The 57,671-nt window shown below is 47.9% G+C and carries 51 protein-coding genes, 1 tRNA gene and 1 other RNA gene (2 of these 53 running past the window's edge); 42 read left to right on the top strand and 11 right to left on the bottom strand.

Annotated features, from left to right (window positions below):
- The 12 genes from xseA to AB1I50_RS02425 all read left to right on the top strand — a co-directional run.
- Positions 1 to 718: the 3' portion of an exodeoxyribonuclease VII large subunit gene (xseA, locus tag AB1I50_RS02480; protein WP_407724629.1), read on the top strand. 485 nt of this gene lie to the left of the window's left edge; 718 of the gene's 1,203 nt are visible here — the last part of the coding sequence; its start codon lies off the left edge, out of view; the stop codon is at positions 716 to 718.
- 131 nt (positions 719 to 849) lie between these two features.
- Positions 850 to 4,356, top strand: a complete 3,507-nt coding sequence (locus AB1I50_RS02475; protein WP_407724628.1) for a DNA polymerase III subunit alpha — start codon at positions 850 to 852, stop codon at positions 4,354 to 4,356.
- Between the two features lie 135 nt (positions 4,357 to 4,491).
- Complete coding sequence (locus AB1I50_RS02470) at positions 4,492 to 5,289, top strand: amidohydrolase family protein (RefSeq protein WP_407724627.1); 798 nt, start codon at positions 4,492 to 4,494, stop codon at positions 5,287 to 5,289.
- 68 nt (positions 5,290 to 5,357) lie between these two features.
- Positions 5,358 to 7,094, top strand: coding sequence for an indolepyruvate ferredoxin oxidoreductase subunit alpha (gene iorA, locus AB1I50_RS02465; protein WP_407724626.1), 1,737 nt, complete (start codon positions 5,358 to 5,360; stop codon positions 7,092 to 7,094).
- Positions 7,095 to 7,667 carry an indolepyruvate oxidoreductase subunit beta gene (locus tag AB1I50_RS02460; RefSeq protein WP_407724625.1) on the top strand — a complete coding sequence of 191 codons (573 nt, stop codon included), beginning with the start codon at positions 7,095 to 7,097 and terminating at the stop codon, positions 7,665 to 7,667. It abuts the gene before it with no gap.
- Between the two features lie 51 nt (positions 7,668 to 7,718).
- Complete coding sequence (locus tag AB1I50_RS02455; RefSeq protein ID WP_407724624.1) at positions 7,719 to 9,026, top strand: phenylacetate--CoA ligase family protein; 1,308 nt, start codon at positions 7,719 to 7,721, stop codon at positions 9,024 to 9,026.
- An 18-nt stretch (positions 9,027 to 9,044) separates the two neighbouring features.
- The gene (locus AB1I50_RS02450) at positions 9,045 to 9,473 is read left to right on the top strand and encodes an ACT domain-containing protein (RefSeq protein WP_407724623.1); all 429 of its coding nucleotides are present in this window, start codon (positions 9,045 to 9,047) and stop codon (positions 9,471 to 9,473) included.
- A 575-nt stretch (positions 9,474 to 10,048) separates the two neighbouring features.
- Positions 10,049 to 10,333: a co-chaperone GroES gene (groES, locus tag AB1I50_RS02445; RefSeq protein ID WP_407724622.1), complete on the top strand. Its 285-nt coding sequence runs from the start codon at positions 10,049 to 10,051 to the stop codon at positions 10,331 to 10,333.
- A 35-nt stretch (positions 10,334 to 10,368) separates the two neighbouring features.
- Positions 10,369 to 11,994 (top strand): chaperonin GroEL, encoded by a 1,626-nt coding sequence (groL, locus tag AB1I50_RS02440; protein WP_407724621.1) that lies wholly within the window; start codon positions 10,369 to 10,371, stop codon positions 11,992 to 11,994.
- Positions 11,995 to 12,461: 467 nt separating this feature from the next.
- The gene (locus AB1I50_RS02435) at positions 12,462 to 14,216 is read left to right on the top strand and encodes a Na/Pi cotransporter family protein (RefSeq protein ID WP_407724620.1); all 1,755 of its coding nucleotides are present in this window, start codon (positions 12,462 to 12,464) and stop codon (positions 14,214 to 14,216) included.
- Positions 14,217 to 14,308: 92 nt separating this feature from the next.
- Positions 14,309 to 14,572 (top strand): PqqD family protein, encoded by a 264-nt coding sequence (locus AB1I50_RS02430; protein ID WP_407724619.1) that lies wholly within the window; start codon positions 14,309 to 14,311, stop codon positions 14,570 to 14,572.
- Positions 14,559 to 15,062, top strand: a complete 504-nt coding sequence (locus AB1I50_RS02425; RefSeq protein ID WP_407724618.1) for a S24/S26 family peptidase — start codon at positions 14,559 to 14,561, stop codon at positions 15,060 to 15,062. The genes AB1I50_RS02430 and AB1I50_RS02425 overlap by 14 nt, the downstream gene beginning before the upstream one ends.
- A gap of 80 nt (positions 15,063 to 15,142) precedes the next feature.
- On the opposite strand, the gene AB1I50_RS02420 is transcribed toward AB1I50_RS02425, so the two are convergent.
- The 4 genes from AB1I50_RS02420 to AB1I50_RS02405 form a co-directional block, all read right to left on the bottom strand.
- On the bottom strand, positions 15,143 to 16,873 hold the full coding sequence (locus AB1I50_RS02420; RefSeq protein WP_407724617.1) for a glycosyltransferase family 39 protein: 1,731 nt from the start codon (positions 16,871 to 16,873) through the stop codon (positions 15,143 to 15,145).
- Between the two features lie 19 nt (positions 16,874 to 16,892).
- Positions 16,893 to 17,855, bottom strand: coding sequence for an NAD(P)H-dependent glycerol-3-phosphate dehydrogenase (locus AB1I50_RS02415; RefSeq protein WP_407724616.1), 963 nt, complete (start codon positions 17,853 to 17,855; stop codon positions 16,893 to 16,895).
- 38 nt (positions 17,856 to 17,893) lie between these two features.
- A non-coding RNA gene (gene ssrS, locus AB1I50_RS02410) (6S RNA) lies at positions 17,894 to 18,082 on the bottom strand.
- Between the two features lie 38 nt (positions 18,083 to 18,120).
- Positions 18,121 to 18,405 (bottom strand): DUF1292 domain-containing protein, encoded by a 285-nt coding sequence (locus AB1I50_RS02405; RefSeq protein WP_407724615.1) that lies wholly within the window; start codon positions 18,403 to 18,405, stop codon positions 18,121 to 18,123.
- Positions 18,406 to 18,760: 355 nt separating this feature from the next.
- Here AB1I50_RS02405 and AB1I50_RS02400 point away from each other — a divergent pair, with 355 nt between their 5' ends.
- From AB1I50_RS02400 to AB1I50_RS02350, 11 genes are all read left to right on the top strand, one after another.
- Entirely contained in the window at positions 18,761 to 19,450 is a 690-nt protein-coding gene (locus tag AB1I50_RS02400; protein ID WP_407724614.1) for a sugar transferase, read from the top strand.
- A 24-nt stretch (positions 19,451 to 19,474) separates the two neighbouring features.
- Positions 19,475 to 20,947 (top strand): O-antigen ligase family protein, encoded by a 1,473-nt coding sequence (locus AB1I50_RS02395; RefSeq protein ID WP_407724613.1) that lies wholly within the window; start codon positions 19,475 to 19,477, stop codon positions 20,945 to 20,947.
- A gap of 59 nt (positions 20,948 to 21,006) precedes the next feature.
- The gene (locus AB1I50_RS02390; protein ID WP_407724612.1) at positions 21,007 to 21,393 is read left to right on the top strand and encodes a PBECR2 nuclease fold domain-containing protein; all 387 of its coding nucleotides are present in this window, start codon (positions 21,007 to 21,009) and stop codon (positions 21,391 to 21,393) included.
- Between the two features lie 304 nt (positions 21,394 to 21,697).
- Positions 21,698 to 22,180, top strand: coding sequence for an LURP-one-related family protein (locus AB1I50_RS02385; protein ID WP_407724611.1), 483 nt, complete (start codon positions 21,698 to 21,700; stop codon positions 22,178 to 22,180).
- Between the two features lie 10 nt (positions 22,181 to 22,190).
- On the top strand, positions 22,191 to 22,673 hold the full coding sequence (locus AB1I50_RS02380) for an Lrp/AsnC family transcriptional regulator (RefSeq protein WP_407724610.1): 483 nt from the start codon (positions 22,191 to 22,193) through the stop codon (positions 22,671 to 22,673).
- Positions 22,673 to 23,857 carry a pyridoxal phosphate-dependent aminotransferase gene (locus tag AB1I50_RS02375; RefSeq protein ID WP_407724609.1) on the top strand — a complete coding sequence of 395 codons (1,185 nt, stop codon included), beginning with the start codon at positions 22,673 to 22,675 and terminating at the stop codon, positions 23,855 to 23,857. The genes AB1I50_RS02380 and AB1I50_RS02375 overlap by 1 nt, the downstream gene beginning before the upstream one ends.
- Complete coding sequence (ispE, locus tag AB1I50_RS02370) at positions 23,841 to 24,710, top strand: 4-(cytidine 5'-diphospho)-2-C-methyl-D-erythritol kinase (protein WP_407724608.1); 870 nt, start codon at positions 23,841 to 23,843, stop codon at positions 24,708 to 24,710. The genes AB1I50_RS02375 and ispE overlap by 17 nt, the downstream gene beginning before the upstream one ends.
- A 52-nt stretch (positions 24,711 to 24,762) precedes the next feature.
- Entirely contained in the window at positions 24,763 to 25,365 is a 603-nt protein-coding gene (gene spoIIR, locus AB1I50_RS02365) for a stage II sporulation protein R (RefSeq protein WP_407724607.1), read from the top strand.
- Position 25,366: 1 nt separating this feature from the next.
- Positions 25,367 to 28,711 carry a PD-(D/E)XK nuclease family protein gene (locus AB1I50_RS02360; protein ID WP_407724606.1) on the top strand — a complete coding sequence of 1,115 codons (3,345 nt, stop codon included), beginning with the start codon at positions 25,367 to 25,369 and terminating at the stop codon, positions 28,709 to 28,711.
- Complete coding sequence (gene addA, locus AB1I50_RS02355; protein WP_407724605.1) at positions 28,704 to 32,288, top strand: helicase-exonuclease AddAB subunit AddA; 3,585 nt, start codon at positions 28,704 to 28,706, stop codon at positions 32,286 to 32,288. Before AB1I50_RS02360 ends, addA begins: the two co-directional genes overlap by 8 nt.
- A 346-nt stretch (positions 32,289 to 32,634) precedes the next feature.
- Positions 32,635 to 33,681: an IS30 family transposase gene (locus tag AB1I50_RS02350; RefSeq protein WP_407723623.1), complete on the top strand. Its 1,047-nt coding sequence runs from the start codon at positions 32,635 to 32,637 to the stop codon at positions 33,679 to 33,681.
- Between the two features lie 142 nt (positions 33,682 to 33,823).
- Here AB1I50_RS02350 and AB1I50_RS02345 read toward each other — a convergent pair whose 3' ends face one another.
- The 7 genes from AB1I50_RS02345 to AB1I50_RS02315 all read right to left on the bottom strand — a co-directional run bounded on the left by AB1I50_RS02345 (position 33,824) and on the right by AB1I50_RS02315 (position 41,429).
- The gene (locus tag AB1I50_RS02345) at positions 33,824 to 34,156 is read right to left on the bottom strand and encodes a dockerin type I repeat-containing protein (RefSeq protein WP_407724604.1); all 333 of its coding nucleotides are present in this window, start codon (positions 34,154 to 34,156) and stop codon (positions 33,824 to 33,826) included.
- 8 nt (positions 34,157 to 34,164) lie between these two features.
- A complete protein-coding gene (locus AB1I50_RS02340; RefSeq protein WP_407724603.1) occupies positions 34,165 to 35,103 on the bottom strand; it encodes a S8 family peptidase in 939 nt (312 codons plus the stop codon).
- 41 nt (positions 35,104 to 35,144) lie between these two features.
- Positions 35,145 to 36,785: an alpha-amylase family glycosyl hydrolase gene (locus AB1I50_RS02335; RefSeq protein ID WP_407724602.1), complete on the bottom strand. Its 1,641-nt coding sequence runs from the start codon at positions 36,783 to 36,785 to the stop codon at positions 35,145 to 35,147.
- Positions 36,786 to 36,922: 137 nt separating this feature from the next.
- A complete protein-coding gene (pyrB, locus tag AB1I50_RS02330; RefSeq protein ID WP_407724601.1) occupies positions 36,923 to 37,990 on the bottom strand; it encodes an aspartate carbamoyltransferase in 1,068 nt (355 codons plus the stop codon).
- An 82-nt stretch (positions 37,991 to 38,072) separates the two neighbouring features.
- Positions 38,073 to 39,662 (bottom strand): NAD(P)/FAD-dependent oxidoreductase, encoded by a 1,590-nt coding sequence (locus tag AB1I50_RS02325; RefSeq protein WP_407724600.1) that lies wholly within the window; start codon positions 39,660 to 39,662, stop codon positions 38,073 to 38,075.
- Positions 39,659 to 40,864 carry a BaiN/RdsA family NAD(P)/FAD-dependent oxidoreductase gene (locus AB1I50_RS02320; RefSeq protein WP_407724599.1) on the bottom strand — a complete coding sequence of 402 codons (1,206 nt, stop codon included), beginning with the start codon at positions 40,862 to 40,864 and terminating at the stop codon, positions 39,659 to 39,661. Before AB1I50_RS02320 ends, AB1I50_RS02325 begins: the two co-directional genes overlap by 4 nt.
- A gap of 58 nt (positions 40,865 to 40,922) precedes the next feature.
- Positions 40,923 to 41,429: a COG2426 family protein gene (locus AB1I50_RS02315; protein ID WP_407724598.1), complete on the bottom strand. Its 507-nt coding sequence runs from the start codon at positions 41,427 to 41,429 to the stop codon at positions 40,923 to 40,925.
- A 157-nt stretch (positions 41,430 to 41,586) separates the two neighbouring features.
- On the opposite strand from AB1I50_RS02315, the gene AB1I50_RS02310 reads away from it, so the two are divergent.
- The 19 genes from AB1I50_RS02310 to rseP all read left to right on the top strand — a co-directional run.
- On the top strand, positions 41,587 to 42,087 hold the full coding sequence (locus tag AB1I50_RS02310; protein WP_407724597.1) for a VanZ family protein: 501 nt from the start codon (positions 41,587 to 41,589) through the stop codon (positions 42,085 to 42,087).
- The gene (locus tag AB1I50_RS02305; RefSeq protein ID WP_407724596.1) at positions 42,074 to 43,444 is read left to right on the top strand and encodes an MATE family efflux transporter; all 1,371 of its coding nucleotides are present in this window, start codon (positions 42,074 to 42,076) and stop codon (positions 43,442 to 43,444) included. The genes AB1I50_RS02310 and AB1I50_RS02305 overlap by 14 nt, the downstream gene beginning before the upstream one ends.
- A gap of 55 nt (positions 43,445 to 43,499) precedes the next feature.
- Positions 43,500 to 43,844: a hypothetical protein gene (locus AB1I50_RS02300; RefSeq protein WP_407724595.1), complete on the top strand. Its 345-nt coding sequence runs from the start codon at positions 43,500 to 43,502 to the stop codon at positions 43,842 to 43,844.
- A complete protein-coding gene (locus AB1I50_RS02295) occupies positions 43,825 to 44,433 on the top strand; it encodes a site-2 protease family protein (RefSeq protein ID WP_407724594.1) in 609 nt (202 codons plus the stop codon). Before AB1I50_RS02300 ends, AB1I50_RS02295 begins: the two co-directional genes overlap by 20 nt.
- A 10-nt stretch (positions 44,434 to 44,443) precedes the next feature.
- The gene (locus AB1I50_RS02290; RefSeq protein WP_407724593.1) at positions 44,444 to 46,288 is read left to right on the top strand and encodes a TIGR03960 family B12-binding radical SAM protein; all 1,845 of its coding nucleotides are present in this window, start codon (positions 44,444 to 44,446) and stop codon (positions 46,286 to 46,288) included.
- Positions 46,275 to 46,937 carry a TIGR03936 family radical SAM-associated protein gene (locus AB1I50_RS02285; RefSeq protein WP_407724592.1) on the top strand — a complete coding sequence of 221 codons (663 nt, stop codon included), beginning with the start codon at positions 46,275 to 46,277 and terminating at the stop codon, positions 46,935 to 46,937. The genes AB1I50_RS02290 and AB1I50_RS02285 overlap by 14 nt, the downstream gene beginning before the upstream one ends.
- Positions 46,938 to 47,036: 99 nt before the next feature.
- Positions 47,037 to 47,630 carry a hypothetical protein gene (locus AB1I50_RS02280; RefSeq protein WP_407724591.1) on the top strand — a complete coding sequence of 198 codons (594 nt, stop codon included), beginning with the start codon at positions 47,037 to 47,039 and terminating at the stop codon, positions 47,628 to 47,630.
- Positions 47,631 to 47,830: 200 nt separating this feature from the next.
- Positions 47,831 to 48,736, top strand: a complete 906-nt coding sequence (locus AB1I50_RS02275) for a tRNA modification radical SAM protein MnmL/YtqA (protein ID WP_407724590.1) — start codon at positions 47,831 to 47,833, stop codon at positions 48,734 to 48,736.
- A 56-nt stretch (positions 48,737 to 48,792) separates the two neighbouring features.
- Positions 48,793 to 48,885 (top strand) — tRNA-Ser (locus tag AB1I50_RS02270).
- 149 nt (positions 48,886 to 49,034) lie between these two features.
- Positions 49,035 to 49,769 carry a hypothetical protein gene (locus AB1I50_RS02265; RefSeq protein WP_407724589.1) on the top strand — a complete coding sequence of 245 codons (735 nt, stop codon included), beginning with the start codon at positions 49,035 to 49,037 and terminating at the stop codon, positions 49,767 to 49,769.
- A 151-nt stretch (positions 49,770 to 49,920) separates the two neighbouring features.
- Positions 49,921 to 50,736, top strand: coding sequence for a basic amino acid ABC transporter substrate-binding protein (locus AB1I50_RS02260; RefSeq protein WP_407724588.1), 816 nt, complete (start codon positions 49,921 to 49,923; stop codon positions 50,734 to 50,736).
- Between the two features lie 78 nt (positions 50,737 to 50,814).
- On the top strand, positions 50,815 to 51,546 hold the full coding sequence (locus tag AB1I50_RS02255; RefSeq protein ID WP_407724587.1) for an amino acid ABC transporter permease: 732 nt from the start codon (positions 50,815 to 50,817) through the stop codon (positions 51,544 to 51,546).
- Positions 51,547 to 51,589: 43 nt separating this feature from the next.
- Entirely contained in the window at positions 51,590 to 52,273 is a 684-nt protein-coding gene (locus AB1I50_RS02250) for an amino acid ABC transporter ATP-binding protein (protein WP_407725311.1), read from the top strand.
- A gap of 146 nt (positions 52,274 to 52,419) precedes the next feature.
- Positions 52,420 to 53,133: a UMP kinase gene (gene pyrH / locus AB1I50_RS02245; RefSeq protein WP_407724586.1), complete on the top strand. Its 714-nt coding sequence runs from the start codon at positions 52,420 to 52,422 to the stop codon at positions 53,131 to 53,133.
- A gap of 34 nt (positions 53,134 to 53,167) precedes the next feature.
- Positions 53,168 to 53,722 (top strand): ribosome recycling factor, encoded by a 555-nt coding sequence (frr, locus tag AB1I50_RS02240; protein ID WP_407724585.1) that lies wholly within the window; start codon positions 53,168 to 53,170, stop codon positions 53,720 to 53,722.
- Position 53,723: 1 nt separating this feature from the next.
- Positions 53,724 to 54,470: an undecaprenyl pyrophosphate synthase gene (locus AB1I50_RS02235; RefSeq protein ID WP_407724584.1), complete on the top strand. Its 747-nt coding sequence runs from the start codon at positions 53,724 to 53,726 to the stop codon at positions 54,468 to 54,470.
- A 29-nt stretch (positions 54,471 to 54,499) separates the two neighbouring features.
- Positions 54,500 to 55,339, top strand: coding sequence for a phosphatidate cytidylyltransferase (locus AB1I50_RS02230; RefSeq protein ID WP_407724583.1), 840 nt, complete (start codon positions 54,500 to 54,502; stop codon positions 55,337 to 55,339).
- Between the two features lie 3 nt (positions 55,340 to 55,342).
- Positions 55,343 to 56,497 carry a 1-deoxy-D-xylulose-5-phosphate reductoisomerase gene (locus tag AB1I50_RS02225; protein WP_407724582.1) on the top strand — a complete coding sequence of 385 codons (1,155 nt, stop codon included), beginning with the start codon at positions 55,343 to 55,345 and terminating at the stop codon, positions 56,495 to 56,497.
- A 130-nt stretch (positions 56,498 to 56,627) separates the two neighbouring features.
- Positions 56,628 to 57,671, top strand: the 5' portion of a protein-coding gene (rseP, locus tag AB1I50_RS02220) for an RIP metalloprotease RseP (protein WP_407724581.1). Its footprint extends 360 nt past the window's final position; only the first 1,044 of its 1,404 coding nucleotides appear in the window; its start codon is at positions 56,628 to 56,630; its stop codon lies beyond the right edge, outside the window.

Raw genomic sequence — 57,671 nt, 5'->3', positions numbered from 1 at the left:
GCTATACAGGCGCTATCCGCGCATTGACGTTGTGATGTGCCCTGTGCTCGTTCAGGGAGAGCAAGCGCCTAAACAGCTTGTTGAAGCCATAAAAACGCTCGATAATTACAACCTTTGCGACGTGATAATCATCGGCAGGGGCGGCGGCTCAATCGAGGACTTGTGGGCGTTTAATAACGAGGAGCTTGCGCGGACGATTTTCGAGTGCAAAATCCCCGTAATCTCCGCCGTAGGTCACCAGACCGACTACACAATCTGCGATTTTGTAGCCGACCTTCGGGCACCTACTCCGTCAGCCGCGGCGGAGCTTGCCGTTCCCGATATTGAGGAGCTAAAGAAAAAGTACATCAACCTCAGAAAATCTCTTAGCTATAAGCTCGCTCATAAGCTGAGCGATTACAGGCTTAACCTGTCGCTTTTGCAAAAGCGTGCCGAGGTGGTTTCTCCCGGCAAGCAAACGGAAAAATACATCAACAGCTATAAGCTTGCGGCAATCCGCGCCGGACAGGCTGTTCAGAAAAATCTGGATAACAAACGAAACAATCTTCTCCGCCTTGCGGACAAAACCGAGGAGCTAAGCCCCTTGGCGGTTCTAAAACGCGGCTACGCAATCACCGAAAAGGACGGAGAAATTATCTCAAAATCCGCTCAACTAAAGAGCGGCGATAAATTCACGCTGATTATGCAGGACGGAAAAGTCACTGCAACAGCGGACTAAATATGTAGGGGCGTTCTTAGCACAACGGCAACCCTTTTGGGCTTCGCCCATTTCCCCTAATAGGGGAATCACATTGCACGCCCGCGGGCGACCAATGGTCGCCCCTAAAAAGCAAAAGGGAGGGCGGCAAAATGTCATTTACCCACTTACATGTTCATACCGAATACAGTCTGCTTGACGGCGCATGCAGAATCGGCAAAATTGCCGCCGCCGCAAAGCAAAAAGGCTTTGATTCTCTGGCAATCACCGACCACGGCGTAATGTACGGCGTGATCGACTTTTATCGCGCCTGCAAAAAAGAGGGCATAAAGCCTGTAATCGGCTGCGAGGTCTATGTCGCGCCTAAGTCGAGGCTTGACAAAGCGGCAGGCTTTGACAGATACTACCATATGGTACTTCTCTGTGAGAATATGACAGGCTACCAAAACCTGATTAAGCTTGTGTCCTTAGGCTTTACCGAGGGCTTTTACTCAAAGCCGCGCATTGACGACGAGCTTTTGGAGCAGTATCACGACGGCTTGATCTGCCTTTCGGCTTGCCTTGCAGGCGAAATCCCGAGACTACTAAGCGCCGGGAATTATATCGAGGCAAAAAACAAGGCGCTTTATTACCGCGATTTGTTCGGCAAAGACAACTTCTTTATCGAGCTTCAGGATCACGGAATTGCCGAACAGCACAGAATTTTGCCCGACTTAAAAAGAATTGCGAACGAAATCGGCGTCGGAATGGTCGCAACCAACGACTGCCATTACATAGAAAAAGAGGACAGCAAAATCCACAGTATTCTGCTGTGCATACAGACCAACCGCACCCTTGACGATCCCGACAGAATGGAGTTTCAGACCGACGAGTTTTATATGAAAACCGAGGACGAGATGGCCGCTCTGTTCGGTGAATACGAGGGCGCGATTGAGAATACCCATAAAATCGCTGAGCGCTGTAACGTCGAGTTCGAGTTCGGAGTAAGAAAGCTTCCGCATTTTGACGTGCCTAATCACGAGGATCACCTCGAATATTTCAGAAGGCAATGTTACAGCGGACTTTATCATCACTACGGCGACAATCCCGACCAAAAGCTGATTGACCGACTTGAATACGAGATTAACACAATCAGCAAGATGGGCTTTGTCGATTACTACCTGATTGTCAACGACTTTGTGCAGTACGCAAAGTCAAACGGAATTCCCGTCGGACCGGGCAGAGGCTCGGGCGCAGGCTCGTTGTGCGCCTACTGCATCGGAATTACGGCGATTGATCCGATTAAGTACAACCTGCTCTTTGAGCGTTTCTTAAACCCCGAGCGCGTCAGTATGCCCGACTTTGATATCGACTTCTGCAACGTGCGCAGGGGAGAGGTTATCGACTACGTTGTGCGCAAGTACGGCGAGGACAGGGTGGCGCAGATTGTCACCTTCGGTACAATGGCGGCACGCGCCGCAATCCGAGACGTCGGCAGAGTAATGGGAATGCCCTACGCCGCTGTTGACGAGGTCGCAAAGCTCGTTCCGTTCGAGCTTAATATAACGATAAGCAAGGCTCTCGGCGCAAGCGCTGAGCTAAAGGACAGATACAACGAAGATCCGCAGATTAAAACTCTGCTCGATTACGCAATGAGCATTGAGGGTATGCCGCGACATTCGGGAATGCATGCGGCAGGCGTGGTTATCACGGAACAGCCTGTTTCAAACTACGTGCCCCTCGCAAAAAACGACGACAACGTCGTCACCCAGTACACAATGACAACACTTGAGGAGCTAGGACTTCTCAAGATGGACTTTTTGGGACTTCGCAACTTAACGGTAATCGACGAGGCGGAAAAGCTTATTAAAAAGATAAATCCACAGTATAGTCCCGACGACGTTAAGGACGACGACAAGGCGGTTTTCGCGATGATTTCGCGCGGCGCAACCGAGGGCGTTTTCCAGTTTGAAAGCCAAGGGATGCGTAACGTGCTCACCCAGCTAAAGCCCGACTGCATCGAGGACTTAATCGCGGTGGTATCGCTCTACCGCCCGGGCCCGATGAACAGTATTCCCACGTACATCGAGTGCCGCCACAATCCGCAGAAGGTGCGCTACAAGCATCCGCTCTTAAAGCCGATTTTGGAAGTAACCTACGGCTGTATCGTCTATCAGGAGCAGGTTATGCAGGTGCTTCGCTCACTCGCAGGCTACAGCCTCGGCAGAGCGGATATTGTCCGCCGCGCCATGAGCAAGAAAAAGCACGACGTTATGGAGCGCGAGCGCGAGGTGTTTATAAACGGCCTTGTCGACGATGACGGCAACGTGGTTGTCGAGGGCTGTCTTAGGCGCGGAGTAAGCCGCGAAATCGCAGTGTCCGTCTTTAATGAGATGGAGAGCTTCGCAAGCTATGCCTTCAACAAATCCCACGCCGCAGCCTACGCCGCAGTAACCTACAAAACCGCGTGGCTAAAGTGCCACTATCCGCGCGAATATATGTCGGCGCTGCTGTCGAGCGTGCTCGACAACCGCAACAAGCTGGCTGTCTATATCTCGGAGTGCAAGTCGCTCGGAATCAGCGTTTTGCCGCCGAGCGTAAACGAAAGCGGACTCGGCTTTACCGTTGACGGCAAAAATATCCGCTACGGACTGCTCGCGATTAAAAACCTCGGCAGGCAGTTTATCGAGCAGATTATCACCGAGCGCAGGTACAAGCCCTATGCTTCGCTGTATGACTTTTGCAAGCGCCTGTCGGGCAAAAATATGAACTCGCGCGCGATTGAAAGCCTTATCAAATGCGGAGCGTTTGACGGTTTAGGCGCAAACCGCCGTCAGCTTTTGCAGGTTTATTCCAAGGTGCTCAGCGACGTAGAGTATGAGAAAAAGCACAGCCTGAACGGTCAAATGTCGTTCTTCGATATGGGGCTGAGCGAGCAGGAAAAACGCTCATCAGAGCCCGAGCTTCCCGATGTTCAGGAGTACAGCCGCGGAGAGCTTTTGCAGATGGAGTACCAAATTGCAGGAATGTACCTCAGCGGACACCCGATTGACGATTATTCGCAGTTTGCAAAGGCAGTAAAATCCGACTCAATCGGTGAGATTGTCACGCGCGAGAGCAAACGCTATTTCGACGGCAAAAAGGTCTGCGTGGTCTGCATAATCGCAGGTTCAAAAACCCAGCTTACCAAGAATAACAAGCTTATGGCGTTCGTCACCGCCGAGGACAGGAGCGGCTCAATCGAGCTCGTCGTGTTCCCGAATGTCTACGACAGGTGCGTGTCGGTCTTAAACGACGGCAACGCGGTAATAGTCAGGGGAAACCTCAGCTATAAGGAGAACGAGGAACCGAAAATCATCTGCGACAGTATGGAAAAGGCACGTGAAAACGGCGAGGTCGCTAAGTTTGAGCAGAATAAACTCAAAGCGCCTGTAAACAGACCTCAGCCCAACGCCGCGCCGTCGGCATTGTACCTGAGAATTGACGACTTAAATACGCCGATGTACGAAAGGGCACGGCGCGTTATAGATATTTTCGAGGGCAGAACGCCTGTAATATTCTACCTCACAAACACCAAGCGCAAGGTAAAAGCCCCTGCGCAGATGTGGGTAAGCCTAAACGACGTGATGATTAAGGAGCTGAAATACCAGCTCGGCGACAACAACGTTGCAGTAAAATAGAGTTTGGAGTTTAGAGTTAAGAGTTTAATTATAGGAAACGTATACTAAGTAAAACAAACGTATCTTAACTGTCTACAGCGAAGCCTCTAACCATTTACGAAGTGACTTTTTAGCTCAAACTATGGAGTAATTGATATGATAATCGATTTTCACACTCACACCTTTCCCGATAAAATGGCGGAAAAGACAATCGCCTTTCTGTCGGAAAAGGGCGGAATAAAGCCGTACCGCGAGGGCACGGCGTCATCTCTTACCGAGCTGATGAAACGCAGCGGAGTTGACTACAGCGTTGTTTTGCCTGTTGCCACTCTGCCAAAGCAGGAAAAAACCATCAACCGCACCTCGGCAGAGCTTAACGGCAAAAATAACCTCTTTTTTGCAGGCGCAATCCACCCCGACTGCGAGGACGTTGACGGAACTCTCGACTATATTAAGGAGAGCGGATTGTTCGGAATTAAGCTGCATCCCGACTATCAGGGCGTTCACTTTGACGACGGCCGCTACATTAATATTATGAAAAAGGCGTTTGAGCGCGGCTTGTACGTCATCACCCACGCAGGGCTCGACGTAGGCTATCCCGACCACATCCACTGCACTCCCGATATGATATTAAACGCGCTTTCAAAGCTCGGAAGCCCTGCCGAAAACAAGCTGATTTTGGCTCACCTCGGCGGTTTTCAACTATATGACGAGGTGCTCGAAAAGCTAATTGGACTGCCCGTGTTTATGGACACCGCCGTTGTGCTCAGCTACTATCCCGAAAAGTCAAGGGAAATCATCGACCGCCACGGCGCTGATAAAATTTTGTTCGCGTCCGATTCACCGTGGGCAGACCAGGCTGAGTTTGTAAAAATCATAAAATCCTACGGCTTTTCAAAAGAGGACGAGGATAAGATTTTTTACCAAAACGCATGTAAAATATTAGGATTGTAATTTGTGTCGTAATGTGATATAATTAAAAGGATATAAAATAATAATGATAAATAATGGAGGAAAATCAAGTGAAGAAGCTAATGTTGGGCAATGAAGCGATTGCCAGAGGACTTTACGAGGCCGGCGTTAAGCTTGTGTCGAGCTATCCCGGTACTCCTTCAACGGAAATCACTGAGTTTGCCGCAAAGTATGATGAAATTTACTGCGAGTGGGCGCCTAATGAAAAGGTTGCCACAGAGGTAGCCTTCGGCGCGTCTTTGCGTGGAGTAAGGTCTGCGTGCGCCATGAAGCACGTCGGTCTTAACGTGGCGGCAGACCCTCTGTTTACACTCTCATATACAGGCGTAAACGGCGGAATGGTTATCTTCGTAGCCGACGACCCTGCAATGCACTCGTCGCAGAACGAGCAGGATTCGCGCCATTACGCAATTGCCGCAAAGGTTCCTATGCTCGAGCCTGCGGATTCCGCAGAGGCAAAGGACTTTGTAAAGCTTGCTTTTGAAATTTCCGAGGAGTTCGACACTCCCGTTATCATCAGAATGTGCACCAGAATTGCTCACTCACAGAGCACTGTTGAGCTTTGCGACAGGGTAGAGCGCGAGCTTCCTGCGTACGAGAAAAATCCGCAGAAGTTCATTATGGCGCCAGCAAACGCTATCCGTCGCCATCCGTTTGTTGAGGAGCGCACCAAAAAGCTCTCTCAGTACGGCGAGACCTCTCCTGTTAACCGCGTAGAGTACGGCGGAACAGAAAAGGGCATTATCTGCGCAGGCACTTGCTATCAGTATGTCAAGGAAGTTTTCGGTGACAGCGTATCGGTGCTTAAGCTCGGACTTGTAAATCCCCTTCCTGTCGATATTATCAAGGACTTCGCCGCTAAGGTAGACAAGCTCTATGTTATCGAGGAGCTCGACGGCATTATCGAGGGACACCTCAATTCTCTCGGAATTCCCTGCACAGGCAAGGAGATGTTCTCGCCCCTCGGTGAATACAACCAGACCACGATCCGTGAGGCTTTCGGTATGGCTCAGCCCGAGTTTACCTCGGCTGATACCGCAGTTCCGGTTCGTCCTCCGGTAATGTGCGCAGGCTGTCCGCACCGCGGATTGTTCTACACACTTTCAAAGCACAAAATCACCTGTTTGGGCGACATCGGCTGTTACACACTCGGTTCAGCCGCTCCGCTTACCGCTCTCGACTCAACGCTCTGCATGGGCGCGTCCGTTTCGGGACTTCACGGCTTTAACAAGGCAGGCGGTAAGGAGACCGAGGGCAAGACCGTATGCGTAATCGGTGACTCAACCTTTATGCACTCAGGCGTAACAGGCTTAATCAACATAGCTTACAACGCCTCAAATTCAACGGTTATCATCCTCGACAACTCAATTACCGGTATGACAGGCCATCAGCAGAACCCCACCACAGGCAAGAACATCAAGGGCGAGCCTGCGCTTGCCGTAAACCTCGAGGAACTCTGCAAATCAATCGGAATCGAGCGCGTAAGGGTAGTAGACCCATACAATCTTAAGGAGTGCGAGGACGCAATTATGGAGGAGCTCAGCGTTGAAGCTCCGAGCGTAATTATCTCGCGCAGACCTTGTATGCTCTTAAAATATGTCAAGGCAAAACCGCCCGTTAAGGTTAATAACGACAAGTGCGTAGGCTGCCGTCAGTGTATGAAGCTCGGCTGTCCGGCAATCAGCTTTAAGGACAAAAAGGCGGTTATCGACTTTACCCAGTGCGTAGGCTGCGACGTCTGCACACAGCTTTGCCGTGTAGGCGCAATCGAGAAAGGGGAGAGATAAATGGAAACTAAAAATGTTATGATCGTCGGCGTAGGCGGTCAGGGAAGTCTCCTCGCGAGCAAGCTGCTCGGCAAGCTGCTCACAGCCGAGGGCTACGACGTAAAGGTTAGTGAGGTTCACGGAATGAGCCAGCGCGGCGGTTCCGTAGTTACATATGTTCGTTTCGGTGACAAGGTATATTCTCCCGTAATCTCAAAGGGCGAGGCTGATTTTATCGTTTCGTTTGAGAAGATTGAGGCTGCGCGCTATGCCGACACCCTCAAAAAGGACGGCAAAATCGTAGTAAACTCACAGATGATTGACCCAATGCCTGTTATCACAGGCGCTGCCGAGTACCCCGAAAACGTGCTCGAGGAGCTCAAGGCAAAGGGAGTTTTTGTTGATGAAATCGACGCTCTCAGCCTTGCACAGCAGGCAGGCAACGCAAAAAGCGTAAATATCGTACTTATGGGCAGACTTGCCAAGTACTTCCATATAGACTACGAAAAGTGGCTGGAAGCAATTAAGGTTTCGGTAAAGCCTCAATTTGTTGACGTAAACCTGAAGGCTTTTGAATTGGGTTATAGATATTAAGCGGTAAAAACCGCGCAAAACCGAAATAGTAAATCATAAGGAGTGATTACAATGGGAAATTATTTTCAGCCCGAAATTGAGACCGCATCCCGCGAGGAAATCCTCTCAATTCAAAATGAAAAAATCGTCAAGCAGGTAAAGCATGCGTATGATAACGTCAAGTATTACCGTGACCTGATGGACGAAAAGGGGGTAAAGCCCGAGGATATTAAGGGAGTAGACGATATCAAAAAGCTGCCGTTTTTATCCAAGGCGGATTTGCGCGAGGCATATCCCTACGGACTTTTGGGTACAGACCTCAAAAACTGCGTTAGAATTCAGTCAACCTCGGGTACAACAGGCAAGCGCGTTGTCGCTTTTTACACTCAGCATGACATCGACCTTTGGGAAGAGTGCTGCGCAAGAGCGATTGTAGCTGTCGGCGGTTCTAACGAGGATGTTGTTCAGGTTTGCTACGGCTACGGTCTGTTTACAGGCGGCGCAGGTCTCCACGGCGGTTCTCACAAGGTAGGAAGCCTTACGCTTCCCATGTCATCGGGCAACACCGAAAGACAAATTCAGTTTATGATGGACTTAGGCTCAACAATCCTCTGCTGTACTCCGTCATACGCCGCTTATATCGGCGAGACCTTGGCGGAACGCGGCTACAAGCCCGAGGATAACAAGCTCAAGGCAGGTATCTTCGGCGCTGAGCCCTGGACTGAGGAAATGCGCCGCAGCATTGAGAAAAGCCTCGGCATCAAGGCTTACGACATCTACGGACTGACCGAAATCAGCGGACCGGGCGTTGCGTTTGAGTGCGAGGCGCAGAGCGGAATGCACATCAACGAGGACCACTTCTATGTTGAAGTTATCGACCCCGAGACCGGCGAGGTTCTTCCCGAGGGCAGCAAGGGCGAGCTCGTGTTTACCTCACTTGACAAAGAGGCGTTTCCGCTTATCCGCTACAGAACTCGTGACATCTGTGTGCTCTCGCGTGAAAAGTGCTCCTGCGGCAGAACTCACGTCAAGATGACAAAGCCGATGGGCAGAAGCGACGATATGATGATTATCCGTGGCGTAAACGTATTCCCGAGCCAGATCGAGACCGTTCTGCTCAATGAGGGCTACACACCGAATTACCAGATTGTTGTTGACCGCGTAAATAACAGCGATACTCTCGACATTTATGTTGAGCTTGCACCCGACCAGTTCTCGGATATCGTTTCCGTAACCCAGAAGAGGGAGAAAAAGCTTGAAAGCGCTATGCGCACCATGCTCGGAATCGGACCGCGTATCCACCTTGTACCGCCCAAGACCATCACCAGAAGCGAAGGCAAGGCAGTAAGAGTTATCGACAACCGCAAGCTTCACGACTAATTTACGGAGGTAAAAGCTATGGCAATTCATCAGATTTCAGTTTTTGTACAAAACAAGCCCGGCACGCTTGTCGGTATTATTGAGGAGCTCGCTAACAAGGGTATTAATATCCGCGCGAGCAGTATTGCCGACACCGCCGAATTTGGTATTTTCAGACTTATCACAAATGATTTTGACAAAACACGCGAGATTCTCTCCGAGAACAACGTGACCAACGTAACAAGGGTTATCGCCGCAAAAATGGAAGATAAGCCCGGCGCGCTGTACAGAGTTGTAGACGCTCTGTCCGAGGCAGGCATCAATATTGAGTATATGTACGCCTTCACCGCGTCCGAGACCTTCGGAGCGTACGTTGTGTTCAGAGTTGACGACGTAGACGCGGCTCAAAAGCTGCTCGACGAAAAAGGAATCTCCACCCTCAACGACGAGGACATTCTTGATATGTAATAACAACACAAAGCTGCTGACGGAAACGTTGGCAGCTTTTTTGTAGAGTTAAGAGTTTAATTGTAGGGGCGACCTTAGCACGTCGGCAACCTTAGCACGTCGGCAACCCTTTTGGGCTTCGCCCATTTCCCCTAAAAGGGGAATCACCTTTTGTCGCTACGCGACATTTCCCCTGTCAGGGGAATCACCCATGTGTCCGCCCATTAAATTACCCACCAACCTATCCTCTATATTTAAAGCCTCCCCCGTTCCAAAAACGGGGGAGGTGGCATTTCGCTTTGCGAAATGACGGAGGGGGCGGCGTTTCCGTAATAACCCTGATTTCCTCGTTAACCGTAGGCGTTGACTAAAATGTTCGCCCGAAGGGCAGGAACATAACATTTTAATCTGGATTTTACGTGCTGAATAAACTCTAAATTCTCAATTCAAAAACTGTGCATTATGATATAAATTAATTAAAGGGCAGAAAAAGTCAAATTTCCCCTTGACATTTCTGAAAAATGGTATAAAATAGAATTAGCACTCAGGGACAAAGAGTGCTAAACAATGTAATTTTATTTAGGAGGCTATATATTATGACAATCAAACCTTTACTTGACAGAGTAGTTCTTAAAGTAGAAGAGGCTGAGGAAAAAACCAAGAGCGGCATTATCCTTTCATCCGCGGCTCAGGAAAAGCCCCAGTTCGCTTCGGTAGTAGCGGTAGGCCCCGGCGGCGTTGTAGACGGCAAAGAGGTTGAGATGTACGTAAAGGTGGGCGACAAGGTAATCGCCTCAAAATACGCAGGCACAATGGTTAAAATCGACGGCGAGGAGTACACAATCGTAAGTCAGTCAGACATCCTCGCGACTTTGGAATAATTCAGGTTTTTAGGTAATTTAGGAGGTAATTTTTTATGGCAAAGCAAATCGCTTACGGTGAGGACGCAAGAAAGGCTCTTATGAAGGGCATCGACCAGCTCGCTGACACAGTTAAAATCACACTCGGTCCCAAGGGCAGAAACGTAGTGCTCGACAAAAAGTTCGGCGCTCCGTTAATCACCAACGACGGCGTTACAATCGCCAAGGAAATCGAGCTTGACGATCCGTTCGAGAATATGGGCGCACAGCTTGTAAAAGAGGTTTCTATCAAGACAAACGACGTTGCAGGCGACGGTACAACAACCGCTACTCTGCTTGCTCAGGCGCTTATCCGCGAGGGTATGAAGAACGTAACCGCAGGCGCTAACCCGATGATTCTCAAAAAGGGTATCGCAGACGCAGTTGACAAGGCTGTTGAAGCCGTAATCAACAACAGCCAGCAGGTTTCGGGCACAGCGGATATCGCGAGAGTTGCAACCGTTTCATCACAGGATGAGTTCATCGGCAACCTCATTGCCGAGGCTATGGAAAAGGTAACAACCGACGGCGTTATCACCGTTGAGGAGAGCAAGACAGCTGAGACCTACAGCGAGGTTGTAGAGGGTATGATGTTCGACAGAGGCTACATCGCGCCCTATATGGTAACAGATACCGACAAAATGGTAGCTGAGCTTGACAATCCGCTCATCCTTATCACAGACAAGAAAATTTCAACAACTCAGGAAATTCTTCCGCTCCTCGAAAGCGTAGTACAGTCGGGCAGAAAGCTCCTTATCATCGCAGAGGACGTTGAAGGCGAGGCTCTTACAACTCTCGTTCTCAACAAGCTCCGCGGAACATTCACCGCAGTTGCCGTTAAGGCTCCGGGCTTTGGCGACAGAAGAAAGGAAATGCTCCAGGATATCGCAACCCTCACAGGCGGTACTGTAATCACCTCAGACCTAGGTCTTGAGCTTAAGGATACAACAATCGACCAGCTCGGCACAGCCCGTCAGGTTAAGATTGAAAAGGAAAACACAATCATCGTTGACGGCGCAGGTGACAAGGACGCTATCGAGGGCAGAGTTGCTCAGATTCGCCAGCAGATTGAGACCACAACCTCTGACTTCGACCGTGAAAAGCTCCAGGAGCGCCTTGCGAAGCTCGCAGGCGGCGTAGCTGTAATCAAGGTCGGCGCGGCTACCGAGATTGAGATGAAGGAAAAGAAGCTTCGCATTGAGGACGCTCTCGCGGCTACAAAGGCTGCCGTTGAGGAAGGCATCGTAGCAGGCGGCGGTATCGCTTGTATGAACGCTATTCCTGCCGTAGCAGAGTTTGTCGAGACTCTCGACGGCGACGCTAAGACAGGCGCTAACATCGTTCTTAAGGCTCTCGAGGAGCCCCTCCGCCAGATTGCGGCTAACGCAGGCCTTGAGGGCAGTGTAATTGTTGAGAACATCAAGCGCGAGAACAAGGTAGGCTACGGCTTCAACGCTCTTACCGAGGAGTATACCGATATGGTATCCGCCGGTATCGTTGACCCGACAAAGGTTACACGTTCGGCACTGCAGAACGCTTCATCGGTAGCTTCAATGGTACTCACAACCGAGTCGCTCGTTGCCGATATCAAGGAGCCCACACCTCCCGCAGCACCTGCACCCGATATGGGCGGAATGTATTAATAAATATAAAATATAATAACTTTTTAAAGCCTCCCCCAACACTTGTTTTGGGGGAGGTGTCATTTTGCTCTGCAAAATGACGGATGGGGCAGACGTGAGTTAACTGCTATCCATGATAGTAATACTAATACCTAATAAAAAGTAGACAATCTTTGCGGTCTATTTTCCGCAATACTGCGTTGTCGTCCTTGCAAGGCGTCAGCCTTGCCGCGTCCTTCGCCTTGTCTTGCGAAAAAAATCCTCGCAAAATATAAGTCTACTTTCTATCAGGAATTAGTATAAAACAACACATTAATACCACCTGCTTCAATATAGTAAAAACAGCGTATAATATCTGACTTATAATCCCATATTTTTTAAAAATACGGTTGATTTTTGACCGTCTATGTATTAAAATGATAGTAGCGCCGTATGGCGTTTAACTGAAAACAAAATAAAATAAGCACATTGAAAAAAGGAATAAGATTATGGATTTTACAGACATTATCATGCTGCTTGGCGGCGTTGCCATGTTTCTGTTCGGTATGTCGGTTATGGGCGACGGACTGCAGAAATCATCGGGCAACAAGCTTGAGCCTATTCTGTACAAAATGACCAGCTCAATGCCGCGCGGTTTGCTGCTGGGAACGCTTGTAACCACTGTAATTCAAAGCTCCAGCGCTACCTCGGTAATGGTAGTCGGCTTTGTAAACTCGGGAATGATGAAGGTTAGGCAGGGTATTTCGGTAATACTCGGCGCGATTCTCGGAACAAGTATTACAGGCTGGGTAATCTGCCTGAGCTACATTGACGGAGCTGAGGGCATTGCCAAGATTTTTTCTACTGCTACTCTGACCGGTATTGTGGCGCTTGCCGGTATTATCCTCAAAATGTTCGCAAAGAGCGTTACTACAAAAAATGTAGGTGATATTTTCCTCGGCTTTGCCGTTTTGATGTTCGGTATGAGCTCTATGAGCGGTGCCGTAAGCGATTTGGGCAAGGAGGAATGGTTCACCTCGACAATGACCTCAATGTCAAATCCGTTCCTCGGTATTCTCGTAGGTCTTGTATTTACAGCGCTTTTGCAGTCGGCTTCCGCCGCGGTAGGTATTATTCAGGCGCTTTCCGTAACAGGCGCGCTTTCGTTTGAATCCGCATGGCCGCTGCTCTCCGGCGTAATTGTCGGCGCTGCGCTTCCGGTTGTTTTGTCATCAATGGGTGCTACCGCAAAGGGCAAACGCACCGCGTTTGTTTATCCGATTTGTACCACGCTCGGCGTAATTTTGCTCACAGCGGCGTTTTACATCTCAAACGCGATAATTCACTATCCGTTCCTGTCGATGGTAATGAACCCGTTTTCGCTGGCGACAACAAACACAATTATGCGTTTTGCGCTCGTAATTCTTGTTCTTCCGTTTACAAAGTTGATAGAAAAGTTTGTTACGGCTGTTTTCAAGGACAGCGAGGAAGAGGACGACCGCAGTCCGTCAACGCGACTTGAAGACCGCTTTATCGCTCACCCTGCGCTCGCTATTGAGCAGAGCCGTATGACGATTAACGATATGGCTATGTCCGCGCAGAAAGCTGTGGAAAAGGCGATTTCGCTTATCCGCAGCTATGATGAAAAGACCTTTAAAAAGGTCAAAAAGCTCGAGGATCAGGTTGATAACTACGAGGACGCCCTCGGAACCTACCTGATTAAGCTGACCGGTCAGGAGATGACCAAATCCCAAAACGAGGCGGTTTCTATCTTCCTGCACACCGTGCCGGAGTTCGAGAGTATCTCGGACATCGCAATGAACATCGCGATTAAGGCAAAGGAAATGCACGATAATAAATATCAGTTCTCAGAAGCTGCAAACCACGAGCTCGACGTTATGTGTGAGGCTGTGCTCGAGGTAGTAAGAATGACAAACGAGGCGTTTGTCGAGAACGATATCTCGCTTGCAAAGCGCGTAGCTCCGCTTGAGGAATACATCGACTATATGCGCGACACAATCAAGCAGAACCACGTTACACGCCTTAAAAATGAGATTTGCTTGCTTGCTCAGGGAATAGTTTTTAACGATATTATCACCAACTGCGAGCGCGTATCCGACCTGTGCTCAAACATCGCTGTTGCCATGATAGAAATCGGCGACGAATCCTTTGAAACTCACGAGTACCTCAACACGGTTCGTGAGCGTCAGGGACAGAAGTTTGAGAAACGCTACGATGATTACAAGGAAAGATTTCCGTTATAATTTTAAGCCGCCGGGATTAAACCCCGGCGGTTTTATATTTGCCTACACTTGCATTTTGATAAAAAGTGTAATATAATAGTGGCGGTGATATTATGAAAATTAAGGAAGATTTTATTCTCCGCAAGGTTGCGGATTCATATGTGGTAGTGCCGGTTAACAAGATGACGCTTGATTTTAACGGCATTATTAATCTTAACGAGACAGGCGCGTTCCTGTTTGAGCTTCTGCAAAAGGGAGCAGAAAGGGACGAACTGGTCGATAAAATGCTCGAAGAATACGACGTTGACCGCGAAAAGGCTGAGGTTGATATCGACGTATTCATTCAAAAGGTAAGGGATGCCGATGTGCTCGAGTAAGGAAGCTCAGCTCAGCGACTTAATTGACATCATAATTGAAAAGCTCGAAATGGGCGGAACAGTGACCTTCACTCCGCACGGCGAAAGTATGCTCCCAATGCTCCGCGACGGCGAGGATGTTGTTGTGCTCTCAAAGCCCAAGGGCAGACTGCATTTGTTCGATATTCCGCTCTACCGCCGCAAGGACGGCTCATTCGTACTGCACAGGGTTATCGACTTTCAGCGTGACGGCTCTTATGTTCTGTGCGGAGACAACCAGTTTTATAAGGAACGCGGTATCAAAGACAGCGACGTAATCGCGGTAGTAACGGCGTTTTACCGCAAGGGAAAGCCGTATACCACAAATTCCTTTTTGTACCGCGCGTATATTAATTTTTGGTACTACACCCGTCCGTTCCGCCGAATTTATAAATTCGGCAAGCGTAAAACGTTCAGCTTCCTCGGCGTTAAGCCCAAGGAAAAGAAGGATAAAAAGAAAACCGAAGAATAAAATAAACAGTAAAAAGGCGGTTAATTCCGCCTTTTCTTATGCAAAAAACAACCGCCTGCTTTGATGACAGGCGGTTTATACTAATTTACTTTTTCTTTTTTTACAACCTTTGCGTTAATCTTTGACACAAACTCCTTAACCTTGCTGTAGTCGCCTTCCAAAATGGTGTTGAGCGCATACGCCGCAACGGGGAGCAGCAGGGGAATGTACGTCAGCACGTACTGCGATTTACCCTCAAACAGCAGGTGATACCCAAAGCCTCCGAGCGCTGCAAGGGGGAGGAGCATGGTGCAGATATTTGTCTTTTTGTTGATGAACATCAGGTAAATTCCTGCCGCAAACAGCAGATAAACAATCTGGATGTTCAAATTGAAGTGGAGCGACAAAAGCTGTCCGAGGCTTCCCTCGTAAACCGCCTTTCCGATACCGCCGTCAACGGGATTGGTGTGGGTTTTAACCTTGCTCACCCAAATGCTCTCGAACTCGGGCTCGTTCCACTGACTGAGAATCTTCTTGCTGAAGAAGTCGAAGGTCTTGCCCATATCACTGCCGAAGTTATCCATTTTGGCGTCAATGCTCTTCCACGAAGCTTTGTCGGCAGCCTTGTTGTCGAGCTTGTTTTCAAGGTAGGTGTTAAGACCGGTTTTGGTGTACCAGCCCGGCGCCATATATGATTCGGTCAAGCCCATATCGAGGTACTGAACCTGGCTGAGACCTTTGGCAAGCTCAACATCGGCGCGGCTCTCGTAGCTCACAATTACAAGGCTGTTCGAGCCTAAGCAAGCTACGCAAAGCGCAAGCGCAAAGGCGACGCTCTGCCATTTTTTCATCTTAATTGTGTGAACGATGAGCATTACAACAAACGCCACGAGGTAGATTAAGTTGTTGTACTTCGCAAGAGTTGCAAGCAGCAGCAGCGCAAGGCTCGGCGCCATCCAGCGGTACTTGCCTGTCTGGAAATATTTAATCAGGAACAGGCTCGCCCAGATTGCCGCGGACATTCCTAGAATATTTCCGTATACAAATGTACAGAGCAAAATCGGCTGGAAGCATACCGCGAGAAATACGATAACGAAGAACTCAATGCTCTTTCTCTTAAACACAAGCCTTGTGATCCTTGCGAGCGCAAAGTAAGCAGTGGCAAGGCTGAGCACGTTGATAACCTGCATCGGCATTGAGCTTTTTGTGCCGAAAATGCTGTAAATAAACTCGCTGATAAGCACATATCCGAGCTGGAAGGGATAGAAGTTAAAGTAAGAATAGCCCTGGTAGAAGTCCTTGTTGTAGAACTTCGCGCCGTCGTAGAACGGAGTAAAGTTGTCCTGAGCCGCCTTTGTAGCCGCCTCAAAGATGTTCTGGCTGTCCGCCGCGGGAATTGATGTGACTGAGAAAATCCACGTCATACCGAGTATCAGTACCCACACGGCAAGTCCTATTTCAAAGAACCTGATGTTGATTTTCGCGAAGAAGTCGTACTTTTTCTTAAACGCGAACGCGATTATAAAGAAAATCGCCGTGAACAGCAAATTGAGCGATACAATGTCGTTTTGATAGAGGATTACCTCGCTTGAATATTTTGCAGGGTCGATAACGCTGGTCTGCAAAAAGCTCATAATCGCCAAATATCCGAACGCCAAAAACAAAAACAGAGAGATGATATTTACAACTATGTACTCAAATTTACTCGTCTTTTCAATGCTCTGAATTGTCTTTACCGCCGGCTGTGCCTTAGCAGTGGCGTTGTTGCCCTTAACGGCTGAATTTTGCTTAGCTTTTTCAGCCTTTGGTTGTTTTTTCGGTTTTTGTCCCATTTTTAATATACCGCCTGATTTAGAATTCTTCCTTGACCGAGCGCAAAAACAGCTTGCGCAGCGATTCCTCAACGTCCGACCCCTCAAATAAAACCTCGTACACCGCGTGCACGATAGGCAGGTCAACGCCGTATTCCTGACCGAGTTTATAAAGAGCCTTCGACGTCATCACGCCTTCGGCTAATTTTTCAAACTTAACGCCCTTAACGAACTGCTCGCCGTACTTTCGGTTGTGGCTCCAGGGGGAGAAGAGCGTCGCCTCGTAGTCACCGAGGTGGCAAAGTCCGTAAGCGCTGAACTCGTTTCCGCCGAGCGCCTTAATCAGCCTTGCAATCTCGCGAGTACCCCTCGCCATCAAAGCGCCCTTAAGCGAAGTATATCCCAAGCCGTCGAGCATACCTGCGGCAATTCCGATAACGTTCTTTGCGGCAGCGCCGATTTCCGAACCGATTAAATCTGTTCCGAGGTAAAAGCGGATAAGCTCGCTGGTAAACTCAGAAACAAGCTTTTCTTTAACCTCCTGATTGTCGCTGTCAATTACCATACAGTTTGGAATTCCCTTAACATAGTCCTGCGGATGTCCCGGACCTACCCAAACCGCAACGGGAGTTTTGCTTGTGTCTACAAAGTCGCCTACAACCTGCGAAAGCCGCTTGCCCGTAGTCACCTCAACGCCCTTCATACACAGCACAATAATCTTGCCGTCAAGGTTGTACTTTGAGATGTCCTCAAAGTAAGAGCGCAGGTATTGCGAAGAAATTGAGATTATAATAACCTCGGCGCGGTTAACCGCGTACTCAAGGTCGTCCGATACCTCAATGCTCTCGGGGAAGGACAGATAGTCGTTCTTGCGCGTGGTTTTTAGCTGTATAAATTCGGGAGCGTCCGGCAGTCCGCAGGAAAGCACCTCGTGGCCTGTTTTGTCGAGATACCACGCAATGCAGCTGCCCCAGCGGCCGCAGCCCAAAACTGAAACTTTCATAAGCTACCTCTATGTATTAAAGTAAAATAATAAGCATTAAAAAACCCGCCCGACCGTATGATTTAATAATAACCTGCCTACGAGTAGAACAGGTGGGTGCCCACCTTCAAGCTTCAGGCTCCCTTCTTCCAAAAAGTGGGAGGTCTGCACACCACTTGAAGAGTAAAGCTCCCGATTTAAGAGTTGTAGGGTTATTTTAAAATCATTCACGCATCGGGCAGGTCATTTACCTAACCCAAATATATTATATGAAGAAATTTTCCGTTTAACCGTAAAATTCGGCATTGTAACGTTCTTCAAAAATTTCAGAGATTGCGCTTGTAATATCGTGCTCGGGAACGCCGAAAAATGTTTCCTCTCCGTTTTGTACCGCCTTTAGAACAATATAGTCGGCGCTTGACTTCAGAGCAGTCAGGCTGTCCTCAAAACGCTTTAGAAGTACGTAGTATTTTTCGCCTTGATATTCGATAATATCGAGCACTTCAAATTCGGTATTTTTGCCGTCCTCACCGCAAAGCGTTAAAATATCCGGCAAATATTCGTCTGACATAAGCTATCACCGAACCGTTTGAAATTTACAAATCTCTTTTTTCTAATATTATTGTACATTGTTTTGGCTTAATAGTCAAGTATTTTAGTGCTCTAAAAATAAATATATATTTTTACAAATAATCCACAAAAAAGTGTTGACATTTCACAAAAAGTATGATATAGTAAAGTCAAGATAAATTTAGAGACTTCCTTTCTATGTGCTTGATTACTCCATAAAATTACCTAAAAACCGACGGCTTCCTACCGTCGGTTTTTACGTTTTATCTTAAATTATTAATCTTTTGACATTTTTATTGAAAACCAAGTAAAAATGGGATATAATTAACTTAATTATGATATGATTGGAGATTATTATGCGCGCTTTTGAAAAGCTCCCTGCGCAGTTTCAAAACGACAGCGTAAAAGCGTATTATGATATACTGAGCAAACGTCAGGGCTCAATAATCCTAAAAAGAGTTTTTGATATTATTGTGTCATTAATTCTTCTTGTTTTTCTGATTATTCCCATCGCAGTTATCTCGATATTAATCAAGGTTAATTCTCCCGGTCCGGTGCTCTTTAAGCAAAAGAGAGTAACAACCTACGGCAGAATTTTTAAGATTTACAAGTTCAGAACCATGGTTGTAAACGCCGAGAGCTTAGGCTCGAAGGTAACTACCAAAAACGACGCGAGAGTAACCTCAATCGGCAAAACGCTCAGAAAGTTCCGCCTTGACGAGCTTCCGCAGATTTTCAACGTAATCGGCGGTTCAATGTCGTTTGTCGGCACGCGCCCCGAGGTTCAAAAGTATGTAGACCTCTACGAGGACGAGTATTACGCTACCTTGCTCCTGCCTGCGGGTATCACCTCGCTCACTTCAATCAAGTTCAAGGACGAGGAAAATCTGCTCTCCGCGATTGTCGATACCGAAAAAATCGACAAAACCTATGTTAAGACTATTTTGCCTCAAAAAATGGAGTATAATTTGCAGTATACAAAGGAATTCGGTTTTCTTTCCGACATAAAAATTATGTTCAAAACCGTAAAGGAAGTTATTTCATAACCTTAAAAATAAGGAGTTTTCTGAATGAATAGGGTAAAAAGTTTTTTGAACGATACTTCTCTTTTCAGAATAATTTATATAATCGACCTGTTTTTGTGTATGGTGTCGTATGTTCAGCTCCTCGGTTATGTGATGCTTCCTTTTTTGTTCATCTGGGGACTGAGGTTGGTTTATTTTAACCAGCACCGTTACAACACGTTTTTCAAAATGCGCTTCGGCATTTGGGTAGGCGCCTTTATCGCGGCTTCGCTTTTGCCGATATTCTTTAACATCACTCTGTCCGCGATAATCAGCGCGATAATGTTTTTCCATACCTTTATCTGTTTTTTCGTTTTCTACGGAATGCACACCGAGGCTGACTTCAACTTCAAGAACGAGCTGTATTTTTTGGCGTATTTTATGGTTGTCGCCACCACAATACTTAACGCAATAGGATTTTTCTGCCTTATGTTCGGCATACACTTTGAGTGGAGCTATGAGGATTTGTACTGGATACGTTTTCCGCTGTACGAAAACCGCTTTACGGGCGCGTTTTACAACCCGAACCTGCTCGGCTTTGTGTCGTCTGTCGGCATTGTCTGCTGTCATATTCTGCACAAGGACGGTCTGGTTGACGAAATCGAAAAGCCTAAGTTCAACAGGGTTTTAATCGCGGCGAGCGGTACGGCGAATGTATTTTCGCTGATTTTGTGCGACTCAAACGCGGCGTTTGTGCTTATGCTCGGCTACGTATTAATCTACGTGGTTTATATGTTCTTTGACGTTAAGCGCAAGTTCTCCCCGGGAAAAATGTTCATTAGGATAATTACGATGATTTTGCTTGTCGCGGTAATCTCAGGCGCTTCAATGGCGTTTAGAACCGTGTTCAAGGCAGGCTTTGCGGTCGTCAACGCCAAGACGAACGCGCTTGTAGATGTGCTTTTCCGCGACGAGGAGATAATCAAGGAGATTGAGCAGGAGGAAGGCGCCGATGAAAACGGCGAAGCGTCCTTCGACCACGAGAATACTAACATCGACAGCGGAAGGCTGAGGATGTGGAAGGAATCCGTAGGGCTGTTCAAAATCTCTCCGATTATCGGTATCTCAAACGGCAACATAGTCTTTTACAGCGGAAAATACCTAACAGGCGAGCTCGAATACAACTACAACCACAACGACCTGCACAACGGATTTTTGACGATTTTGGTATCGACAGGCGTAATCGGCGCTCTGCTGTTCGGGATTTTCGGCTTCCGCGTCGGAAAGCACGCCTTCCAGCACCTTTTCTGGCAGGAAAAATCATGGCGGTTTGACGTCTACCCATGCCTGTTCGCCTTTTGCGGAGCATACGCCGTTTACGCGCTGTTTGAAAAGGCCCTGCTCTACGATATATCGTTTATGGTAATGTGGTTCTGGCTGTTTATGGGCTATCTGAGCTGTTATATAGTAAAGCTCGAGCCCGACCTTCAAACGCAGTTCCTATTCAACAAAAAACGCCTGACAAGAACTATGCTGTAAGGGTTGTTTGGTTTAATAAATTGAAACAAAAGTAAGTAATAGAAACGGCGGCGAATGATTTGCATTATGTCGGAAAAATCAATAAGCGGCTTTATAGTTGCGTAACAACAGATATTTCAACAGATGAATTAATTATTACCGAAAAGCAAGTTGAGCACATATTTCAAAATCATCCGAATGATTTTATTGATTTGCAAGATGTTCTTTCAAGTATACAAGAAGCTGCTTTTTCTCCGGATTATATAATTGAATCAGACAAACCGTCCACCGCTTTTATACTGAAAGAACTGTCAAATCAAAAAGGTAAAAGCAGATTGATTATGAGAATAAAAACAAGCTCTGATTCTATGAATTACAAAAATTCAATTATTACATTCCAAAAAGTGAGAGAAAAAGAATGGAAAAGAATTATCAATAATAAAAAAATACTTTACAAAAGTGAATAATTCAGCTATAATAGTAGTAGGATAAAGGTGGATATTTGAGGTGGTAAATTTCGTCCCGACCACACGCCGCCGGTACTGACAGGACTTTGTCCGAGAGATGCAGGAGAATGGGACGCCTGCCAAATATCCGCCTATACCTATAAATTTCAACCGCTCCGCGTATGCAGGGCGGTTTTCTTATGCTTAAATTCATTCTGCAAAACCCTTCCAAAATGACTATTGATAATTTAACGGAATTATTGTATAATAACCATAGGTATATAAATTTTGCCTATGGTTATTCTTATATAACGGTGATGTTTTTATGAGGCTTTTCTTAAAACGCGACGTGTCATTGGGAGAATCCGCCTTTGTTGTCTGCGACGAACAGGGGAGGGAGAAGTACCGCGCCTCGGTTGACAGAACAAAGGTCGGGGGAAAGTACAGAATTCTCGTGAGCGGTAACGATGGTCAGACAGTCTGCAAAATTCGCGAGCTTCCGATTGTCGGCACAAAAACCTTTGTCTTTAAGGTGAACAAAAAGCATGTCACCTTTGTTGCCGTACCCACCGCAAACGGCGTTTACAGCTATTTTTACGGCAATAACTGGCACATTTCGGGCGAGCTTGCCTCTAAAAACTTTGTAATCATAGACGTTGACAAAAGCGAAATTTTACGGCACAGTAAGCGCTCAGGCTACTGCGAGCTTGAAATTTTCCGCGAGAGCGAGGAAATGTACTGCGTTGCCGTGTCAATTTGCGCTAATCTTATAAACACAGTAGAAAAGCTTGCCGTTCAGGCAGTTTAGGAGGACTAATATGAACAAGCTCTTACAGCTTTTAAGCACAAACTCACAGTTTTCAACAGCCGAGCTCTCGGCAATGCTCGGAGAGCCCGAGGACTACATCAAGGCTCAAATTAAAGAGTACGAGATGAAGGGCGTTATCAAGGGCTATCAGGCGGTTGTCGATTGGGAAGACATCGACGACAGCCACGTTGAGGCGATGATAGAATTAAAGGTAAGCCCCAAAAGAGAGACGGGCTTTGACGATATGGCGCAGATGTGTATGGCGTTTGACGAGGTTGAGTCCGTGTACCTTATGGCAGGCGTTTACGACTTTTTGCTTATCGTAAAGGGCGAGTCAATGCAGGATATCGCTATGTTTGTAGCCAAAAAGCTTTCGACAATCGACGGCGTAATCTCCACGGGAACGCACTTTATTCTGCGCAGATACAAGGATAGGGGAATGAACCTGTTCGAGCCCGACAAACAGGCTGATGAGAGGAGTCTTATTCTCTAATGGACTATAAAAAGTATTTGAACGAAAGTATTCAGTCCGTAAGCCCCTCGGGAATTCGAAAGTTTTTTGACATCGCCAACGAGATGGACGACGTTATTTCGCTGAGCATCGGCGAGCCGGACTTTCAAACCCCGTGGCATATCCGCGACGAGGGAATTCACAGCCTTATCAAGGGCAAAACATGGTATTCGCCCAACCGCGGTTTTGCGGACTTGTTAAAGGAGGTTACGCGCTACTACGAGCGCAGATTTAACCTTACATATTCACCCACTGAGCAAACGCTTGTCACCGTAGGCGGTTCCGAAGCGATTGACCTCGCTTTCAGAGTTTTGATACAGCCCGGCGACGAGGTTATTATACCCCAGCCGTCGTTTGTCTGCTACGAGCCCTTGGCGGTTATGGCAGGCGGCGTGCCCATGATTATCAACACCAAAAACGAGGATAATTTCCGCCTTAAGGCTGACGACTTGCGCGCGGCAATCACGCCGAAAACAAAGCTTCTTGTCCTGCCGTTCCCGAACAACCCCACAGGTGCGATTATGGAAAGGCGAGACCTCGAGGAAATCGCGAAGGTTGTCAAGGAGCACGAATTGCTTGTGCTCTCGGACGAAATATATTCAGAGCTAACCTACGGCGGACGTAACCACGTGTCAATCGCCTCGATAGACGGAATGTATGAGCGCACGGTTGTAATAAACGGCTTTTCAAAGTCCTACGCCATGACCGGCTGGAGACTCGGCTACGCCTTAGGTCCTGCGCCGATAATCGAGCAGATGACCAAGCTCCACCAGTACGGCATTATGTCTGCCCCGACCACCGCCCAGTACGCCGCAATCGAAGCCTTAAAGCACGGCGACAGGGACGTTAAGCGTATGCGCGACGAGTACGATATGCGCCGCAGACTGGTTGTTGACGGCTTCAACGATATGGGACTTTCATGCTTTGAGCCGCTCGGCGCGTTCTATGTATTTCCGTGCATAAAGTCCACAGGGCTAAACTCCGAGGAATTCTGCACAAGGCTGATTATGGAAAAGCACGTCGCCGTTGTGCCCGGCACAGCGTTCGGTGAATGTGGAGACGGCTTCGTCAGAGTTTCATATTCATACTCGCTAAAGCACCTTAAAATCGCGCTTGAGCGTATTAGAGAATTTGTAAAGGAGCTTAAGGATGAAAACAACGGTTAAAGCTCCTGCCAAGATAAATTTAACCCTCGAGGTGCTCTCAAAGCGCCCCGACGGCTACCACGAAATTTCAACAATTATGCAGGCGGTGTCGCTTTACGATACCGTCACGCTGAGCAGTAACGACAGCGGCGAAATCACAATTTCCTGCAACTACGAGGGCGTTCCCTGCGACGAAAAAAACATCTGCTACAAGGCGGCTGAACGCTACTTTGAGTACACCAAGCAGGAGAACAAAGGACTGCACATTGACATCGACAAGCAAATTCCCACCCAGGCAGGTCTTGCAGGCGGCAGCAGCGACGGCGCGGCGGTCATTATGGGACTAAACGCGATGTTCGGCACAATGCTAAAGCCTGCCGAGATGTACGCCTTGGGCGAGCGCGTAGGCGCGGACGTTCCGTTCTGTATTGCAGGCGGCACAAAGCTCTGCACGGGCATCGGCACGACGATGAAAAAGCTTCCGTCCTTTAACTGCTCGGACATCGTAATTTGCAAGCCGCAGACCGTCAGCGTTTCCACCGCGGAAGCGTATCAAAAGGTTGACGCGCTCAACCCCCATCCGTCCTATACCGACGAGATGATTAAGGCGCTCTACTCGCGCGATATGTTCTTGATTTCGAGCACGTTTTTCAACGACTTCGAGCTTGCCCTGCAAATCCCCGAGGTCAACGAGATTAAGAGCATTATGCTCAAAAACAAGGCTCGCGGAGCAGGAATGAGCGGCTCAGGCTCGGCTGTTTACGCAGTGTTTACATCCTCGCGCAAGGCTAAGCAGTGCTATGAGGCGCTCAAGGAGCAGTACCCCGAAACATTTTTGTGCAAGCCGATAAAAGTTGGCTGCGCAGTTGAATAAATAAACTTAACCTGTCCATAATCCCGTTGAAAGAAAGGACAGGTTTTTGTTTATGAAGCTCATTGTAAAATCACTCTGCACCGCGTTCATAATCGCGGTTATTTACTCGGTAATTCCGTTTCAGGCGCAGTGCGAGAACATCTCAAACGACGTGTTCCGCCTTCACGTGCTCGCGAATTCCGACAGCGAATACGACCAAAGCATAAAGCTTAAAGTCCGCGACAAGGTGCTTGAATACTCGGAAGATATGTTCAAAAATGCCGCTTCAAAGGAACAGGCAGAAAGCCTGACAGCGGAAAATCTTACTAATATTGAACAAATCGCAAATAACGAATTAAAGCGCCTCGGCTGTAATTACACCGCCAAGGCTGAGATAAAAAATATGTACTTTACAACGCGCGAATACAGCGCCTACACACTTCCGTCGGGAATGTACGACGCACTCCGTATCACTCTCGGAAAAGGCGAGGGGCACAACTGGTGGTGCGTGATGTACCCGTCGATTTGCCTTTCCACCGCAACCGAGCAGGACGAAAAGGCAAGGCAGGCGCTTGACGATAACGAGTATGACGTTGTAAAAAACGAAAAATACGAATATAAATTCAAGGTGGTCGAGCTTTTCGAAAGGCTCAGCTCGCTTTTTAACGGAGGATAAAATGCTTCAGTTTATTTTGGGAAGAAGCGGTTTCGGCAAAACCTCTTACATCTACGGCAAAATTAAAGAAATGGTGCTCTCGGGCAACGACAAAATTATTATGCTCGTCCCCGACCAGAGCACCTTTGAAACCGAAAAGGCGCTCTTTGAGCTTTTGGGTGCGAAAAACTCCAAAAACGTCAGCGTTTTCGGCTTTTTAAGCCTGTGCAGAAGCGTCTTTGAGCAGACCTCACACCTCCCGAAAAACGTGATTGACGACGGCACGCGCAGCGTGATTATGAGCCTTGCGCTTGAACAGCTCAGCGGCAAGCTCACGCTTTTGAGCGAGGACAAAAACAAGGGCATTTCCGATTTGATGATTGCAACGCTGAAGGAGTGCAAAAAGTCGTCCGTAACCACCGATATGCTCCGCGCCGCGGCGGATAATATCGACGACGAAACCGTGAAAACCAAGCTTAACGAGGCTGCTCTGATTTTCGACAGCTTCGACGCGATTGTGTCGCAGAGCTATATCGACCCTCTCGACGACCTCGACAGGGTGCATAATATTCTTTTAGAGAATAATAATATTTTTAACGGCTATACGCTCTTTGTGGATTCGTTCAGCGGCTTCACCGCCCAGCAGCTAAAGCTTATAAGGCTTTTGATGGGCAGGTGTAATGAAACCTACATCGCCCTTACCCTCAATCCCGAACAGACAGGGGAGGAGGAAGTTTTCGCGACATGTAACGATACCTACAAGCGCCTTAAAGCTATCGCAAATAAGGATTTTATTAACATCAAAGCGCCTGTAAAGCTTAATGAATGCACTCGCTTTAAAAACAACGAGCTTAAAACTCTCGAGGCGTTTGCCTTCCGCAACCGCAAGCCCGGAGCGCCATATCCCGAAACGCCCGAAAATGTCAGCATTTATCAGGCTTCCGACGCTTACGACGAGTGCGAGTACATAGCAAGGCAGATCAAGCACCTGATTATTGACAAGGGTTATCTTTACTCCGATATCTCGGTAATCTGCCACGAAACCGACAACTACAACGGAATTTTGGACGTGATTTTCGAGAAATACGACATTCCGTATTTTATGGATTCGCGCAAGGACGCGGACATTAAGCCCGTAATCAGGTTCGTAAATTCCGTGTTCAGGATCATACTCGACAACTTCGAGCGCGAGGATATTTTATCCCTGCTGAAAACACGCTTGACCGCCAATTCTTCCGATGAGATAAACGACTTTGAAGGCTACGCTTACATCTGGAATATTAACAACTCAGGCTTCAAAAACGAGTTTACGCAAAATCCCTCGGGCTTCTCCGAAAAATTTTCCAAGGCAGACGAAAAAGCCCTTAAATCCGCGGAAAAAGTGCGCCGTTCGGTTGTTGAACCGCTCCTTAAATTCAAGAATGACATCAAGGACAAAACAGGAAAAGAGATTTCAACTCTGCTTTACCGCCTGCTCGAGGATATGGGCGTTCCCGACGCGCTCCGACGGCTCTACGACGAGTTTTCAGCGCTTAACGAGGACGATTACGCCGCGGAGCAAATCCGTGTTTGGGAGCTTTTGATGGACGCTCTCGACAAAACCGTTGCCGTAATCGGGGATAATATCCTATCGGCAAAGCGCTATTATGAGCTTTTATCAAAGCAAATCCGCTCCATAGATTTTGCCGAAATTCCGCGCAAGCTCGACTGCGTAACCGTCACAACCGCCCAGCGCGTGAGGATTTCATCCCACAAGGCGGCGTTTTTAATCGGCTGTAACGACGGCGTTTTTCCTGCCGCACCCAAGAGCACGGGGCTGTTTTCGAGCTACGAGCAAAAGCTATTAACGCTAAACGACCTCAACTTTGTCGAGGACTATTCGAGCGCCTCGAACCTCGAAACCTATATGGCGTACTGCTGTATCACCTCGGTGTCGGACAAGCTTTTTATCACTTATCCCACACTCAACTTGAAGGGCGAAAAGTTCAAGCCCTCTCAGATAATCGACGAGACCGCCGAGGCTCTGCCCAAAATCGTCGTGCTCAACAAAACCGCCTTTGAAAGCGACAAAACAGAGCATATGCTGGCGCTTAAACCCGCGTTTGAGGAGTACGCGCGTTCGCTTTTCGGCGGAAACGATATTACCGCACTCGGAGAATTCTTCGATAATAATCCCGAATATCAGCCAAAGGCGGAGGCTGTGCGCCGCGCCGTTCAAAAGTCTCCGTTCAGGATTGAAGATAAACAAAACGCCGAAAAGCTCTTCGGTGAAAATCTGCACATCTCAGCCTCTCAGCTCGAAAAGTTCAGCAATTGTCCGTTCTCGTACTTCTGCAACTACGGTCTGCGAATCCGCGAGCGCTATAAGGCAGAGATTAACCCGATGGAATTCGGCACGCTCGTCCACAGGATTTTGGAGCTGTTCTTCGATAAATTCGACAAATCCGAGTACAGCGTAATGGATGACAGCGAAATTGAGCGTTTCATCAACGACTCGCTCGCAGACTACCTTGCGACCTACCTCGGCGGAGAGGAAAACAAAACCGCCGCGTTTATGTATGAGCTCAAAAACATCAGCTCAAACGTCTTTGTGCTCTTAAAGCATATCATCGAGGAGCTCTCGCAGAGCGACTTTGATGTTGCCGACTGCGAATTGAATATTTCACAGGAAATTCCCGAGTACACCGTAAAGCTCAAAAACGGCAGAACCGTGTCAATCCGCGGAAGCGTTGACCGCGTCGACGTAATGGAGAAGGACGGCGTAAAGTACCTGCGCGTCATCGACTACAAAACAGGGCCTAAGGACTTCAAATTAAGCGACGTGCTCTACGGCGTTAACCTGCAAATGCTCATTTACCTGCACTCAATCGACACTACAGGCAAACAGCGCTACGGCGAAATTACGCCTTCGGCAGTGCTCTATATGCCTGCGGCAATCACGTCCGTTTCAGCCGACAACCTATCCGACGTGCAGATTAAAAAAGAGCTCGACAAAAAGCTGAAAATGAAGGGCGTAGTGCTCGACGACCGCACCGTGCTGCACGGAATGGACAAGACCGACTCAGCCACATACATACCCGTAAAGCTTGTATTTGACAAGAGGCAGATTTTCAGCAGGCTGAGCGGCAGTGAATTTGACACGGTATTTAAGAAGATTGATATGACCGTAGGGGATATGGGCGACAGGCTCTACGACGGAAAAATTGAGGCTTCACCGCTAAAGGGAGCCTACGACGGCTGCGCCTACTGTCCCTACGACAGCGTTTGCGCCTACCGTCAGAGCGAACCGCGCAACGCCTTAACGGGCTTTGACAAACAAACTCTTATGGAAGAACTTGCAAAGAAAGGCGGTGACAGTAATGCCTAACTGGACAGACAGTCAGCTTGACGCGATAAATTCAACCGAAGGCTCTGTGCTTGTTTCGGCGGCGGCAGGCTCGGGCAAAACCGCCGTGCTCGTCGAGCGCGTAAAGCGGCTCATCACTCGCGAGGAAAACCCTGTTGACGCCGACAGACTGCTCGTCGTTACCTTTACAAGGGACGCCGCGTCCGAAATGAAGCAGAGAATCAGCCGCGAAATCAGCAAGCTGATAAAGGACGACCCATACAATCCTGCGCTGATTAATCAAAAAAAGCGCTTCGCAAACGCGCATATTTCCACAATTGACAGCTTTTGCGGCGACATTGTAAGGGAGTATTTTCACGCGCTCGGAATTTCCTCTGATTACCGTATAGGCGATAAGGGCGAGCTCGATGTGCTGAGCAAAAAGGCGCTCGATTTGACCTTTGAAAAGTTTTATAATTCAGATACAAACGGCTTTACAGACCTCTTAAACGCCTTTTCATCAGCGAAAAAGAGCGACGCTCCGCTTCGAAAAACCGTGCTTAAAATCTGCGAATTCCTTTCAACTCAGCCGTTCCCCGGCGTTTGGCTCGACAATATGCTTAACAGCTACGCCGAGCGCTGTTTTTCCAAATCGCTCTGGGGCAGGATTATCATAAGCAGCATCTCGGACAACGTTAACCGCCTTGTCAGCCTTATGGTCAGCGCCGAAAGGTCGCTTGAAAACGAGCCGGAGCTCTCTGAAAAGTTCCTTGACGCCGTGCGCGAGGACAAAAGCTGGCTCAAAAAGCTGCTTACGGTTATCGCGAATGATAATTGGGACGAAATGACGGCGTTCCTAAAGGGCTTTTCGCCGCAAAAAAATATCCGCGCTCCAAAGGGCTTCACCAACCATCCTGTTAAGCTTTCCGTTGCCAAAAAGCGCGATACCGTAAAAAAAGAGATTGAAAAGCTGGTAAATAATTACAACTACACCGAGGCTCAGGCTGACGAAGAACTCGCTGAAATGCGGCTGTTATTCGCCGTGCTTTTCGACATTGTAAGGGAGTACCTCGCGGTTTACAGCAAGCTTAAAAACGATAAAAATATCCTTTCGTTCTCCGACGTTGAACAGCTTGCCGTAAAGCTTTTGGCTGAGTATAACGGAGAAAACGGCTTTGTAAAAACCGCCGCGGCAAATGAAATCTCCAAGCGCTTCGACGCGGTAATCGTAGACGAGTATCAGGACGTAAACGAGGTTCAGGAGCTGATTTTCACAAGCGTTTCAAACGGCAACAACCTGTTCACCGTAGGCGACGTAAAGCAGAGCATTTACAGCTTCCGCCAGGCAAGACCGCAGATTTTCATCGACAGAAAGGACAACTGCATCCGTTATGACAGGGAAAATCCCGAATATCCCGCGGTTATAATTCTTGATAAGAATTTTAGAAGCCGCTCTCAGGTATGCGACACAGTTAATTTTATTTTTTCAAAGCTGATGTCCAAGCGCGCAACGCAGATGGACTACACCACGGACGAGTACCTCTATGTCGGCGCTGATTATGACGAGGGACAAAACTGCGAGACCGAGATTGCGCTGATTGAAAAATCCGCCTTCTCCGACGATATCTCAAAGGCTGAGCTCGAGGCAACCTACATCGCTCAGCAGATACATAAACTAAAGGCGGACGGCTACACCGTGACAGGCAAGGACGGCGTAAAGCGCTCTGTTACCTACGGCGACTTTGCGGTAATTTTGAGGAACACAAGCTCGGGCGGAGCGTTCAGCTCGAACGATGAAGGCAAGCGCAAGGGCGCTGTCGAGTTTGTAAAGCACCTGACCGCAAAGGGAGTTCCTGCCTATTGCGAGGACACCGAAAACTTCTTCGATTCCACCGAGATTAAATTGTTGCTCAATCTCCTGCGAGTGGTTGACAATCCGTCGCTCGACATTCCTTTGCTATCGGTAATTTGCAGTCCTGTCTACGGCTTCACACCCGACGAGCTTGCCGAAATCAGGGCGAAAAACCGCTACGTCAGCCTGTATTCCTCGCTCTGTCAAAACAGGGAAGGTAATGACAAAATCGACGGCTTTTTAACCGAGCTCAATAAATTAAGACAGTTTTCAAGCGTTTGCACCGTCGACGAGCTAATCGGCAGACTGCTCGACACCACCGCCTTAGGCGCGATAACCTCGGCGGTAAAGGGAGTGCAAACGGCGCAGAAGAACATCAACCTTCTCCGCGTGTACGCGCGTGATTTTGAAAAACACGGCTACAAATCGCTGTCCGATTTTATCGCCTTTATCGACAAGATGATTGAGACCGACAGCACCTTAAACGCCGCTTCAAATGCTGATTCTTCAACCGTGAACGGCGTGCGTGTTCTCAGTATACATAAGTCAAAGGGACTTGAATATCCCGTCTGCTTTATCGCGGACACCGCCCATCAGTTCAACCGCAACGAGTTCAGCGACGACGTGCTCCTTGACTGCCGCGCAGGGCTCGGAGTAAAGCGTAAAAACGGAGTTTTGCGCTACAATACACTGCCGAGAACAGCGGTTAGGCTCGAGCTCGAGCGCAACCAAATTGCCGAGGAAATGCGCCTGTTCTACGTTGCCCTGACGAGGGCGAGGGAAAAGCTATATATAATCGGCACGGTTGACGGCGCCGAAAAATTCAAGGACAGCGTTTATTCAAAGCTCAGCGGCAACGCGGTAGAGCCTTATTCGGTGTCGTCGTGTAAGTCGATGTTTGAGTGGACTATGCTCTCGGCACTGCTCAATCCGTCTGTAAGAAAGCAGGTTTTGCCCCGCGCCGAAGCCGTAACGGCTGAAAATTACCCGGAGTGGCGCTATACCGAGATAAAGTCCTTTGACGACATTATCAACCCCGAGGGCGTGGTTGCTGAGATTACAGAAAGCGTAATGCAAGCAGACATTTCCGAAAAAATCAATTACGCCGAAATTCTCAGGAAAAACCTCGAATTCAAGTACCCCAACGCGGAGATTATGGATTTGCCGCAAAAGGTCACAGCCTCGCAAATTGCCCACAGCCAAAACGACGAATACTTTGAAAAGGTACTCAGAAAGCCGTCGTTTATAATGGACAAGGCGCAGTCGGTTGACATCGGTACGGCTCACCACCGCTTTTTGCAGTACTGCGACTTTGCCGCCGCGAAAAATGATATCTCGGCAGAGCTTGACCGTCTTGTAAAATCAGGCAGGCTCAGCGACGAGCAGGCGGAGAGCGTTGACCTTAAAAAGCTTGAAGAAATGCTCAGCGGAAGGCTCTTTGAGCGTGTTATGAACTCCCCGAAGGTATACCGCGAGGAACGCTTCACCGCGAAAATCCATCCCTCGCTGCTCGACGAAAAGTATAAGGATATCGACCAAGACACCGGCATTATTATGCAGGGCGCGGTTGACCTCGCGTTTGTCGAGGACGGCAAGCTTGTGATTGCGGACTACAAAACCGACCGCGTTCGAGACATCGAAAAGCTCAGAACGTTGTACAAAAAACAGCTTGAGCTCTACAGCGAGGCGCTCTCAAAGTCGCTCGAAACCGAGGTTAAGGAGCTTATAATCTACTCAATCCACCTGGGAGATGACATAACGCTTTAATCCAAAACCTGCAATTGCATACAATTGTATACAAAAGCAGGGAAGATAAAGATAAATAAGAAGATAAAGATAAATAAGAAGATAAAGATAAATAAGAAGATAAAGATAAATAAGAAGATAAAGATAAATAAGAAGATAAAGATAAAGAGAAAAATAAAGAGAGAATAAAAAAGAAGAGAAAGATAAAGAGAAAAGAGACAGGAGTATAAACTCTTGTCTCTCTTTTTCTCTCTGATTTTCTTTGGCGCATTGTAAAATGAGGTTGCAACAATAAAAAAATAGTCCATAGGGACAATTCTGTAGTAGAATTGAGTTTACGCTCACCAATTCGAAAGGAATCATCACTATGGACAACCCTAATTGTAGCACGGAACACAAGAAATATCAACACCTGTCTTCTGAAGAACGACACATAATTGAAGTGCGCTTCAATGAGGACAAGTGGACGATCTACGCAATAGCCAAAAGTCTTGGCAGACCATACAACACGATCAAAAACGAGATCAACCGTGGTACGGTATATCTCTACAACGGAAAGATAGCCAGATATAAGGCTGACAAAGGCGAGGAAGCATATCGTGAACATCGCAAGAACAGCTGCCGCAATTACCGTTGCCTTGAAACTGCAAAGTTTCTCAGATATGTTGAAGATCAGTTTTTCGATGAAGGATGGTCGTTGGACGCCGCAGTAGGTCACGCAAAAGCCAACGGACTGTTTTCCTCTAAAGAAATGGTGTGTACCAAAACGCTGTATAACTATGTTGATTCAGGTCTGCTTAGAATCAAGAACATCGATTTGCCTGAGAAACTGTCGAGAAAGACTAAAACCAAGAAAGATCGAGAAAGCAAGCGAAAACTCGGCAATAGTATTGAGCAGCGTCCTGACATAGTGGATACCAGAGAAGAATTCGGACACTGGGAAATCGATAGTGTGATCGGCAGGAAGGTCGAAGGCGAATCTCAGGTGATGACAATAGTCGAGCGCAAGCTTAGAAAGTCCATATGGATCAAGGTGAGAAATCACTCTGCCGAAGCGATAGATGAGGCGCTATCCGCTCTGATTGATCAGTTCGGAGATAAATACAATGAAGTATTCAAAAGCATTACCGGTGATAACGGATCCGAATTCGCTAACCTCTCTCAGATTGAATCAAAAGGCATAGCCGTATATTTCACTCATCCGTATTCGTCCTACGAAAAAGGAACTAACGAGTGCCACAACAAAATGCTGCGCAGATTTATACCGAAGGGCAAAAGCATTGACGACTACAGCGCTGACGACATCCTCTACTTTGCGGATAAGATCAACAACCTGCCCAGAAAGATTCTGGGCTACAGAACCCCGGAAGAGCTGTTCGAGCAGGAACTCGACCGCATATATGCTGCCGCGTGAGCCGCGTCGCCGCGAGTTTTTCGAGGGAGGAGCGTAGCGACGAGCGAGGAAAACTCGCGGCGATCTACTACAGACTCAAAAAATGTTGCAACTTGCTATTGCAATTTGCGTCTGATTTTCTTTTTTGTTATTAAATAAAATATTATGATTTCTTTTTAAACTCTGTAATTTTGGAAGATACATACTTCTGGATATCCATAGCGTCAAGAACGTCAATGTTACCGTCGTCATTTACGTCTGCCGCATATTTTTGTGTATCGTCAAAGCTTGCGTTGTCAGTCGCGTAAAGCTGAACCATAACCGCGTCCATTACATCAACCGTGCCGTCAAAGTTAACGTCGCCGATAATAAGCGGCTCTGTAGTCGGCTCAACAGTAGGCTCAACCGTAGTCTCAACCGGCTCTGTTAAAGGCTCAGTGGGCTCTGTGACAGGAGCGGTTGTGACTTCTTCAGTCGGCTCGGTAGGTTCGGTCACAGGCTCTGTTACCGGCTCGGCGGAGTAGCGTTTACGTTAAATTTTGAAAGGTTAATCATACCCCAGCCGTAGGTGTTGTCAAAGCCCTTAGCGCCGAGGTCAACGGAGTACTGCTTTAAAATATCGACAACCTGGTCTTGGTTTAGGTGCTTGCACCAGCTTTTGAGCAACGCTGCGGCTGCTGCGGCGTGGGGAGCGGCAAGGGAAGTACCCGAGTCAACCATCATAAGCCTTTTGTACGGAGCTAAGATTAAAACTCCCGGCAAAGCAAAGTCAACGTCCGCGCCTGTGTTGGCGTTCTCCGCGATTTTGTCGGAGGAATCAACCGAGGTAATTGTCAGCACGTTATCCTTGTTGGCAGGGTAGCGGTCGGCTGTGTCTCCACCCTGATTTCCGGCGGCTGCGACAACAACAACACCCTTGCTAACTGCCTCTTCAATAGCCTCGTCAAGAATGGTAATTGTATGATTAGGATCTTCCGAGCTAAGACTGAGGTTGATAACGTCCGCGTTGTGCTCAACGGCGTAATGAATAGCCTTTGCGACGTTTTTCATATTTCCTCTGCCTGACGCGCCGTTGACCTTCAGCGGCAGAACCTTAACGTTTGACGAGGTGCAGTCGGAGATAACTCCGCTCACCATAGTGCCGTGAAACTCCGAATCGCTGATGTCGGTATTGTTGTCAAGAAAATTGTAGCCGTCGTTTGCGTATCGGTTTTTAAGGTATTTGTTGTCCGTGTTAATTCCCGAGTCGATAACCGCGACCTTGACCTCGGGCAGCTTGCCCTTTTTCTCCAAATTCTTCTGCAAAACGTCAAGCCCCATATGCTTAACGCCCCAGCTCATATAGCCTAAAGCGTAGTTGTTGAGCGATTCGGTGACAAAGACCGGCTCGCTTTTCGCGAACGGAGCAATGACGATGACGGCGGAGAGTATAGCAGCCGTCATTAATGCCTTGATTTTCAGAATAACACCTTGTTTCTGTATTTTTACTTTTTCTTAAATTCCGAAAGCTTTTCTGCCGCGTACTTCTGAATGTCAGCCGCGTCAAGAACATCTACCTGTCCGTCGTCGTTGACGTCACCGACATATTGCTGTCGTTCATCAAGCGTTGTTTTTTCGGACGCGTACTTCTGAACCATAATAGAGTCGAGCACGTCAACGGTTTCGTCGCCGTTAACATCGCCGATAGTTCCGTAGTCCTCAGACTCTCTGTCGTAGATAACCGCTACGGTTTTAGCCTTGACAGTGCCTGAGATTTTGCCGCCCGAAACAGTGTATGTATCGCCGTAAGCCTCGTCGGTGTAGTCGCCGTCGGGCATTGTGACATCTGTGTTAACGGCAAAGTCGGTGTCGCCGTAGTTGATGATTACAACACCCTTTGTACCGCGCTGAACCATAATGTGAGTAAAGTTGCGGTCAATCGCGCCGATTTTGAAGGTTTCGCCAACCATAGCGTTGCGGAAGTGGTTAACAGCCGCAACCTCGGGGTGGTAGTAGTTGCCGTTGCCGGCAGCTCCGATTAAATTGTCGCCCCACTGATTATCCGCGCTGCTGTTGTTGGGACGCGCGTAGAACAGGGGAGTTGTGTCGCCCTTTGCGGCGATAATCGCCCATCCGGTTCTTACCTGCTGATCGTCAATTTGACTGTAGCTGCCGTCGTTGCAGTAGTTGTCGTGGCTCTCAACCCAGGTTACGAGCTTTGTGGGGTCAACGTTGTTAGCTTGATACGCCGTGAGGTTTCTGCTCTGGATTTTGTTGTTAGCGAGAGCGGTGCGCAGGTTTTCGCCGTATGACGAAGCGGTAACGCTCATAAGCTGAGAGTAGTCGGCAATTCTGTCGCCCTGTCCCTGCAAAATCTCGCCGTACTGGAATTCCGCACCGTTGTCGAGGATATTTGTCCAAAAGTCGCTTGCAAAATCCTTGCCGTCCTCGACAGGCTCATTCGGGAGCTCAATGTGCTTTGCCGCGTCGTAGCGGAAACCGTCCGCGCCTGCTTCAAGGCAGTCGTTAAGATAGTTTTTAATCATGGTCTGAATAGACGGATTTGCTGTGTTTAAGTCCCAAAGTCCCGACAGCTTGCCCTGCGTAACTTGATACCTTTTGCTCCAGCTGTTAATTTCAAGCGTGGGGTGGAAGGCATTGGGAATATTCTTAATCTCAGACGAAATCGCGCTGTAGTCGCCCGAGCAGTGGTTTGCCACAACGTCAACAATGATTTTGATTCCGTACTTGTGAGCCTCGGTGCACATATCGCGGAACTCGTCAAGCGTGCCGAGCTGATAGTTGCCGATTGTGTAAAGCGTGGGCTGGTAGTGATAGTACCACTTGCCCCTGCCGTTAAGCTGCATTCCGCCGTTTTCGCCGACCTTGCACTGATTTATAGGCGAGGTCTGAACCGAGGTAAAGCCTGCCTCGGCAATCTGCGGAAGCTGTTCCTTGATTGTCTTGAACGACCAGCACCATGCGTGCAAAATAGCGCCGTCGTGGATTTTGGGCGCAAGGTGGTAATTTTTGGCGGATGTACTGTTGTCCGAAGTTTCAGCTCCCGATACCGAAAAGCTGAACGCTGTCGCGAGCATTAATACCGCAAGCAGTACCGCAAGCGGCTTTCTAAATTTAAATTTCATAATTGTTCCTCCTTATTAGAGATAATATAATTATACCATACTCAGAGGTGATTTTAACGACAAAGTTTTATCATTTTATTTGTGTAAAATTACTAATAAAAAAGGACGGACAACCGTCCGCCCATGGTGTTATAAAATTAATCAATCCGCTTGTCGCAGTAGTCGCACATATGCATACCGAGCTTTTCATAGCTGTAATTAGGCAAATATTCCTCGGTTTGGGTAACGCACTTGGGATTTTTACAGCGGTGCTCGCAAATTTCTCTGTCCCTTACCTTGAGCACAAAGTCCTCGTCCTGCAAAAGCAGAAGGATAAGCGCCATTCTGCCGAACATTCCGTACTGCGCCTGCTTAAAGTACATCGCTCTGGGGTCGTCGTCAATGTCAACGGTAATCTCGTTAACCCTGGGCAGGGGATGAAGGATAATCATATCGTCCCTTGCATTTGCAAGCTTTTCTTTATCGAGCACAAACACGTCCTTTTGCGAGAGGTAATCCTCCTCGCTTTTGAAGCGCTCGCGCTGAATACGAGTCATATACAGCATATCGAGGTCTTTAACCGCGTCGGCAAGGCTGTGTGAGATTGTGTACTTGCAGTTGTGTTTTTCAAGAATATCAATAATATACAGCGGAACGCCGAGCTCGGGAGTTGAGATGAGCGTAAAGGAGTTGTTCTCGTACTTTACAAGCGCCTTAATCAGCGAGTGGACGGTTCTGCCGTTGAGCAAGTCACCGCAAACGCCGATTTTGAGGTTGTCGAGCCTGCCCTTTTCGCAGCTGAGCGTTACAATGTCGGTCAAGGTCTGGGTGGGGTGGAGGTGTCCGCCGTCGCCGCAGTTGATCACGGGGATATCCGAGTACAGAGAAGCCGCCATCGCCGTGCCCTCAACAGGGTGGCGCATAGCGATAATGTCGGCATAGCCGCTGATTACGCTTACGGTGTCCTTCAAGTTTTCGCCCTTAGCTACGGAAGAATTCATCGGATTGTCAAAGCCGATTGTACGTCCGCCGAGCTTAAGCATAGCCGTCTGGAACGACATCTGGGTTCTCGTGCTCGGCTCATAAAATAGAGTAGCGAGAATTTTACCGTCGCAGGCGTGCCTGTAGTCGGCAGGGCTCTGCATAATTTTCTTAGCCTTTTTTACAAGCTTGTCTATCTGAGCGGTTGTCATAGCCTCAATGTCAATCAGGTTTTTGCTGTACATATTTATACCCCCGTTTGTTTTTGCGTTGTGTAGGGGCATTACCCGCCCCTACAATATATTCTATCAAAACATTGGCAATAAATCAATTATTATTTTCAATTACCGCCTCGGCGCACTTTATTCCGTCAACTGCTGCGGAGATTATTCCGCCTGCGTAGCCTGCGCCTTCTCCGCACGGATAAAGACCGTCAAGCGCTATGCTTTGAAGGGTTTTGTTATCCCTGATAATTCTAATCGGTGACGAGCTCCTGGTTTCAAGCCCTGTCAAAACTGCGTCGGGGTTGTCAAAGCCCTTTAGCTTTTTGCCCATATCGGAAATTGCGGTTTTCATATTGTCCGCGACGTATTTAGGCAGGATTTTGTTAAGGTCGGCACATTCGTAAGCAGGCATAATACTCGGCTTTACCGTGCCTAATTTGCCTGAGCTTTCGCCGTTAATAAAGTCCTTTACGGTCTGCACGGGAGCGGTGTAATCGCCGCCGCCGAGCATAAAGGCGGAGCGTTCAAGCTCGCGCTGAAAGTACATTCCGCCGAGCGGAGTTGTGCTGTCGTAGTCCTTCGGCGTTACGCCGACAAGCAAAGCGGCGTTTGAGTTAACTTCACTTCGCGCGAATTCGCTCATACCGTTGGTGCAGAGCATATTTTCCTCGCTCGAAGCGTTGACGACCTTTCCGCCCGGGCACATACAAAATGTGTAAGCGCCTCTGCCGTCCGCGGTGCGCGTGTTCAGCTTGTAATAAGCCGCGCCGAGGGCTTTGCTGCCTGCGAATTTACCATACTGGCTCTTGTCGATTTCTTCTCTGAGGTGTTCAATTCTCGCGCCTACCGAGAACGCCTTGGCTTCAATCGGGAGCTTTTTACTGTTGAGCATTTCAAACGTATCGCGAGCGCTGTGACCGATTGCGAGAATAACGCTGTTTGTTTCGATTATCTCGTTCTTGCCTTTCTTTTCGACCGTCACCGAGGTAACTTTTCCGCCGTTTTGGTTAATGTCCGTCAGCTTTGCTTCAAACATCACCGTGCCGCCGAGGGCGATAATTTCCTCGCGGATATTCTTGACAGTGATTTTGAGCTTGTCCGTACCGATATGCGGCTTTGCGTTGTAGAGGATTTCCTCAGGCGCACCGTGGCTGACAAATTCATTAAGCACCTTGCGCTGACGGCTGTCCTTTGTGCCGGTGTTGAGCTTGCCGTCCGAGAATGTTCCTGCGCCGCCCTCACCGAACTGAACGTTTGAGCTTGTGTTTAGCCTGCCGCCGTTCCAAAATTCATTCACGTCGGCGGTGCGGCTGTCAACGTCCTTGCCGCGTTCAATCAAAATCGGCTTTGCGCCGCTCTGAGCGAGGATTAACGCCGCGAAAAGTCCTGCAGGTCCCGCGCCGACAACAAGCGGAGAAATTGTGCCCTTCCATTCGGGAACGGTGTAGCTGTAGGGCTCGGTTTTAACGGCGTTTTTGCACTTTTTAAGCGCTGTATTTTCATTTGAATAAAGCTCAATGTCCACCGAGCAAAGGAAGTAGATATTGTCCTTTTTGCGCGCGTCAACCGAACGCCTGAAAAGGCTCAGGGTCCCTATGTCGCTGTCCTTAATTTTCAGCTCACGGCATAGCTTTTTTCTGAGTGTATCGTCGTTGTAGCTAAGGGGGATGTGCAGATTGTTAACTCTTATCATAAGCTTTCCCCCGCGATAATACCGCTTGCAAACGCAAAGTGCAGGTTATATCCGCCGCATTCGCCGCAAACGTCAATGGCTTCTCCGCAGATGTACAGGTTATTAACGCGCCTGCTCTGCATGGTTTTGCCGTCAATTTCGTTTCCCTTAACTCCGCCGAGGGCGCACTGCGCCTGCTCAAAGCCTGCGTTGCCCGTGACGGTGAAGGTCATATTTTTAGCTGTTTTTACAAGCGCGTTTAGCTCGTTTTCGGTCAAGTCGGAAATATTCTTGTTAAGCTCGATTTTGCTCGTTTTAATTACAGCCTGAGCAAGCCTTTTTTGAAGAATACCCGTGAAGATATTTTCGGCTGTGAGGTTTGCAAACAGCTTTTTATTATTAAGTAAATGCGCATATAATTCTTTTTCAGAAATATAATCAGCTAAATCAAGGCTGATTTTATCGCCTTTTTCGGCGTAAAGAGAGAGATTGAACACACAAATACCCGACAGCGCGCCGTCCGCAAACTGAACCTCGCCGCTTTCGGCTTTAATTTCCTTGCCGTTTCGGCTGAGAGTTACCTTTGCCGCAGCGCGTAAGCCCTTGAGCGATTTGATAACGCCTGCGTCCACCTTGATTGGGCAGAGCGCAGGGGAGAAGGGCAGGGCGGTATGACCGAGGTTCTTTAGGTAATCGCTCGCGGAAGCGCTTCCGCCGAGCTTGGGAGACGCCTTAGAGCCGCAGCAGATTACAAGCTTGTCCGCGGTAATCACACCGTCCGCGGTCTTTACCGTAAAGCCGTTTTGCCTGCTTATGCTGTGAATATTCTGCTTGCAGAGTATCGTTACGCCGAGCCTTTCGGCGTTGAAGCGCAGTACGTCGAGCACCGAGCTTGCCTGCTTGCTGACAGGATAATACCTGCCCTCGCTGTCGCAGAAGGTCAGCAGACCGAGGTTTTTAAAGTACGACAAAAGCTTGTCCGTATCGTACCTTTTAAGCACGTCCGCAAGTCCGTCAAACGTGCCCTTGTATTTATCGGCAGCGACGTTTTTGTTTGTCAGGTTGCACCTGCCGTTGCCGGTAGATAGCAGCTTTTTGCCGACTCTGTCGTTTTTTTCGATTATCGCGATATTCAGCTTTGAATTTTTAAGCTTTGCGGCAACCGCGCACATCAAGCCCGAGGCTCCGCCGCCGATAATAACCGCGTCAAATTGCATTTTCATATTTCACCTGTCACACCTGTCAAATTAAAAGGCAGCGTTATGCTGCCCTTAATCTTTATTACGCCTTTGGTGCGAGCAGCGAGAAAATTCCGCCTGCGCCCATGCTTACCGCAAGGCTTGCCGCGCCCATGATAATTCCTGCGATTACAACGCCGCACATTACGGCGATTACGCTCTTTTTAAAGCCCATATCCAAAAAGCTTGCCGCAAGCGTTCCTGTCCATGCGCCTGTGCCGGGAAGGGGAATTCCTACGAACAGCATAAGCGCGATAAACAGACCTCTGCCTGCCTTAGCCTGAAGCTTTTTGCCGCCTTTTTCACCCTTGTTGTAGCACCAGGTAAAGAACTTGCCGATATATTTTTTGTCCTTACCCCAGATAAGAACCTTTCTCGCAAAGAAGTAAATCAGCGGAACAGGGAGCATATTGCCGATTACGCAGACAACATATGCCCAGAAAAGCTGCCAGCCTTCCATACCCATACCGACCGCGACGGGGATTGCGCCTCTGAGCTCGACAATCGGAACCATTGAAATTAAGAATATAATAAGATACTTAACAAACATAGAATTCTCCTTGTAATTTTATCCTTGGATAGTATAGCAGAATTTGTCACATTTTTCAATATCGAAAACTTAAAATTTGGGGCATAATATTGAAATACTTTTATACTCATTGACATTATTATATTTTGAGATACAATATAATATGGGGAGTGATGAAATGGGGTCGAGGCGTACAGGAAAAGTTTTCAGAGCCGTTGTTTTTGCGCTTACGGCGTTTATGATTGGCTTTGCCTTTGTACATTCGTCAATGTCCGCCGCGGCTTCTTCGGTAGAGAGCGCCGAAGCGCTTGATTTTATCACGCAGATTTTCCGCAGTCTCGGCTTTTCAATCGAGATGACCGACCATATCATCAGGAAGCTCGCGCATTTTTCCGAGTTTACCGTAATCGGCGGTCTCCTTACAAGCTGCGCGTACTCCTTTGACCGCTTTAAGCCGTACAGATATATTTTTGCGGTGCTGTTTACAGGGCTTTTTACCGCGGTTATTGATGAATTTATTCAGCTTTTTTCGGACGGACGCTCCGGAGAGATTGTCGATGTTTTGCTCGACTTTTCGGGAGTTGTAACGGGAACGCTGATAATGCTTTTGTTTTACAAAATTTACATAAATATTCGTACAAAAAGTAAGAGGGATAAAAAAGAGAATGGGACAGACTAAAGAGGTTATTAAAGAGAACAAAATGGGCACTATGCCCGTAACAAAGCTGATTTTTACAATGTCGCTGCCTGCGATTTTGTCAATGACGATTTTGGCGATGTACAACGTTGTAGACAGCATTTTTATCGGCAATTACAGTCAAAAGGGACTTACGGCGATGTCGCTTGTATATCCCTTGCAGCTCGTGCTGATTTCGGTTTCGGTCGGCACGGCGGTCGGCGTTAACTCGCTTGTATCGCGTAAGCTGGGCGAAAAGCAGTTTGAGCAGGCAAATTCCGCGGCGACTCACGGACTAATCACGTGCTTTTTCTCATACGCCCTGTTTTTGATACTCGGAATTTTCTCGGTAAGGCCGTTTATGATCCTGTTTTCAACCGACGCCGAGACCGTGCAGTACGGCGTTGATTACCTGACAATCGTGCTGTGTCTGTCGCTGTTTTCAATAATTCAGGTAATGATTGAAAAGACCTTGCAGGCTACGGGAAATATGATATACCCGATGCTGTTCCAAATGGTCGGCGCTGTGGTCAATATCATCTTCGATCCTCTGCTGATTTTCGGCGTGGGATTTTTCCCGGAGATGGGCGTTGCAGGTGCGGCGATCGCGACTGTATTCGGTCAGTTCTGCGGAATGTTGTTCGCGGTAATCGTGCTCTTTACCAAAACACACGAGGTCAAAATCACCTTCAAGGGCTTTAAACTCAGCGCAAACGTTCTAAAGCAGATTTACGCTGTCGGCTTCCCTTCAATTATTATGCAGTCAATCAGCGCTATTATGACGCTTGGACTTAACGCGATATTTACCGCTAACAATTCGGCTGCGTCGGTCACCGTTTTGGGCGTTTATTTCAAGCTGCAAAGCTTTGTGTTTATGCCGTGCTTTGGCCTTAACCAGGGCGTTTTGCCTGTGCTCGGCTACAACTACGGCGCGAGGAACAAAAAGAGGGTTTACTCAACCTTAAAGGTCGGTATCACCGTCGCCGTGTCGATTATGGCGGCAGGCGTGCTGTTGATGTGGCTTATCCCCGACAAGCTTATTTCGCTGTTCGGCGGCGACCAAAGCCTGATGAACGCAGGCGTTCCGGCGTTCAGAATTATCAGCCTGTGCTTTATCCCTGCGGCGGTCAGCATTATTCTTATCACGCTGTTTCAGGCGACAGGCAAGGGCTTTAGAGGATTGTTTATCTCCTTTGCGCGTCAGCTTGTAGTGCTCCTTCCCGTGGCATATCTGCTGTCGGCAGTAATCGGCGTGGACGCGGTATGGTACGCCTTCCCGATTGCAGAGGCGGTAGCGCTGGTAATCGCGTTGCTGTTCTTTGTTAACCTCGTCAGGAACGATTTTAAGAAATTGCAGTAAATTTAATATCTTAACACCAAGCCTCGGCGCATATATATGTACCGAGGTGATTTTTTTGGAAGAAAAAATTTTGTATGATGAGAACTGGCAGAACGTGACTTCTCCCGAGTACCCTGTTTTGAACGAAAGGGAAGAAACCCCTGCTCAAAAGCCCGAAAACCCCGAGCCTAAGCTGATAAATATCCCAAAGCAGTATTTGCTGACCTTTCAGCTTGTAGTCTGCATTTTGGCAGGAATTGGTGCTTTCACGCTTAAAAGCATAGGCGGAGAAACCTACGAAACAATCCGCGATTGGTATTACTCCGAGCTCAACAACACCGCGGTTTTTGATAACAACAGCGGCTTTGACTTAAATCTTTTGCTCGGCAGGTCTACGCCCGATGAAGCTGAAAATAGCTAAAATAAAAATCGAAATCTCCTTCACGCTTATCTGCATAGCAGGGATTTGCGTAATTTTGGGCATAACAAGCGGATTCGTCTGGTGCGCGGCAGCGGTATTAATTCACGAGCTCGGGCACTTGCTTATGATGATAAAGCTCGGCTTTTTGCCCGAGAAAATCAAAATCTCAGCCTTTGAAATAAAAATTTTCGACTCAAAAAGGCAGTCGCGGAGCGAAAAACAGAACTTTTTTATAATTTTTTCGGGCCCTGCTGTTAATTTTATTTGTTTTATTCCATTTTATCTGTTATACTTATTAGGTAACGAAAATTTTCTGCCGTTCGCGCTGGCAAATCTATCGGTGGGATTGTTCAACAGTCTGCCTGTTTTGTCGCTCGACGGCGGACAGATAATTTTCATCTTGCTGAAACGGCGCTTAAACCCTGCAAGGGCTGAAAAAATCGTCGATATCATAACTCTCATCACGATTTTTCCGCTTGCGGTATTGGGTTTTGCGGTGCTGTTCAAGTCAAAATATAATTTTTCGCTGTTATTTATATGCGCGTATCTCATCATTTCGCTTGTCACGCGCTCTGACAGATACATATGACGGAGGATTTATGGTAAGCAGGGAAGTAGAAAAGCTTTTGCTAAAGGTTCAAAAGCCCGGTCGGTACGTCGGGGGAGAGCTCAACGAGGTTATTAAGGACAAAAAGGACGTCGACGTCCGCTTTGCGTTTTGTTTTCCCGACACGTACGAGGTCGGAATGTCGCACCTCGGAATGAAAATTTTATACAGCCTTTTCAACTCGCGCGATTATATCTGGTGCGAGCGCGTCTTTGCGCCTTGGGTTGATATGGAGGAGCTGATGGTGCAGAACAATATTCCGCTCTACGCCCTCGAAAGCGGAGATCCGATTTCCGACTTTGATTTCATCGGCTTTACTCTCCAGTACGAGCTGAGCTTTACAAATATGCTCAATATGCTGAAGCTCGGAAACGTGCCGGTTAAATCTTCCGACAGGACTGAGCTTAAAAATATTGTAGTTGCCGGAGGCCCCTGCGCCTGCAACCCCGAGCCGATTGCCGATTTTGTCGATTTGTTCTTCATCGGTGAGGGCGAGGAGGTTGACCTTGAAGTAATAGATTTGTTCCGCGAGTGCCGTAAGCAGGGCAAGACCAAGCAGGAGTTTTTGGAGCTCTGCGCACAGATTGAGGGCGTGTACGTTCCGTCGCTCTACGACGTCGAGTATAACGCCGACGGCACAATTAAGAGCTTTACGCCGAAAAACGGCGCTCCGGCGGTAATTCACAAGCGGCTTATGAGAAAAATGGACGAGTCGTACTACCCAGACAACTTTGTTGTTCCGCTCGTTGAGATTGTCCACGACAGAGCCGTTCAGGAGATTTTCAGGGGATGTATACGCGGATGCCGTTTTTGTCAGGCAGGCTTTATCTACCGTCCTGTCCGCGAAAAATCTCCCGAAACTATCAACGCCCAGTGCAAGGCGTTGTGCGAAAACACAGGCTATGACGAGGTGTCTTTATCCTCGCTTAGCTCGAGCGACTACAGCCAAATCGTTCCCCTGCTCGAAAAGCTGACAGGCTGGTGCAAGGACGAAAAGGTCAGCATTTCTCTGCCGTCTTTGCGCGTTGACGGCTTCACCGACGAGATAATGGACAGAATCAAAACCGTGCGCAAAAGCGGACTTACCTTCGCTCCCGAGGCAGGAAGCCAGCGTATGCGCGACGTTATCAATAAAAACGTAAAGCACGAGGAGCTTATGCAGACCTGCGCCACCGCGTTTGCAGGCGGTTGGACTACCGTTAAGCTCTACTTTATGATAGGCTTGCCCACCGAGACTATGGACGACGTTGCGGACATCGCAAACCTCGGACAAGCCGTTGTAGATACCTACTACCAAACGCCGAACCGAGTTAAAGGCAGGTCGGTGAGCGTTACGGTTTCGGCTTCGTCATTCGTGCCCAAGCCGTTTACGCCCTTCCAGTGGGAACCTCAGGACACTATTCCCCTGCTCCACGAAAAGCAGGAGCACATCAAGGAGAGCATTACAACCAAGAAAATCCGTTTTAATTACCACGACGCCGACACCAGCTTTTTGGAGGCGGTGTTCGCAAGGGGAGACCGCAAGCTCAACAAGGTTATGGAGCTTGCCTGCGAAAGGGGCTTCCACTTTGACGGCTGGAACGACTGCTTCAGCCTTGAAAAATGGCTCGAGCTGTTCGAGAAGTGCGGAATCGATCCTGCGTTTTACGCAAACCGCCGCCGCTCCTTTGACGAAATTTTACCGTGGGATCACATCGACTACGGAGTTACAAAGTCATTCTTAAAGAAAGAGTGCGAAAAAGCGTATCAAAACACCACAACGCCCCACTGCCGTGAAAAATGCAGCGGCTGCGGCGCGGCAAAATACGGGGAGGGAGTCTGCTTTGAAAAACGTTAGAATTTGGTTTGTCAAGGATTTTGAATGCAGGTATATTTCTCACCTCGACCTAAACCGCACAATGCTCCGCGCCCTTCACAAAAGCAAGCTGCCCATTTGGCACACCGAGGGCTTTAATCCCCATCCCTTCGCGACCTTTCCTTTACCGCTTTCGCTCGGGTTCAGGGGAATTAACGAGTGTATGGACGTCAAGTTAGAGGATGATAATTATTCTTTGAAAGAAATAATACCCAAGCTCAACGCATGCTTACCGCGCGGAATAAGGGTGTTTGACGCAACCGAAGCCGTAATGAAGGCAGGCAAGGTCGCCTTTGCCTCGTTCACAATTAAAATCAGCGGAGATACTGTTCCGTCAAGCCTGATTTGCCGGCAAATAAATGAGCTTATGGGCGAGGAAAAAATCGAGCTTGAAAAAAAGACAAAGAAAAAGGGATTTAAAACCGTTGATATCAAGCCCGGAATAAAGAGCTTTGAGCTGACAGAAAAATTCGATTACGCCGAGCTCAACGTTGTCCTCTCCGCAGGAAGCAGCGACAACGTAAACCCCAATTTGCTTATAACCGCGCTCCAAAACAAAACCGGTGCGGAGTATGATATTGACATTACAAGAAACGATTTGTTCGACGCGGATATGCGTCCGTTCAGATAGGCGGTGCTTATGTTTGAGTTTACAATCAAGGACAAGGATATCCTCAATGACTTTCTGTGAAAGTTTTCCGATTTCGTAAACAGGTCGTATAAGTTCACGATGACCTACCTCTCTAATCCGATGCTTGCGGATTTCAGGGAGAACGAAAGGCTGATTTTGATTTCGGTCAACAAGTCGGTTTATCAAAATATGTACAGCTTTTTGCGCCTTAACGACAGCCATATGCAGTACGCGGCCTTTGCCTGTCTTGAAAGCGCCGTTTACGCAATCAGGCTGTATTACATCCTCGCGCATAACCCGAACTATATGCACGACTTTATCACAAAGCAGGATTTTTCGCTCGATTACTACGAGTACGAGGTTGCCGAAAAGGATAAGGACAAGGAAATTCAGGGTGAGGAATTTTCTGTAAAAGAATTTTACTTCGGTCTGCACAAGGTTAATACCTTTGAGCTTAAGAACTCCTCAATCTCAACCCAGATTATCGACCAAAACGTGTATCTCGGGCTGTCCTGCGGAAAAGAGCTCAGCGACGAGCTTCAAAACGAGGTGCGCAAAAACCTGATAGGCGCGTATCTTTCGCTTAGCAAGCACACAAAAATGTTTTTTAACGGCGGTCTTGACGAGGAACTTGAAAAGGTTGAGGACGAGGTTAACGCGGTATTCTTTGAATATATCAAAAAGTTTTCGTAGTTTTCTTTTATCTTTCACAAACTTTTGCGTTTAACTTCAAATTTCTGTCACAAAGCGGAGTTATTATATAACCACAGTAAAGATAAACAACTTAACCAACAACTTCACTTTTTCATAGATGTTCCTTTCATAGAAAAAAGACCGGTTTTTACTCATCCTTTCGGATCAGCAACACCGGCTTTTTTCTTTTTTGGTGAAATATGTATTATTATTCCTTAAACGAATATTTATTAAAAACCTTCGGTGAAAAGGTATATAAAATCTCGCTAAACGGCGGAATGACCTGCCCAAACCGCGACGGCAAGTTGGGCGATAGAGGTTGTATTTTTTGCAGTTCGGGCGGTTCGGGGGAATTTTCTGCCGACAAACGCCTGAGCATAACAGAGCAAATCGAGGACGCGAAGCGCAGAATTCAGAGCAAAACAAACTGCAAAAAGTTTATAGCGTACTTTCAGCCGTTCACAAACACCTACGCCGATGTAGAATATCTCAGAAGGATTTTTCACGAGGCGGTTGCGCCCGATGAAATCGCCGCGTTATCAATTGCCACCCGTCCCGACTGTTTGGGTGATGATGTACTCGCTTTGCTCGATGAGCTAAACAAAATCAAGCCCGTTTGGGTTGAACTCGGCTTGCAGACGGTTCATAAAGCTACCGCGGACTACATCAGGCGCGGATACGAGCTTGATGTGTACGATAAGGCGGTTGCTGATTTAAAAAATATCGGCGTGTACGTCATCACGCACATCATTCTCGGCTTACCGTTTGAGAGCCGAGATATGATGATAAAAAGCGCCGTGTACGCAGGCGAGAGGAGCGACGGAATAAAGCTCCAGCTTCTGCACGTATTAAAGGGCACCGATCTGCTTGAAGAATATAACCGCGGAATGTTTGAAACTCTGTCGCTCGAAGAATACGCGGATATTCTCTGCGAGTGCATAGAACGCCTGCCAAGTGGTGTTTCAATCCACAGATTAACAGGCGACGGCGACAAAAAACTGCTGGTATCTCCGATCTGGAGCGCCGACAAAAAGCGCGTGCTGAATACGATTAATAAGGCTTTTAAAGAGCGCGATGTTATTCAAGGCAGGAAATATAAGAAATAATTAATTTTTATACTTGATTTTTTCAAAGTTATTTGTTATAATATACACCGTTGTTTGGAGAGATGTCCGAGCTGGCCGAAGGAGCATGATTGGAAATCATGTGTACGGTAATCACCGTACCAGGGGTTCGAATCCCCTTCTCTCCGCCAAATAAAAAAACGTCCGAAAGGGCGTTTTTTTATTTGGCGCAAGGGGATTCGAACTGTAAATCCCATCTTTCAATTTTTATAGATGTTAATTGTTTATTCTTGCTATTTCATAAATTCAATGATATACTAAACGCAGGAGTTGCTTAATTATGAAACATATTATCACGACGGTGATTTCAATTATAATACTATCTTGCTCGATGTTCTCCGCATATTCCACAGAGACCGTTAATTTTTCGCTCGAGTCTGCCGAGGTGGACTTAAACCGTATTGCCACAATCGGCGTGAGCTGTTCAAATTCCGCGGATTTGGGAGCGGCGGTTTTTGAGTTCGATTACGACAAGTCCGCGCTCGAATTTCGCGGATGTGAGAGCGAGTCGCTTGTCCGCAGCAATTTTAGCGGAGATAAGCTTAAGGTCGTATTCTACAATCAGCAAAATTCATCAGGTCTGTTTAATCTCAAATTCAAGGCTGTAGGCGACGGCGGAAGCGACGTAAATTTTAAAATCAGCGATTGTATTTCAAAGTCGGGCGGCAGCCTGCCCGTAAGCTCAGGCAGCAGCGGCGTTGTTAACACCGCAGGAAAAGCCTCAAATGTCAATAATTCATCAAAATCATCCTCGCCTTTAAGCGGAAAAGCCGACGCCGTTAAGGACAAAAGCTCTGCCGCTGACGATAACGGCGATTTGCCCGGGGGAGATGACACCGATGATAAATCCCTCACCGATCTGGGCGAACTGAACGATAATCCCGAGCGCAGCTATTTTCCGTATGTGATTGTAGGCTGCGGAGTTCTCGGCTTGATTGTGATTTTGACTTTTACCGTAATCAAAATTATCAAGTCCGTCAAAAAGCAAAAGAAGAAAAACGCAAAACCCGATTAAATCGCGCCTTATGTACACCTTGCCGAAACAAGGTATAAAAAATAATGTATTATTTTTAAAATTTTTGCATAAATCGCAATAATAATCTTGATTTTTTCGCATAACTCTGCTATATTAATAGATGTTAAATTTTGATAGGAGATGTATTTTTATGAAAAAGTTTTTGGCATTATTCTTAGCAGCCGTACTCGTTTGCTCGACAGCCGTAATGTTTGCAGGCTGCGGCGGTAAAACCGAGAGTTCGTCGGCAGCGTCCGACAGCAAGACCTCAGACAGCAAGTCGTCTGAGAGCACAGCGGCAAAAGGCGAGCTGCACATGGCTACAAACGCAGCTTTCGAGCCCTATGAGTATCAGGAGGGCGGCAAGGTTGTAGGTATCGACGCAGAGCTTGCACAGGCTCTTTGCGACAAACTCGGCTACACACTTGTAATCGACGATATGGAGTTTGACGCTATCATCACAGCCGTTAGCTCAGGCAAGGCTGACTTTGGTATGGCAGGTATGACCGTTACCGACGAGAGAAAGAAGAGCGTTGACTTTACAGATTCTTACACAACAGCAATCCAGGCTATCATCGTTAACGAAGGCGAGACAAAGGTTGCAAAGGCTGACGACCTCAAGGGCGCTACCGTAGGCGTACAGCTCGGTACAACCGGCGACATCTACGTTTCCGATATGGAAAAGGACGGCACAAAGGTTGAGCGTTTCAGCAAGGGCGCAGACGCAGTGCTTGCACTTACCCAGAAGAAGGTTGACGCTGTTGTAATCGACAACGAGCCTGCCAAGAAGTTTGTTGAGCAGAACAAGGGCACAAAAATTCTTGACGAGCCCTTCGAGAACGAGGACTACGCAATCTGCCTTAAGAAGGGCAGCGAGCTTACAGAGCAGTTCAACAAGGCTCTCGCAGAGCTCAAGGCTGACGGTACTGTTAAGAAGATTATTGACAAGTACATCAAGGCTTCATAATTAAAAATTTGCTCACATAAGGCGGGTATTTATTACCCGCCTGTTGTTTGTTTACCTATATTTATTAAGGAAGATTTTATGGGAGAGTTTTTTAACAGCATAGCACAGAGCTTTGAGGCGACCTTTATCACCGACAACCGCTGGCTGCAGCTTTTAAACGGCTTGTGGGTGACAATCCAAATTACTATCGTCGCCGCGCTTATCGGTATCGTGCTCGGCTTTTTAATCGCGATGATACGTTCAACGCACGATATGCAGCTTGCGGGAAAAAAGTGCCAAAAGTTTGGCGACCGTGTTCTTAAGGTGCTTAACGCAATTTGCAATGTCTACATAACCGTAATCCGCGGAACGCCTGTTGTAATTCAGCTTATGATTATGTATTTTATCATCTTCGCAAGCTCGCGCAACGGCATTTTGGCGGCGTTTATCTCGTTCGGTATGAACTCCGGCGCTTATGTTGCCGAGATTGTCCGCTCGGGTATTATGTCAATCGACAAGGGGCAGTTTGAGGCGAGCCGTTCGCTCGGCTTTAACTACAAGCAGACTATGGTGCTTGTAATTCTGCCGCAGGCGTTCAAGAATATTTTGCCTGCGCTCGGCAACGAGTTTATCGTGCTCGTAAAGGAGACCTCGGTTGCAGGCTACGTTGCGCTGCAGGATTTGACCTACGTGGGCAACTTTATCCGTTCAAGAACCTACGAGGCGTTCTTTCCGCTTATCACAATCGCGGCAATTTACCTGATAATCGTACTGATACTTCAGTTCTTCTTAAAGAAGCTCGAAAGGAGGCTGCGCAGCAGTGACCACTGATGTTTTAATCAAGGTTGAGGATCTCTGCAAATCGTTTGACGATATGGAGGTTCTTAAGGGCGTAAACGCCGAGATTGACAAAGGCGACGTTATGGTTGTTATCGGAGCCTCGGGCTCGGGTAAATCCACATTTTTGCGCTGCCTTAACCTGCTTGAAGAACCCACCGGCGGCTCAATTTACTTTGAGGGCGTGGACATTACCGACAAAAGCGTAGATATCAACATTCACCGCCAAAAGATGGGAATGGTGTTCCAGCAGTTCAACCTGTTTCCGCATATGACGGTGCTCAGAAATATGACAATCGGCCCGATGAAGCTCCTCAAACAGAGCAAGGCGGAGGCTGAAAAGAACGCAATGGCGCTTTTGGAGCGCGTAGGACTTGCCGACAGAGCCGACGCATATCCTTCGCAGCTTTCCGGCGGACAAAAGCAGCGTATCGCTATTGTACGCGCGCTTGCAATGAACCCCGACGTAATGCTCTTTGACGAGCCGACCTCGGCACTCGATCCCGAAATGGTAGGAGAGGTTCTCGAGGTTATGAAGCAGCTTGCCAAGGAGGGTATGACAATGGTTGTCGTTACCCACGAGATGGGCTTCGCGAGGGAAGTAGGAACAAAGATTGTATTTGTTGACGAGGGAGTAATTGTTGAGCAGGGTTCGCCCGAGGAATTTTTCGATAATCCCAAGAGCCCCAGACTCAAAGATTTCCTCTCAAAGGTGCTATAATTCTATTTGTGAAATTTAAGGTGCGGAAGTAAAATTCCGCGCCTTTTTTATTTTTACAAATTCAAAATATTTAGTGTTTTGCCTTTACTTTGTTTCCAATATATTGTATAATTGTAAATAACTATATGAATAATGGAGTGTTATGTATGCAACCAAAATACAAAAGAATTTTACTAAAGCTTTCAGGCGAATCTCTCGCCGGAGAAAATAAACACGGAATCGACTTTGACGTCGTTCAAAAAATCTGCGAGCCAATCAAAAAATGCGTCGAAGCAGGCGTTCAGGTAGCCGTTGTTGTAGGCGGCGGAAACTTCTGGAGAGGCAGAAGCTCGGGCGAAATGGACAGAACCAGAGCCGACCATATGGGAATGCTCGCAACCACAATCAACGCTCTCGGCGTTGCCGACGCTCTCGAAGCCCTCGGCGTTGAAGTCAGGGTTCAGACCGCAATCTCAATGCGCCAGGTAGCAGAGCCGTATATCCGCAACAAGGCAATCGCCCACCTCAACAGGGGCAAGGTTGTAATTTTCGGCTGCGGCACGGGCAATCCGTTCTTCAGCACCGACACCGCCGCTGCTTTAAGAGCGGTAGAAATTGAAGCCGACGTAATTATGAAGGCTACAATGGTTGACGGCGTTTATGACAGCGATCCCAAGAAAAACCCCGACGCAAAGAAGTTCGAGACAATCACCCATCAGGACGTGCTCAACAAGGGCTTGGCGGTTATGGACAGCACCGCGTCAGCTCTCTGCAAGGACAACGACCTTCCGATTTTGGTGTTCAGCATTGACGATCCCGAGAACATCTACAGGGCTGTGTGCGGCGAGAATATCGGCACAGTCGTAAAAAACGAAATTTAATTTTTGATAATAATTCAATTTAGGAGGCATAAGTATGAAAGAAACACTCAAAAAGGCTGAAGAAAGAATGGGCAGAAGAATCGACCACCTCTGCACAGAGTACGCCGAAATCAGAGCAGGCAGAGCAAATCCTGCTGTTCTTGACAAGGTTAAGGTTGACTACTACGGAACTCCCACTCCCATAAACCAGCTCGCGGCGGTTTCGGTAACCGAGGCGAGAACCCTTACAATTCAGCCGTGGGACGCTTCTATTTTAAGACAGATTGAAAAGGAAATCCAGAAGTCCGACATCGGCATTAACCCCATGAACGACGGCAAGATTATCCGCCTTATTTTTCCGCCCCTCACCGAGGACAGACGTAAGGGAATCGTTAAGGACGTTCAGCGTATTGCCGAGGACACAAAGGTTCAAATCCGCAACGTAAGACGCGATACAATCGACAAGCTTAAGAGCCTTAAAAAGTCAGGCGAGCTGACCGAGGACGACCTCAAGCACGGCGAGAAAAAGACTCAGGAGCTTACCGACAAATTCATCAAAAAGGTAGACAGCATTTCCGCTGACAAGCAAAAGGAAGTAATGGAGCTGTAATATGGCTATTTTCGGCATAGGTAAAAAACCTGAAATAAACCACGCTGAGCTTGTCCTGCCTAAGCACGTCGGAATTATAATGGACGGCAACGGCCGCTGGGCAAAAAAACGCGGACTTCCGCGCAAGGCAGGCCATACCGAAGGCGCGCGTACCTTCAGAAAAATCACGCGCTACTGCTCCGAGGTCGGAATTAAGTACCTCACGGTTTACGCGTTCTCAACCGAGAACTGGAAACGCCCCGAGGACGAGGTAGGAGCATTGATGAAGCTGTTTAAGTCCTATCTTGAGGAAGCTATCCGCGACTTTAAGGACGACGATATCGTTGTGCGCTTTATCGGTGACAAAAGCGGCTTTTCTCCGGAGCTTAGGGAGCTTATGGACGAAAACGAGGAGTGCTCCAAGGACAGAGAGGGCATGGTGCTCAACATCGCGATGAACTACGGCAGCCGCGATGAAATTGTCCGCGCGGTTAAAAACATCAGCGCCGCGGTCAAAAACGGCAAAATCAGTGAGGACGACATCACCGAACAGCTTATTTCGGATAATCTCTACACCGCAGGCCAGCCCGATCCCGACCTTATCATCAGACCGAGCGGCGAGTACAGAATTTCAAACTTTATGCTTTGGCAGTCGGCGTATACCGAGTTTGTAATTATGAACAAGCTCTGGCCTGATTTTCAAAAATCCGACCTTGACGAAGCTCTTAAAATCTACTCTCAGCGCAACAGGCGCTACGGAGGAGTATAACCGCAAAAACTGTAAGAGGACTAATTTAGATGAAATCATTAAAACCAAGACTATTAACAGCCATAATCGGAATACCGCTTATAATTCTGATTATCATATTATCAGAGCTTTGGCGGCCGTTGCTTCCGATACTCCTATCGCTTGTAACGGCGGTTATGATAGGCGAGTATCTCTACGGCAACAAGCTGCTTAAAACCTACATCATTTCAATTCCCTGCATTGTTTTTGCCGCGGGAGTTTGTATGCTGGCGGCGTATAAGCTGATGTTTTTTATCTACATCGCGGTGTTCGCCCTGCTGATGATAGTGTTTTTCGCAAGCATTGTCAGACACGACAAAATCAATTATTCCGATTTATCCTACGCCTTTACCGGAACGGCGCTCGTTACACTCGGTACTTCGAGCATAGCGTTTCTCTGTATGAGGTCGCTTAGCCTCAGCTTTTTCTTTGTGATTTGCTTTGCGGTTCCGTGGATGGCTGACGCGGGAGCTTTTTTTGCAGGCTCGCTGTTCGGAAAACACAAGCTTTGCCCCAATATCAGCCCCAAAAAGACGGTAGAGGGAGCAATCGGCGGAGTTTTCACCTGCGTGCTCGCGGCTGTTGCGATTGGTTTTTTGTTCGGCATTCTTATTACTCCGCAGTTGACGGTCAACTTTATCCCTCTTATCATCATCGGAGTGTGCGACGCAGTGCTGTCAATTGTGGGCGATTTAAGCTTTTCGCTTATAAAAAGAACCATCGGCATCAAGGACTACAGCAATCTTTTCCCGGGACACGGCGGAATGCTCGACCGCTTCGACAGCATTATTTTCACCGTTCCCATGGTGCTGATAGTTAATTCCTTCTTACCGATTTTAAGCGCAGGTTAAATTATGATTAATTCAATTTCAATTCTCGGTTCAACGGGCTCTATCGGCACTCAGTCGCTCGACGTTGTCGATAAACTGGGGCTTAAGGTTTCGGCAATTACCGCCGCTTCAAACGTTGACCTTATCGAAAATCAAATAAGAAAATATAAGCCGGAGCTCGCGGTGCTCTTTAACGAGGACAAAGCCGCCGAGCTCAGGCTCAGGGTTAAGGACACCGGCACAAGGGTACTGGGAGGAATGGACGGCTTGATCGAAGCCGCCGTTATCCCGAGCGCCTCGCTGGTGCTTAATTCCGTTGTGGGCATGGTGGGCTTAAAGCCGACCATGGCGGCGATTGAAGCAAAAAAAGACATCGCCCTCGCCAATAAAGAAACGCTGGTAGCAGGCGGCGACTTGGTGACAGACGCGGTTAAGCGTAACGGCGTAAAGCTCTTGCCTGTGGACAGCGAACATTCGGCAATCTTCCAGTGCCTGCAGGGTGCTCCCGACAACAAGGCGCTCAAAAAGTTGATTTTGACCGCTTCCGGCGGCCCGTTCTTCGGTAAAAGCTATGACGAGCTAAAGGACGTCACCGTTGAGCAGGCGCTCAACCATCCCAACTGGAGTATGGGCGCGAAAATCACAATCGACTCGGCATCTATGATGAACAAGGGTTTGGAGATTATCGAGGCGGCAAGGCTCTTTGACGTAAGCGGCGACGACATCGACGTTGTCGTTCACCGCGAGAGCATTATTCACTCGCTGGTCGAGTACACGGACAATTCCGTAATCGCACAGCTCGGCGTGCCCGATATGAGAATTCCAATTCAGTACGCCATCACTTACCCCAGCCGTTTTGAATCTCCCGTGGCGGAGCTCAGCCTTGCCGGAATCGGCAAGATGACCTTCTTCGAGCCAGACTACGAGACCTTTAAGTGCCTTAACGCCTGTAAAACCGCTCTCAAAATGGGCGGCGCGGCTACGGCAATCGCGAACGGCGCAAATGAGGAAGCAAATATGCTGTTCAGGAACGGCAAAATTAAATTTCTTGACATAGGCGAACTTGTCTGCGGAGCGGTAGAGAGCGTTAAAAACTTTGTACCGTCATCCGTTGATGACGTAATTAAGGCGGACAGCCTTGCGCGACAGTATGTAAAAGAAAAAGTCGGAATTTATTAATATACATTTGGTTAATAATCGTAGGGGAGACCCTTGCGGCTGTCACTACAACTGTAAACTTACGAATGTTTTTCGAATGGGTAATTGGGTAATTTTTGCGGTAATCTAATTTGGAGTTGACTTTTATTTAATGCAAATTTTAGTTACAATAGCACTAATAGTTATAGGAGTTCTTTTATTTGAATTTATAATTTTCGCCCACGAGTTCGGACACTTTATCACGGCGAAAAAATCCGGAGTTCAGGTCAACGAGTTCGCTCTCGGTATGGGACCTAAAATTTTCGGCTTCAAAAAGGGCGAAACACAGTATTCTCTCAGGCTTTTTCCAATCGGCGGTTACTGCGCCATGGAGGGCGAGGATCAGTCCAGCGACAATCCGCGCGCGTTTACAAACGCTAAAATCTGGAAGCGGATGATTATTATTGTCGCAGGCGCGGTTATGAACATACTCGTCGGCTTTTTGCTGATGTTTATTGTCGTTGTGCAAATGCCGGGGTATGAGTCCACAATCGTTAAGCAGTTTGCGCCTAACTCATACACCGCTAACAGCGGCTTGCAGGCAGGCGACAAAATTACCTCGATCAACGGTTATCCGATTTGGAATACTAAGGACTTGCAGTTTGCGGTTCAAACGCTTCAGGTGAGCGACGTTGATCCCAAGTCCGTCACGGTCTATAAGCAGGACTGCTGTTCCGAGCTCTACAGGCTTTGCTACAACCTCGCGAACGGAACCGATTTAATCGGCAGGGAAATCTCAAAGGATGAGGTTCAGAAAATATCCGAAGTTCTAACCGACGGCACAACTCAGATCAACAAGGTCGATAATAAGGAGCAGGCGTATTCTATCCTGAAAACGACCACCGACAAAATCTATTCAACCCTCGGAGTGACGGATAAAACCAAGTATAAGTACCCCGAGATTGAGGTCCGCGACAGCCGTCAGCGCTTCACCGCGGACGTAACCGTTGAACGCGGCGGCGAGAAAACCGAGCTTGAGCAGGTGCAGTTTTATTCCTACTATGCAAGCGAGGAGGACGCTGAGAATAACAAGGCTTCCGTCGGAATAGATTTTTATGTTGAGCCGGTTGAAAAGAACTTTTTCACCGTGCTTGAGCAGACGGGAAGTCAGACAATCTCACTCGCGAAAACCGTTTGGCAGTCGCTTATAATGCTC

The sequence above is a fragment of the Ruminococcus sp. NATIVEDY161 genome, from assembly GCF_045819895.1.
Lineage (GTDB): Bacteria > Bacillota > Clostridia > Oscillospirales > Acutalibacteraceae > Ruminococcoides.
The sequence above is the reverse complement of the archived record's forward strand: the minus strand, read 5'-3'. Positions and strand labels throughout refer to the sequence as shown.

Coding starts and splice junctions, on each gene's coding strand:
- AB1I50_RS02475 (WP_407724628.1), top strand. CDS start 850: ATGTCATTTACCCACTTACATGTTCATACCGAATACAGTCTGCTTGAC.
- AB1I50_RS02470 (WP_407724627.1), top strand. CDS start 4,492: ATGATAATCGATTTTCACACTCACACCTTTCCCGATAAAATGGCGGAA.
- AB1I50_RS02460 (WP_407724625.1), top strand. CDS start 7,095: ATGGAAACTAAAAATGTTATGATCGTCGGCGTAGGCGGTCAGGGAAGT.
- AB1I50_RS02455 (WP_407724624.1), top strand. CDS start 7,719: ATGGGAAATTATTTTCAGCCCGAAATTGAGACCGCATCCCGCGAGGAA.
- AB1I50_RS02450 (WP_407724623.1), top strand. CDS start 9,045: ATGGCAATTCATCAGATTTCAGTTTTTGTACAAAACAAGCCCGGCACG.
- groES (WP_407724622.1), top strand. CDS start 10,049: ATGACAATCAAACCTTTACTTGACAGAGTAGTTCTTAAAGTAGAAGAG.
- groL (WP_407724621.1), top strand. CDS start 10,369: ATGGCAAAGCAAATCGCTTACGGTGAGGACGCAAGAAAGGCTCTTATG.
- AB1I50_RS02435 (WP_407724620.1), top strand. CDS start 12,462: ATGGATTTTACAGACATTATCATGCTGCTTGGCGGCGTTGCCATGTTT.
- AB1I50_RS02430 (WP_407724619.1), top strand. CDS start 14,309: ATGAAAATTAAGGAAGATTTTATTCTCCGCAAGGTTGCGGATTCATAT.
- AB1I50_RS02425 (WP_407724618.1), top strand. CDS start 14,559: ATGTGCTCGAGTAAGGAAGCTCAGCTCAGCGACTTAATTGACATCATA.
- AB1I50_RS02420 (WP_407724617.1), bottom strand. CDS start 16,873: ATGGGACAAAAACCGAAAAAACAACCAAAGGCTGAAAAAGCTAAGCAA.
- AB1I50_RS02415 (WP_407724616.1), bottom strand. CDS start 17,855: ATGAAAGTTTCAGTTTTGGGCTGCGGCCGCTGGGGCAGCTGCATTGCG.
- AB1I50_RS02405 (WP_407724615.1), bottom strand. CDS start 18,405: ATGTCAGACGAATATTTGCCGGATATTTTAACGCTTTGCGGTGAGGAC.
- AB1I50_RS02400 (WP_407724614.1), top strand. CDS start 18,761: ATGCGCGCTTTTGAAAAGCTCCCTGCGCAGTTTCAAAACGACAGCGTA.
- AB1I50_RS02395 (WP_407724613.1), top strand. CDS start 19,475: ATGAATAGGGTAAAAAGTTTTTTGAACGATACTTCTCTTTTCAGAATA.
- AB1I50_RS02385 (WP_407724611.1), top strand. CDS start 21,698: ATGAGGCTTTTCTTAAAACGCGACGTGTCATTGGGAGAATCCGCCTTT.
- AB1I50_RS02380 (WP_407724610.1), top strand. CDS start 22,191: ATGAACAAGCTCTTACAGCTTTTAAGCACAAACTCACAGTTTTCAACA.
- AB1I50_RS02375 (WP_407724609.1), top strand. CDS start 22,673: ATGGACTATAAAAAGTATTTGAACGAAAGTATTCAGTCCGTAAGCCCC.
- ispE (WP_407724608.1), top strand. CDS start 23,841: ATGAAAACAACGGTTAAAGCTCCTGCCAAGATAAATTTAACCCTCGAG.
- spoIIR (WP_407724607.1), top strand. CDS start 24,763: ATGAAGCTCATTGTAAAATCACTCTGCACCGCGTTCATAATCGCGGTT.
- AB1I50_RS02360 (WP_407724606.1), top strand. CDS start 25,367: ATGCTTCAGTTTATTTTGGGAAGAAGCGGTTTCGGCAAAACCTCTTAC.
- addA (WP_407724605.1), top strand. CDS start 28,704: ATGCCTAACTGGACAGACAGTCAGCTTGACGCGATAAATTCAACCGAA.
- AB1I50_RS02350 (WP_407723623.1), top strand. CDS start 32,635: ATGGACAACCCTAATTGTAGCACGGAACACAAGAAATATCAACACCTG.
- AB1I50_RS02340 (WP_407724603.1), bottom strand. CDS start 35,103: ATGACGGCTGCTATACTCTCCGCCGTCATCGTCATTGCTCCGTTCGCG.
- AB1I50_RS02335 (WP_407724602.1), bottom strand. CDS start 36,785: ATGAAATTTAAATTTAGAAAGCCGCTTGCGGTACTGCTTGCGGTATTA.
- pyrB (WP_407724601.1), bottom strand. CDS start 37,990: ATGTACAGCAAAAACCTGATTGACATTGAGGCTATGACAACCGCTCAG.
- AB1I50_RS02325 (WP_407724600.1), bottom strand. CDS start 39,662: ATGATAAGAGTTAACAATCTGCACATCCCCCTTAGCTACAACGACGAT.
- AB1I50_RS02320 (WP_407724599.1), bottom strand. CDS start 40,864: ATGAAAATGCAATTTGACGCGGTTATTATCGGCGGCGGAGCCTCGGGC.
- AB1I50_RS02315 (WP_407724598.1), bottom strand. CDS start 41,429: ATGTTTGTTAAGTATCTTATTATATTCTTAATTTCAATGGTTCCGATT.
- AB1I50_RS02310 (WP_407724597.1), top strand. CDS start 41,587: ATGGGGTCGAGGCGTACAGGAAAAGTTTTCAGAGCCGTTGTTTTTGCG.
- AB1I50_RS02305 (WP_407724596.1), top strand. CDS start 42,074: ATGGGACAGACTAAAGAGGTTATTAAAGAGAACAAAATGGGCACTATG.
- AB1I50_RS02295 (WP_407724594.1), top strand. CDS start 43,825: ATGAAGCTGAAAATAGCTAAAATAAAAATCGAAATCTCCTTCACGCTT.
- AB1I50_RS02290 (WP_407724593.1), top strand. CDS start 44,444: ATGGTAAGCAGGGAAGTAGAAAAGCTTTTGCTAAAGGTTCAAAAGCCC.
- AB1I50_RS02280 (WP_407724591.1), top strand. CDS start 47,037: ATGACCTACCTCTCTAATCCGATGCTTGCGGATTTCAGGGAGAACGAA.
- AB1I50_RS02275 (WP_407724590.1), top strand. CDS start 47,831: ATGTATTATTATTCCTTAAACGAATATTTATTAAAAACCTTCGGTGAA.
- AB1I50_RS02265 (WP_407724589.1), top strand. CDS start 49,035: ATGAAACATATTATCACGACGGTGATTTCAATTATAATACTATCTTGC.
- AB1I50_RS02260 (WP_407724588.1), top strand. CDS start 49,921: ATGAAAAAGTTTTTGGCATTATTCTTAGCAGCCGTACTCGTTTGCTCG.
- AB1I50_RS02255 (WP_407724587.1), top strand. CDS start 50,815: ATGGGAGAGTTTTTTAACAGCATAGCACAGAGCTTTGAGGCGACCTTT.
- AB1I50_RS02250 (WP_407725311.1), top strand. CDS start 51,590: ATGGAGGTTCTTAAGGGCGTAAACGCCGAGATTGACAAAGGCGACGTT.
- pyrH (WP_407724586.1), top strand. CDS start 52,420: ATGCAACCAAAATACAAAAGAATTTTACTAAAGCTTTCAGGCGAATCT.
- frr (WP_407724585.1), top strand. CDS start 53,168: ATGAAAGAAACACTCAAAAAGGCTGAAGAAAGAATGGGCAGAAGAATC.
- AB1I50_RS02235 (WP_407724584.1), top strand. CDS start 53,724: ATGGCTATTTTCGGCATAGGTAAAAAACCTGAAATAAACCACGCTGAG.
- AB1I50_RS02230 (WP_407724583.1), top strand. CDS start 54,500: ATGAAATCATTAAAACCAAGACTATTAACAGCCATAATCGGAATACCG.
- AB1I50_RS02225 (WP_407724582.1), top strand. CDS start 55,343: ATGATTAATTCAATTTCAATTCTCGGTTCAACGGGCTCTATCGGCACT.